At 33.6% G+C, this 57,671-nt stretch carries 45 protein-coding genes and 2 tRNA genes (2 of these 47 cut by a window edge); 28 read left to right on the forward strand and 19 right to left on the reverse strand.

What is annotated here, in order from left to right:
* On the forward strand, positions 1-102 hold the 3' end of the coding sequence (locus ACFE0M_RS08725; RefSeq protein ID WP_434545370.1) for a lysophospholipase. The gene continues 723 nt to the left of window position 1, outside the view; the window shows 102 of its 825 coding nt (coding positions 724-825); its start codon lies off the left edge, out of view; its stop codon occupies positions 100-102.
* A gap of 316 nt (positions 103-418) precedes the next feature.
* Here ACFE0M_RS08725 and ACFE0M_RS08730 read toward each other — a convergent pair whose 3' ends face one another.
* Positions 419-1,723 (reverse strand): cryptochrome/photolyase family protein, encoded by a 1,305-nt coding sequence (locus tag ACFE0M_RS08730; RefSeq protein ID WP_434545371.1) that lies wholly within the window; start codon positions 1,721-1,723, stop codon positions 419-421.
* A 52-nt stretch (positions 1,724-1,775) separates the two neighbouring features.
* Positions 1,776-6,392, reverse strand: a complete 4,617-nt coding sequence (locus ACFE0M_RS08735) for a translocation/assembly module TamB domain-containing protein (protein ID WP_434545372.1) — start codon at positions 6,390-6,392, stop codon at positions 1,776-1,778.
* Positions 6,393-6,397: 5 nt separating this feature from the next.
* On the opposite strand from ACFE0M_RS08735, the gene tsaD reads away from it, so the two are divergent.
* From tsaD to ACFE0M_RS08760, 5 genes are read left to right on the forward strand one after another with little or no spacing between them, the layout of a single operon-like run.
* Complete coding sequence (gene tsaD, locus ACFE0M_RS08740; protein WP_434545373.1) at positions 6,398-7,423, forward strand: tRNA (adenosine(37)-N6)-threonylcarbamoyltransferase complex transferase subunit TsaD; 1,026 nt, start codon at positions 6,398-6,400, stop codon at positions 7,421-7,423.
* Complete coding sequence (locus ACFE0M_RS08745; protein WP_434545374.1) at positions 7,420-7,815, forward strand: thioesterase family protein; 396 nt, start codon at positions 7,420-7,422, stop codon at positions 7,813-7,815. Before tsaD ends, ACFE0M_RS08745 begins: the two co-directional genes overlap by 4 nt.
* Positions 7,816-7,844: 29 nt before the next feature.
* Complete coding sequence (gene smpB, locus ACFE0M_RS08750) at positions 7,845-8,309, forward strand: SsrA-binding protein SmpB (RefSeq protein ID WP_434545375.1); 465 nt, start codon at positions 7,845-7,847, stop codon at positions 8,307-8,309.
* A 3-nt stretch (positions 8,310-8,312) separates the two neighbouring features.
* A complete protein-coding gene (locus ACFE0M_RS08755) occupies positions 8,313-9,104 on the forward strand; it encodes an NlpC/P60 family protein (RefSeq protein ID WP_434545376.1) in 792 nt (263 codons plus the stop codon).
* Between the two features lie 43 nt (positions 9,105-9,147).
* Complete coding sequence (locus ACFE0M_RS08760; protein WP_434545377.1) at positions 9,148-9,669, forward strand: HNH endonuclease; 522 nt, start codon at positions 9,148-9,150, stop codon at positions 9,667-9,669.
* Between the two features lie 59 nt (positions 9,670-9,728).
* On the opposite strand, the gene ACFE0M_RS08765 is transcribed toward ACFE0M_RS08760, so the two are convergent.
* Complete coding sequence (locus ACFE0M_RS08765) at positions 9,729-11,891, reverse strand: glutamine synthetase III (RefSeq protein ID WP_434545378.1); 2,163 nt, start codon at positions 11,889-11,891, stop codon at positions 9,729-9,731.
* A gap of 337 nt (positions 11,892-12,228) precedes the next feature.
* Here ACFE0M_RS08765 and mtaB point away from each other — a divergent pair, with 337 nt between their 5' ends.
* A complete protein-coding gene (mtaB, locus tag ACFE0M_RS08770) occupies positions 12,229-13,551 on the forward strand; it encodes a tRNA (N(6)-L-threonylcarbamoyladenosine(37)-C(2))-methylthiotransferase MtaB (RefSeq protein ID WP_434545379.1) in 1,323 nt (440 codons plus the stop codon).
* A 200-nt stretch (positions 13,552-13,751) separates the two neighbouring features.
* Here mtaB and ACFE0M_RS08775 read toward each other — a convergent pair.
* A tRNA-Glu gene (locus tag ACFE0M_RS08775) sits at positions 13,752-13,823 on the reverse strand.
* A gap of 94 nt (positions 13,824-13,917) precedes the next feature.
* A tRNA-Glu gene (locus ACFE0M_RS08780) sits at positions 13,918-13,989 on the reverse strand.
* A gap of 174 nt (positions 13,990-14,163) precedes the next feature.
* Here ACFE0M_RS08780 and gap point away from each other — a divergent pair.
* Complete coding sequence (gap, locus tag ACFE0M_RS08785; protein WP_434545380.1) at positions 14,164-15,159, forward strand: type I glyceraldehyde-3-phosphate dehydrogenase; 996 nt, start codon at positions 14,164-14,166, stop codon at positions 15,157-15,159.
* A 298-nt stretch (positions 15,160-15,457) separates the two neighbouring features.
* Here the strand turns inward: gap and smc are convergent, their stop codons facing one another.
* Positions 15,458-19,003 carry a chromosome segregation protein SMC gene (gene smc / locus ACFE0M_RS08790; RefSeq protein ID WP_434545381.1) on the reverse strand — a complete coding sequence of 1,182 codons (3,546 nt, stop codon included), beginning with the start codon at positions 19,001-19,003 and terminating at the stop codon, positions 15,458-15,460.
* Positions 19,004-19,253: 250 nt separating this feature from the next.
* Here smc and ACFE0M_RS08795 point away from each other — a divergent pair, with 250 nt between their 5' ends.
* The 3 genes from ACFE0M_RS08795 to ACFE0M_RS08805 all read left to right on the forward strand — a co-directional run bounded on the left by ACFE0M_RS08795 (position 19,254) and on the right by ACFE0M_RS08805 (position 23,630).
* Positions 19,254-21,425, forward strand: a complete 2,172-nt coding sequence (locus ACFE0M_RS08795) for a carotenoid oxygenase family protein (RefSeq protein ID WP_434545382.1) — start codon at positions 19,254-19,256, stop codon at positions 21,423-21,425.
* A 60-nt stretch (positions 21,426-21,485) separates the two neighbouring features.
* The gene (locus tag ACFE0M_RS08800; RefSeq protein ID WP_434545383.1) at positions 21,486-23,012 is read left to right on the forward strand and encodes a PP2C family protein-serine/threonine phosphatase; all 1,527 of its coding nucleotides are present in this window, start codon (positions 21,486-21,488) and stop codon (positions 23,010-23,012) included.
* A gap of 69 nt (positions 23,013-23,081) precedes the next feature.
* On the forward strand, positions 23,082-23,630 hold the full coding sequence (locus ACFE0M_RS08805; protein ID WP_434545384.1) for a hypothetical protein: 549 nt from the start codon (positions 23,082-23,084) through the stop codon (positions 23,628-23,630).
* On the opposite strand, the gene ACFE0M_RS08810 is transcribed toward ACFE0M_RS08805, so the two are convergent.
* The 5 genes from ACFE0M_RS08810 to ACFE0M_RS08830 all read right to left on the reverse strand — a co-directional run bounded on the left by ACFE0M_RS08810 (position 23,614) and on the right by ACFE0M_RS08830 (position 30,585).
* Positions 23,614-24,087, reverse strand: a complete 474-nt coding sequence (locus tag ACFE0M_RS08810) for a hypothetical protein (protein ID WP_434545385.1) — start codon at positions 24,085-24,087, stop codon at positions 23,614-23,616. The genes ACFE0M_RS08805 and ACFE0M_RS08810 overlap by 17 nt on opposite strands.
* Positions 24,088-24,185: 98 nt before the next feature.
* The gene (locus ACFE0M_RS08815) at positions 24,186-25,448 is read right to left on the reverse strand and encodes a TonB family protein (protein ID WP_434545386.1); all 1,263 of its coding nucleotides are present in this window, start codon (positions 25,446-25,448) and stop codon (positions 24,186-24,188) included.
* A 6-nt stretch (positions 25,449-25,454) separates the two neighbouring features.
* Entirely contained in the window at positions 25,455-25,811 is a 357-nt protein-coding gene (locus ACFE0M_RS08820; RefSeq protein WP_434545387.1) for a BlaI/MecI/CopY family transcriptional regulator, read from the reverse strand.
* 134 nt (positions 25,812-25,945) lie between these two features.
* Positions 25,946-27,781, reverse strand: coding sequence for a cation:proton antiporter (locus tag ACFE0M_RS08825; protein WP_434545388.1), 1,836 nt, complete (start codon positions 27,779-27,781; stop codon positions 25,946-25,948).
* Between the two features lie 164 nt (positions 27,782-27,945).
* A complete protein-coding gene (locus ACFE0M_RS08830; protein WP_434545389.1) occupies positions 27,946-30,585 on the reverse strand; it encodes an ATP-binding protein in 2,640 nt (879 codons plus the stop codon).
* 146 nt (positions 30,586-30,731) lie between these two features.
* On the opposite strand from ACFE0M_RS08830, the gene ACFE0M_RS08835 reads away from it, so the two are divergent.
* Positions 30,732-31,271: an NUDIX domain-containing protein gene (locus ACFE0M_RS08835; protein ID WP_434545390.1), complete on the forward strand. Its 540-nt coding sequence runs from the start codon at positions 30,732-30,734 to the stop codon at positions 31,269-31,271.
* Between the two features lie 215 nt (positions 31,272-31,486).
* On the opposite strand, the gene ACFE0M_RS08840 is transcribed toward ACFE0M_RS08835, so the two are convergent.
* From ACFE0M_RS08840 to hisG, 4 genes are all read right to left on the reverse strand, one after another.
* A complete protein-coding gene (locus tag ACFE0M_RS08840; RefSeq protein WP_434545391.1) occupies positions 31,487-31,981 on the reverse strand; it encodes a hypothetical protein in 495 nt (164 codons plus the stop codon).
* A 42-nt stretch (positions 31,982-32,023) separates the two neighbouring features.
* Positions 32,024-33,079, reverse strand: coding sequence for a histidinol-phosphate transaminase (gene hisC / locus ACFE0M_RS08845; RefSeq protein WP_434545392.1), 1,056 nt, complete (start codon positions 33,077-33,079; stop codon positions 32,024-32,026).
* Positions 33,080-33,244: 165 nt separating this feature from the next.
* On the reverse strand, positions 33,245-34,534 hold the full coding sequence (gene hisD / locus ACFE0M_RS08850) for a histidinol dehydrogenase (RefSeq protein ID WP_434545393.1): 1,290 nt from the start codon (positions 34,532-34,534) through the stop codon (positions 33,245-33,247).
* A gap of 140 nt (positions 34,535-34,674) precedes the next feature.
* Positions 34,675-35,532 carry an ATP phosphoribosyltransferase gene (hisG, locus tag ACFE0M_RS08855; protein ID WP_434545394.1) on the reverse strand — a complete coding sequence of 286 codons (858 nt, stop codon included), beginning with the start codon at positions 35,530-35,532 and terminating at the stop codon, positions 34,675-34,677.
* Between the two features lie 439 nt (positions 35,533-35,971).
* On the opposite strand from hisG, the gene ACFE0M_RS08860 reads away from it, so the two are divergent.
* Positions 35,972-36,448, forward strand: coding sequence for a DUF962 domain-containing protein (locus ACFE0M_RS08860; RefSeq protein ID WP_434545395.1), 477 nt, complete (start codon positions 35,972-35,974; stop codon positions 36,446-36,448).
* Here the strand turns inward: ACFE0M_RS08860 and ACFE0M_RS08865 are convergent.
* On the reverse strand, positions 36,445-37,062 hold the full coding sequence (locus tag ACFE0M_RS08865; protein ID WP_434545396.1) for an IMPACT family protein: 618 nt from the start codon (positions 37,060-37,062) through the stop codon (positions 36,445-36,447). The genes ACFE0M_RS08860 and ACFE0M_RS08865 overlap by 4 nt on opposite strands.
* 103 nt (positions 37,063-37,165) lie before the next feature.
* Between ACFE0M_RS08865 and ACFE0M_RS08870 the strand changes: the two genes are divergently transcribed.
* From ACFE0M_RS08870 to ACFE0M_RS08885, 4 genes are read left to right on the forward strand one after another with little or no spacing between them, the layout of a single operon-like run.
* Complete coding sequence (locus ACFE0M_RS08870; protein ID WP_434545397.1) at positions 37,166-38,083, forward strand: hypothetical protein; 918 nt, start codon at positions 37,166-37,168, stop codon at positions 38,081-38,083.
* Complete coding sequence (locus ACFE0M_RS08875; RefSeq protein WP_434545398.1) at positions 38,077-39,303, forward strand: hypothetical protein; 1,227 nt, start codon at positions 38,077-38,079, stop codon at positions 39,301-39,303. Before ACFE0M_RS08870 ends, ACFE0M_RS08875 begins: the two co-directional genes overlap by 7 nt.
* The gene (locus tag ACFE0M_RS08880; RefSeq protein WP_434545399.1) at positions 39,293-40,159 is read left to right on the forward strand and encodes a glycosyltransferase; all 867 of its coding nucleotides are present in this window, start codon (positions 39,293-39,295) and stop codon (positions 40,157-40,159) included. The genes ACFE0M_RS08875 and ACFE0M_RS08880 overlap by 11 nt, the downstream gene beginning before the upstream one ends.
* Positions 40,156-40,638, forward strand: a complete 483-nt coding sequence (locus ACFE0M_RS08885; RefSeq protein WP_434545400.1) for a low molecular weight protein-tyrosine-phosphatase — start codon at positions 40,156-40,158, stop codon at positions 40,636-40,638. Before ACFE0M_RS08880 ends, ACFE0M_RS08885 begins: the two co-directional genes overlap by 4 nt.
* A gap of 53 nt (positions 40,639-40,691) precedes the next feature.
* Here ACFE0M_RS08885 and ACFE0M_RS08890 read toward each other — a convergent pair whose 3' ends face one another.
* Positions 40,692-43,391, reverse strand: a complete 2,700-nt coding sequence (locus ACFE0M_RS08890; RefSeq protein ID WP_434545401.1) for a putative LPS assembly protein LptD — start codon at positions 43,389-43,391, stop codon at positions 40,692-40,694.
* A 124-nt stretch (positions 43,392-43,515) separates the two neighbouring features.
* Here ACFE0M_RS08890 and ACFE0M_RS08895 point away from each other — a divergent pair, with 124 nt between their 5' ends.
* From ACFE0M_RS08895 to ACFE0M_RS08920, 6 genes are all read left to right on the forward strand, one after another.
* Complete coding sequence (locus ACFE0M_RS08895; protein WP_434545462.1) at positions 43,516-44,262, forward strand: N-acetylmuramoyl-L-alanine amidase family protein; 747 nt, start codon at positions 43,516-43,518, stop codon at positions 44,260-44,262.
* A 15-nt stretch (positions 44,263-44,277) separates the two neighbouring features.
* A complete protein-coding gene (locus tag ACFE0M_RS08900; RefSeq protein ID WP_434545402.1) occupies positions 44,278-45,213 on the forward strand; it encodes an MlaD family protein in 936 nt (311 codons plus the stop codon).
* A gap of 44 nt (positions 45,214-45,257) precedes the next feature.
* Positions 45,258-46,886 (forward strand): acyl-CoA carboxylase subunit beta, encoded by a 1,629-nt coding sequence (locus ACFE0M_RS08905; RefSeq protein ID WP_434545403.1) that lies wholly within the window; start codon positions 45,258-45,260, stop codon positions 46,884-46,886.
* 35 nt (positions 46,887-46,921) lie between these two features.
* A complete protein-coding gene (locus tag ACFE0M_RS08910) occupies positions 46,922-47,764 on the forward strand; it encodes a transglutaminase-like domain-containing protein (RefSeq protein ID WP_434545404.1) in 843 nt (280 codons plus the stop codon).
* Positions 47,765-47,825: 61 nt separating this feature from the next.
* Entirely contained in the window at positions 47,826-49,721 is a 1,896-nt protein-coding gene (gndA, locus tag ACFE0M_RS08915) for an NADP-dependent phosphogluconate dehydrogenase (protein ID WP_434545405.1), read from the forward strand.
* Positions 49,722-49,728: 7 nt separating this feature from the next.
* On the forward strand, positions 49,729-51,084 hold the full coding sequence (locus ACFE0M_RS08920) for a GntP family permease (protein WP_434545406.1): 1,356 nt from the start codon (positions 49,729-49,731) through the stop codon (positions 51,082-51,084).
* 68 nt (positions 51,085-51,152) lie between these two features.
* On the opposite strand, the gene ACFE0M_RS08925 is transcribed toward ACFE0M_RS08920, so the two are convergent.
* A complete protein-coding gene (locus tag ACFE0M_RS08925) occupies positions 51,153-51,788 on the reverse strand; it encodes a 4'-phosphopantetheinyl transferase family protein (RefSeq protein WP_434545407.1) in 636 nt (211 codons plus the stop codon).
* Between the two features lie 16 nt (positions 51,789-51,804).
* On the opposite strand from ACFE0M_RS08925, the gene ACFE0M_RS08930 reads away from it, so the two are divergent.
* The 5 genes from ACFE0M_RS08930 (at position 51,805) to hutU (ending at position 57,386) form a co-directional block, all read left to right on the forward strand.
* Positions 51,805-52,722, forward strand: a complete 918-nt coding sequence (locus tag ACFE0M_RS08930; protein WP_434545408.1) for a WD40 repeat domain-containing protein — start codon at positions 51,805-51,807, stop codon at positions 52,720-52,722.
* A 105-nt stretch (positions 52,723-52,827) separates the two neighbouring features.
* Positions 52,828-53,583: a DivIVA domain-containing protein gene (locus tag ACFE0M_RS08935; RefSeq protein WP_434545409.1), complete on the forward strand. Its 756-nt coding sequence runs from the start codon at positions 52,828-52,830 to the stop codon at positions 53,581-53,583.
* Positions 53,584-53,639: 56 nt separating this feature from the next.
* Positions 53,640-54,821: a hypothetical protein gene (locus tag ACFE0M_RS08940; protein WP_434545410.1), complete on the forward strand. Its 1,182-nt coding sequence runs from the start codon at positions 53,640-53,642 to the stop codon at positions 54,819-54,821.
* An 86-nt stretch (positions 54,822-54,907) separates the two neighbouring features.
* Positions 54,908-55,273, forward strand: coding sequence for a dihydroneopterin aldolase (gene folB, locus ACFE0M_RS08945; RefSeq protein WP_434545411.1), 366 nt, complete (start codon positions 54,908-54,910; stop codon positions 55,271-55,273).
* 439 nt (positions 55,274-55,712) lie between these two features.
* Positions 55,713-57,386, forward strand: a complete 1,674-nt coding sequence (gene hutU / locus ACFE0M_RS08950; protein ID WP_434545412.1) for a urocanate hydratase — start codon at positions 55,713-55,715, stop codon at positions 57,384-57,386.
* 51 nt (positions 57,387-57,437) lie between these two features.
* Here the strand turns inward: hutU and ACFE0M_RS08955 are convergent, their stop codons facing one another.
* Positions 57,438-57,671, reverse strand: the 3' portion of a protein-coding gene (locus ACFE0M_RS08955; protein WP_434545413.1) for a DUF4174 domain-containing protein. 204 nt of this gene lie beyond the right edge of the window; only the last 234 of its 438 coding nucleotides appear in the window; its start codon lies off the right edge, out of view; it ends in the stop codon at positions 57,438-57,440.

Genomic DNA, 57,671 nt, shown 5'->3' on the forward strand with positions numbered 1-57,671 from the left:
TTATTTACCTTCAAAAGTTACCCGGATTCCAAACACGAAATACACCATGATGTGGATTTTGAGAATTTAATGACAGCTATTATGGATTGGATGAATAAATAAAGAAGATATGGAAAACTCAAATTCTCCCAAAAATATTATTCCAATGAGAAAAATTACTTAACCTCAAAAGCTTTCGAATAAGGACTTACAGACCTGAGTTCGACTTTAACTTCCTATAAAATATCTTAAAAGTGTCATTTCGGTCCTTATAGCTCAGGATTGTATTATCAAAAAAGGAAAATTATCCAAAATCTTACTATAACATATCCTGCAATACGGGAACGGTGCTTCTCTTAAAAATCAGTTAACAGATAAGCTAATGTAACTTATAAATATAATTGGGCATAAATTCTTTTTAACTCAGGGTCATAATGGCTTATGAGTCATTGTCTAATGCAGATTTATAAGTGTCCAAAGCTCTTTGCCTTGCTACTTTATGATCTACCATGGGTTTTGGATAATCTGATGAATTTACTTCTGGTATCCATTTTTTAATATAAGCCTGATTTTTATCAAATTTATCTGTTTGGCTGTAGGGGTTAAAAATTCGGAAATAAGGTTGAGCATCAGTTCCAGTTCCAGCAGCCCATTGCCAACCACCATTATTCGAGGCCAATTCATAGTCTAATAGTTTTTCGGCAAAATATGCTTCTCCCCATCGCCAATCAATCAATAAATGTTTGGTTAAAAAACTGGCGGTTATCATTCTCACCCTATTGTGCATATAGCCTGTTTTATTGAGCTCTCTCATTCCAGCATCTACAATCGGATAACCCGTTTTTCCATCACACCATTTTTTAAAATCTTCTTTGCTATTTCTCCAAGGAACGGCATCATATTTTGCTTTAAATGCTTTATTGACAACATGAGGAAAATTGGATAAAATCATACTGTAGAAATCCCGCCAGATTAATTCATTGAGCCAAGTATCATTGAGTTTTTGGGCATGGGCAACTGCTTCACGAATGCTAATAGTGCCAAACCTCAAATGAATCCCTAATCTGCTGGTTCCGTTTTTTGCTGGGAAATCACGATCTTGGTCATATTTTTTAATTGTATTTTGGTCAAATTCCTTTTTAGGGATAGGTACCTCGGATTTTCGAAAACCAATATCCTCAAGACTGGGTAATGAGGGATTAAATTGATGGAATTTCTCTTTCTTTAAAATAATTTTGTAAGGATGAATATGTCCTGATTCCAGTTTTTCGAGCCATTTATTTTTGAATGGAGTAAATACTTTATATGGTTGATTATCACCCGTTAAAATCTCATCTTTTTCAAAAATGACTTGATCTTTGAAATCGTAAAAGCCAATGCCTTTGTTTTGTAAAATATTATCAATTTTTTGATCTCTTTCTAAAGCATAAGGTTCATAATCTCGATTGGTAAATACAGATACAATATCATATTCTTCCATTAAAGATTTATAGACTTCTTCAGGTTTGCCATGTTTAATCAAAATACCTGAACCAATCTTATTGAGTTGCTGATTAATATCGGTCAGTTGGTCATGAATAAAATTCACCCTTGCATCTGATTTATCTTTAAGGTCATCTAAAATTTCTGTATCAAAAATAAATAATGGAAGAACCGCTTGGTCTTCCTGAAGGGCATAGTATAATGCGGTGTTATCATAAAGTCTTAAATCTCTTCTGAACCAGAATATTGATATTTTATCCACAGCAGTTTTGTTTTTTTTATGGGTAACCAATCAATTTGTGATTAGTTTTTAATTACTTTGAATTTTCATCTTCCTCCCTTCTAACAGCATCAGAATTGATATCCTTTTGGGGTTCATTTTCTTGTTTTTCTTCTTCTTTATTCTCTTTTTTCTTGCTTTGGAATATTTCTTTTAGTTGATCGAAACTGGTAACATGCACCAAACTGACTCCAGTACTTGTTGAGGCAGTATTATTGATTCTATCGAATGTATTGAAGTTGGTTCTGTTATAAATTTTAGCTCTCAATTTTCCATCTGGTGTCAATAAATATTCTACAGACCAATCCCCTAAAATCCCTAAGATTTCTTGATTTACATCATCGGTTTCTCCTTGGGTAAAGCCACCATCACGGGTTATTCTTAATCTACCTCCCAAAAAGCTGTAGGATAATCTTAATTGAAAAGTATTGAATTGGTCTTCATCGAATGATCCTAGATCCACATCAATTTCAAGGTTTTCGTCAATTTGCGTTACCCAATAGCTTAATTGATTGGATAGAAACTCACTTACTGAATTGCCCACGGAACCACTTACAGCGAAAGAAGCACGAGGAGATAGTCTTCTTAGAATAATCAAGCTAAATACCTGACGTTTTAATTCTTGTTCATCTGCATCCAATTCTGCTTCAAAAGCAGTCACGCTTGTTCTTAGTGGGAAACTAACTCCTGATTCGGTATAAATCTGATCGGGATAATTCATGAAATTAATATCAAAATCAACTTCTGGTTGCATCAAATCTCCCTTTAAATCCAGTAATACTTTAGCAGGATATCTTCTTTTTAATTCTGGGGCATTGGCAAGTGTTGAATCTTGTCCTACATCTATGATGGGTAATAATGATACATTTTGTTCATAGACTGCCTGTATATCTAGGTTTGCACCATAAGGGTCACCGTCCCAAGTGATTTGGCTTCCAGCTTGAATACTAAATTCTTTATTGATGATATTATAAAGCGTGAAATTATATCCTCCTTCTGTAAGTGTATAATCTCCAATCATGGAAAAAGCACCGTTGGTGTCTATGTTCATACTTAGCTTTCCATTCCCTCTTCCCCTAATGATATCTCCCGATTTGATATCAAATATTATTTCGGCATAAGCATCAGGAGTAAGTTCTAAGTCAAAATTCATGGTTACTCCTTTTATATCAACACCTTTCACTTTATTTACACTAATTGCTTTATTATTGGCAGTATCCTTAATATTAATAAAATGAATATATTCTTCTCGTTCAATTGAAGAAGTGCTTTCAACTGGTATAAAAATACGAGTACCTTTTTCTGATTTAGCCTGAGCATCTATAGTTAAATTCCCAACACTTCCTGTAAATGATACATTTCCGCTAACAAATGCGGTTCCATAATACAATTCATTATCTTTTGAAGAAGTATTGAGTACTTTAAATTCATTCATGCTACCATATAAATCTAATCTTAAATCTGTAAATCCATCATGTAATAAGTCGCCATTGAGATATCCTTCATTTCCTTGATCATCAATCAATTGCATATTGTTAAAAGTAACTTTTTCTTGATTGAATTTTATGTTTCCAGTATAGTCATAATAGGTATTTAGGTAGTTTACTTTTATTCCACCTCTTGAAATTTTCCCAGTTCCGTTTACCACAGGTCTTTTTAGATTTCCCGTGATTAGAAATTCTCCATCCACTTCACCTTTCATTTCTGAAAAAATATCGTTAATAAAAGGCTCTACTATAACCAAACTCGTTTTCCGTAAGCTGGCATTTAAATTCAATGAATTTTCTTCTGATGCTGGTGTATAACTTCCATCTAACTTTATGATATCTTGATTTTTTCGGTTCACGATGTAATCCATCATTAACTTCCTTTCATTTGGTTCCCAATTAGAATATCCGTTTATATTTCCAATAAGAAACTCATCAAGATAAAATTCATAGATGCTCAATTCAGTACTCAATATGAATTTATTATCAAAATTTTGAATCCTAACAAAACCATTAATAGTACCTTTAAAATTATGTTGTTCTACCAACTCATTAATATTTTGGATATTGAAACTATCGATTTCAATTAACAAAGTCTTGGTAGAGTCCTGTGAAATTTCCCCGTTGGCAATTATTTGCTCGTCTTCAGCAAAAATCCCAAAATTTTTAAATTCATAAGTTTGATGACTGATTCTTAAATTATTGTTATTAACAAAATTCCAATTTTTTGATAAAAACTTAATGTCTGATTTTTCAATGCTAAGACTTAAGCTATCATCCAAAAATTTTAAATTACCACTTATATTTACATGGTTGTCACTGTCAAGCTGATTTATTAATGTAGTGAAATTCACCTCCCGACCTGTCCAATAGAGTTCTAATTGCAGGTTTTCACTTTGAAGATTATTGTTTAGTATTTGTTTATCAGAATTAATAAAGCCTATTCCCAAAACATCTTGGCTCAAATGATATTTGCTAAAATTTAGGTCTATTTTATTTTTTGAGAACTCATAATTATCATAGCTAATGGAGTCAAAAACAGATTCAATATAAATATTGCTGTTTTTACCATTTTGGTACTGACCACTTATGGTTGCACCTTCTTTCACGTATAATTTAGGAATGAATAAACTGATTAGCGGATTAATTTCCTTTATTTTAAAATTAAAATCAACGGTATAGTCATTTAAATTAGCGGATGAATCAATATTTCCATAATAATTTTCTATTTTGTTTTTATCATTTTCAATATTGAGTTGGTATTCCTTTACAGTTCTAAATAAATCTTTTTGAAGTTGAGTGAACACATAATCCCCATCAATAGATGCTCTAAATAAATCGGAATTAACACTAAGTTTTCTAAAGTTATTTTTCTTGGAAGTGTTAACGATTAATGAATCCAATTGTAAGGAATTGCCTTGATAAGCGGCATAAATTTTTTGCAAAGAAGTATTACCCTCAATACTATCCAGCACAATGCCTTTTCCGTTCAAACTTCCTTTAGCAGTTAAAATAAAGTCCTCTTTTGTAATATTCAAATCTTTAAAATTGATGGTATCTAAATCAGCCTCAACATTAATCAAGTTTTTATTATTTCTAAGGTCAATGGAACCATCCATCTGAAATTTCAATAAAGGGTCATTAATTTTCAGTTTACCATTAAAAAATTCCGAAGCCAATTCTGCATTGGTTGTAATATTTTGATATTCATATCCATTGATACCAAGAAGACTAATATTGGCGTTAAGATTTAATTTTGCATTTTCCAGCGTAAATCCACTCCCTTGAATATTTCCGGTCATTTGCACTTTTTGGAAAATAGAATCTGCATCTAAGAATTTTCCCAGATCAAAATTATAAGTTGAGAGACTTCCTTTATAAGTAGAGGATCTAGAATTTTCAGTAATTTTCAGGTTTAAATCAGACTCAACCCTGCCAAGTGGTGAGGTAAATACTCCATCGGCCACAAAATCAGTTGGAAACCCAATAAAACTACCTGTAAAGGTGGTGATGCCAAATTTTTGAATTCTTTCAAAAGCAATACTGTCATTAACGTATTGCTTTAGGTCGGATGGTAATAATGATGAATTGGTTAAATTTAAATCTATAAATGACTCTTGGAAATTAGGTAGCCCGTCAATTTTGATATCCCCAGTAATGAAACTTGAGAGGCCAAATTTTAAATTTAAATCATTAGCTTTGAAACGTTTCACTTTTCCGTTGAATTTACCGGTTACATTTATTTTATCTTCATATTTCTTAACATAGGGAGCAAAGAGAGCCAGGTCTTCAGTATATATAATTGAATTTTTGAAATTAGCATTGATATACACTGAATCAATGATATAAGAGAGGTCGCTAATGCTATTATAGTTAAAGACAATTGAATCTGATATAATGCTTTTATTGACTTCTAAATTTAAGTCCGTTAAGGAAAGTCTGCTTTGTGAAATTTCAAAAATTGATTTCAGTTTATGAATCTGCATATTGGAAACAGAATCAACAGCCGAAAGCTGTTGAACTTGCATTTGTGTTGTATCTGCCCGACTCGAAAAATTCTCTAAATCTGCACTCAAATCATGTAAAACAAACTGATTGTAATTGAATCCTTCTTTTATGCTGTCAGTATCTAAATTAGCAACCCCTAAAATGATATCGGAAAGGGAAGCTTTTCTTATTAATAAATTCTTGGCTGTTCGAATCGTACTGTCAGCACTTGGAGCCGATAAATTCCTGATAGCTTCTACAAAATAGTCAATATTAAAATAATCATCACCTTTATTCCTAATCAGCATCACCCTTCCCTCCTGCAGTTTTAGGTTGTCTAATAGTACACTTTCATCATTAATGAGTTGTTTTACATCATAATCTATCCATAAAGATTTAATATCAATAAAAGTACTGCTATCCTTATTTTGTACATAAAGTCCTGATAAAGTGATTTGGTCAAACCATTCTATATTGATTTTCTCAATGGTGATATTGAATCCTAATTTTTTGCTTAAATATTCACTGCCATATTGTGCAACTTTGGTTTGTACCGTTGAGGATTGCATGGCCAAAACGATAACACTTAATGAAAAAAATAGAATAAGGAACACCCATAATATTGCTTTTGCAATACCTTTTTTAATACCTTGCGTTATATTTTGCTCTTCTTTCAAATTTTATGGATATCAATATTTTAGCCATCGAGTCTTCTTGTGATGAAACTTCAGCAGCAATTGTTCAAAACGGGAAAGTACTCAATAATATTATCGCTACTCAGTCGGTTCACGAAAAATACGGAGGTGTAGTTCCCGAATTGGCTTCCCGTGCGCACCAACAACATATTGTACCTGTAGTAGAACAAGCACTTTCCGATGCAAATATAAGCAAGAAGGATTTAAAAGCAGTAGCTTTTACCCAAGGACCGGGACTTTTGGGAGCACTTTTAGTAGGAAGCAGTTTTGCAAAATCTTTAGCCTCAGCTTTAAAAATTCCTTTAATAGGCGTTAATCATATGCAAGCTCATATTTTGGCTCATTTTATTGAGGAGCCAAAGCCTAATTTTCCCTTTCTTTGCTTAACTGTAAGTGGCGGACATACTCAAATAGTAAAAGTAAATGACTATTTGGATATGGAAATTTTGGGTGAAACTAAAGATGATGCTGTAGGGGAAGCATTTGATAAAATAGCAAAAATAATAGGCTTGCCTTATCCAGGCGGCCCCATGATTGATCAATATGCTAAAAATGGGAATCATGACGCTTTTCAATTCCCTGAAACTGAAATGCCAGGCTTTAATTATTCTTTTAGTGGAATAAAAACTGCCGTATTATATTTCCTGCAGAATAATACTCAAAAGGATGCTAATTTTGTCAAGGATCATTTAGATGATATTTGCGCCAGCGTGCAACATCGACTGATTATGACTTTAATGCAAAAATTAAAAAAAGCCTCAAAACATACTGGGATTAAGGAAATAGCCATAGCTGGAGGTGTTTCAGCAAATTCATATTTAAGGAAAATATTAGCGGAGACGGGAGGGGAGCTTGAATGGAATACATATATTCCTAAATTTGAATATTGTACGGACAATGCCGGCATGATCGCAATAACTGCGCATTTTAAATATAAAAAGCAAGATTTTTTAGGTATGGATGCAGCGCCAATTCCAAGAATGAAATTTTCAGCTAAGAAAAATAGTGAATGAAGGATGTTTTTAAAAATGGTGATAGAAAAAGTCATTTCTTTAAAGTAAAACCCAAAGATGTGGCACATTTTGAGCAACAAGCCGTTCACGATGTATGTGCCACTTTTACTTTGGCCAGAGAACTTGAATGGGCAACACGTTTATTTGTTCTGGAAATGTTGGAAGATGGAGAAGAAGGAATTGGAACCCATTTAAATATCCAGCATTTATCCCCTGCAATTTTGGGGGAAACAGTTGAAATTGAAGCTGTTTATGTCGGGATTAAAGAGCGGGAAATCATTTGTGAATATGTAGCTAAAGTTGAAAAAAGATTAATAGCCAAGGGCACAACGGGTCAAAAAATCCTACAAAAGGAAAAATTGACCAAGATTTTTGAACAATTATCAAAATAAAGTATTAAATTTTGTTAGAATTGTGAAATATGAGTGATAAAAAGGAGTTTAGTACTTCAGTAACAGTAAAAAATAAAAAAGCTCGTTTTGAATATGAATGGTTGGATACCTATCAAACAGGTATTGTTTTGCAAGGAACAGAGATTAAAGCTATTCGGTTACATAAAGTTAACTTGCAGGAAGCCTATTGTTATGTCCACCGTGGAGAAGTTTTTGTGAAAGGACTGCATATTGGGCAATACGAATTGGGCACACATTACAATCATGAAGAAAAGCGTGAAAGAAAGTTACTTTTGAAGAAACAAGAGATTGCAAAAATTAAAAAGCGTATGGAAGAAAAAGGCTTAACCCTTATTCCTACTAAGCTTTTTATCAATAATAGAGGTTTGGCAAAATTAGAAGTTGCATTGGCTAAAGGTAAAAAGTTACATGATAAGCGAGACAGTATTAAAGAAAAGGATATGAAGCGTGAACTGTCAAAAATGAAATTTTAATCCATGATATCAATAGGGGAAAAAGGTATTAGTAGATTGAGTGTAATTCCGGTTCGTGCCGAAGCATCCGATGCATCGGAAATGATTACCCAATTATTGTTTGGAGATCACTATACAGTTTTGGAAGTATCAAAAGATTCGAAATGGGTTAAAATTAAAATCTATTTTGACGGATATGAAGGTTGGATTGATGCTAAACAATATCATTTTATCACAAATGAATATTTTGATCAGATCAATAATTCAGATTATAAAATCTGTACTGATTTAACAGCTTCAATTTTATATCATAAGAATTTATTACCAGTGACTATGGGTGCTATTATCCCTATTTCCACTAATGAACTTTTTGCTATTGAGGAGCATCTAGGCTTTAATGGTGAAGCAAAGTCATTGAGTGCTAGAAGGGATTTTGAATTTTTGAAGACTATAGCGAGAAAGTATCTGAACGCTCCTTATCTATGGGGAGGAAAATCCCCTTTTGGAATAGATTGTTCAGGTTTCACCCAAATAGTATTTAAAATATGCGGATACAATTTAAAGAGAGATTCTTCCCAGCAAGTGGAACAGGGGAAAACTATAGATAAATTAGAAAATGCACTTCCTGGTGACCTGGCTTTTTTCAGAAACGAGCATAAAAAGGTAACCCATGTTGGAATTTTGCTTGAAAATCAGGAGATTATTCATGCTTCTGGTAAAGTAAAAATTGATTTTTTAGATGAAAATGGTATCTTCAATGCTGAACAAAAAGGTTACACACATTATTTGACAGATATAAAAAGGGTTTTAGCATGAAAAACTAAGCTGATTTTTCATGCTTGATTAAAATTTGAAAAGCATGAAAATTGGTTCTACACGCGCATTAGTTTTAAATCAGGATTACAGTCCTATCACTGTTTGCAATATCCCAAAAGCCTTTTTGCTTTTGTATTTACAAAAGGCAGAATTGATAGAAAGTGATGAATCACGCAGACTCCGATCTATTGATCGTTCATTTCCTTTTCCATCTGTCATTAGACTTACAAATTATGTCAACATGCCCTACAAAGGCGTGATGCTTACCCGTCAAAATATTTTCAAAAGAGATGGTCATGAATGTCAATATTGTGGTACCTCAAAGGATTTGACATTAGATCATCTAATTCCTCGTTCAAAAGGAGGTAAGTCTAAATGGACTAACTTGGTTACTGCCTGTAAGCGATGTAATGCAAGAAAAGGAAATAACACACCAGAGGAAAGTGATTTAAAGCTTAAGCGTCCTCCATTCAAGCCTAGTTATGTAATGTTTATTAGAGATTTTTCCGGACAAATAGACGAGAAATGGATGCCTTTTTTGAAAACCAAGCAGATGAGTGCATAAAAAAACCGCTCTGTTTTACAGAACGGTTTTTCCGTGAATAGTTGGTTTAGGTTACTATATTATCTCAAAAATAATAATTCTCTGTATTTTGGCAATGGCCATAATTCATCATCAACATATAATTCTAATTTATCAGCAGCATATCTGATTTTGTCAAAGTAAGTCTCTTTTACTTCATCACAATATTTTGCTGCTCTTAAAGTAGTATCCTCAATTTTATTGAGCTCTTTACGCTTTTCAATCATTTCATGCACCATACTTCTCAAATCTTTGGTATATCCGGAGATCAATTCAATATTTTTCAAGATTTCAGAATTATCCAATTTCAATGCACTTAAATTCTTGGCATTCTGCGCTAAAGTGTTTTGATATTTTACGGCAGTAGGAATGATTTGATTTAATGCAATATCTCCCATCAAACGTGACTCAATTTGAATTTTCATTATATAATTCTCCAAATAGATTTCATTACGAGCCTCCAATTCCTCTGGAGTCATCACATTGTGCTTAGCAAAAAGCTTTTTGGATTTTTCTGATACAAATGATTCCAAAGCTCTAGGGGTATTTTTCACATTCGGCAAGCCTCTTTTCTCAGCTTCTTTTTCCCAATCTGCTGAATATCCATCTCCCTCGAATCTTACTTTTTTAGAGTCTTTTATATATTTTCTTAATATGTTGACAATAGCAATTTTCTTGTCGGTTCCTTTTTGCATTTCAGCTTTCACTTCCTTGTGGAACTCATTTAATTGTTCGGCCATAATCAAATTCAAAATTGACATTGGCTGTGCCACATTTTGATCTGAACCTACTGCCCGGAACTCAAATTTATTACCCGTAAATGCAAAAGGAGAGGTCCTGTTCCTATCGGTATTGTCCAAAATGATTTGAGGAATTTTATCTATGCCCAGTTTCATGTACATATTATCCCCTTTATCTATCTTGATATTACCTTTTTCCTCTAATTCATCTAGTACGGCTGTTAACTGCGAACCAATAAAAACTGACATCACAGCAGGAGGTGCTTCATTTGCCCCCAATCTATGGTCATTACTAGCGGAAGCAATGGAGGCTCTTAATAAATCACCATTTTCTGCAACAGCTTTAATGGTATTTACCAAGAAAACCAAAAATAAAAGATTTTCTCTTGCACTATTGCTTGGCTGGAATAAGTTAACTCCAGTATTGGTAATCAATGACCAGTTATTGTGTTTTCCACTTCCGTTTAATCCCGCAAATGGTTTTTCATGGAAAAGTACTTCCAGATCATGTCTGGCGGCCACTCTTCTCATTACATCCATCATCAAACTGTTGTGGTCAGTGGCCACGTTGATGTCCTCAAATAATGGTGCTGCCTCAAATTGGCTTGGTGCCACTTCATTATGTCGAGTTGAAATCGGAATGCCTAGTTTTAAACATTCAATTTCAAAATCTTTCATATAATTATAAATCCTGCTTGGGATAGACCCAAAATAATGATCATCCAATTGTTGACCCCTAGCTGGATTATGACCAAATAAAGTTCTTCCAGACATTAATAAATCAGGTCTTGCATTAAAGAGTGCTTTATCCACCACAAAGTATTCTTGTTCACAACCCAAGGAAGCATTTACTCTGTTTACATTTCTGTCAAATAATTGCACTACTTTGGTTGCTGCTTGATCAACAGCTTCAACTGCTTTAAGCAATGGGGCTTTATGATCTAAAGCCTCTCCTGTATAAGCTACAAAAATGGTAGGGATACAAAGCGTTCTTCCAAAAATGAACATAGGGGAAGAAGGATCCCAAGCCGTATAACCTCTAGCTTCAAAAGTAGTTCTCAATCCTCCATTAGGGAATGAAGATGCATCTGGTTCTTGTTGAACCAGCATGGAGCCAGCGAAAACTTCAATACCTTTTTGAGCATTGAAAAATGAATCGTGCTTTTCTGCAGTTGAACCTGTTAATGGTTGGAACCAGTGTGTGTAATGGGTCACACCTTTAGTGATTGCCCAAGCTTTTACTGCAGAAGCAATTTGATCTGCAGTTTCCATATCTATTTTTTTGCCTTTGTCTATGGCATTACTTACTTTTTTGAAAACATCAGGAGCCAATGAAGCTTTCATTTGGTCCAATGTGAATACATCCTTTGCAAAATAATCAGAAATTTTGTTGGATGGTGCCTCGATTCTGTCCGTTGTTCTTTTTGAAACGATATCGAGTGCATTAAATCTTAAATGAGCCATTTTTATGATTATTGGTTTAAATTCGAACCAAATTTAGGTAAATATTTGTGAAATAAATGGAATTGGGTTTAAAAATTATTTTAAAAACAGTAAAAATTTTAATAATACTTGATTTTGACCCTAAAATTTAAACCATAAACAGTTATTTTGATCTTTTTAGGTGTTTTTTACAGGTATAATCATGAAAATATCTGAAAATATGAGAGTTAGATCTAAAATAAGCATGATCTATTAATTGAAATATTTAAATACTTTATTCCTTCTGCTTATCTTCAAAAAAATTTACATTCAGGAATTTTAACCTTAACTTTGCGGTTCATTTTGCAAAATATCCGGCATGAACAAAAAAGTTGCATTTTATACACTAGGCTGTAAACTGAATTTCTCTGAGACATCCTCTATTTCGAGGATGTTCGAAAACAGAGGTTATGAAAAAGTAGATTTTCAGGATAATCCCGATATATTCATTATCAATACCTGTTCAGTGACGGAAAATGCGGATAAGAAATGCAAAAAGGTAGTAAAAGAGGCCAAAAAAATCAATCCTGATGCTTTTGTAACTATTATTGGTTGTTATGCACAGCTAAAGCCAAAAGAGATTTCTGAAATTAAAGGAGTTGATGCTGTATTAGGTGCAGCAGAGAAATTTCAGTTAATCGACAAATTGGATGGATTCACAAAAAAAGATAAGCCACGAGTTTTGGCTTCTGATATTAAAGAAGCAAAAAGCTTTAACAATGCATTTTCTATTAATGATAGAACCAGGACTTTCCTTAAAGTGCAAGATGGGTGCAATTATCACTGCGCATTCTGTACCATTCCATTGGCAAGAGGAAAAAGCAGAAGTGATACCATTGAGAATATAGTGAAAAGCGCCAAGCAAATTGCAAGTGAAGATGTAAAGGAAATTGTTTTGACAGGCGTTAACACTGGTGATTTTGGTATCCAAGATGGTAAGAGGAAAGAACGTTTTGTTGATTTGGTGAAACAATTGGATGATGTAGAAGGAATTGAAAGATTTAGAATCTCCAGTATTGAACCCAATTTATTAACTAATGAGATTATAGAATTTGTAAGTCAATCCAAAAGATTCGTTCCTCATTTTCATGTACCCCTTCAAAGTGGTAGCAATAAGATTTTGCGAAAAATGAGAAGGCGATATCTGCGTGAGCTTTATGAAGATCGAGTAGCGAAAATTAAGCAATTGATGCCACAATGTTGTATTGGTGTAGATGTTATAGTTGGATTTCCAGGAGAAACAGATGAAGACTTTTTAGAGACTTATCACTTCCTAAAAGAATTGCCAGTATCCTATTTGCATGTGTTCACCTATTCTGAAAGACCCAATACTGATGCAGATGAAATGGACGAAGTAGTTCCGATGAGAGTACGTAATGAGCGTTCTAAAATGCTAAGAAGCTTATCTGAAAAGAAAAAGAGAGCTTTTTATGAAGAAAATGTAGGTAGGGAAGAAGTAGTTTTATTTGAGAAGGATATTCACGATGGCTTGATGGAAGGCTTTACGGATAATTACGTTCGAGTGGTAGCCAAGTACGACCCTATTTTAATTAATGAATTGAAGAAAGTGAAGCTCACTAATTTAACTGCGGAAGGTCTGATGGAAGTGACTGAGGTAGAGACAGAGGTTTTGCAGCATTAGCATTTGAAATTTAAAGATAAACTTTCGGAATTTTAAGAATCTTAATAAGAGTCAAGATTTATATTATAACAACCTAATCCGATTTATTATATTTTTTTTATCCTACCTAAATTATTAACTCACATTTATAAATAATTTTTAGATAAAAAAAAGGCTACCATTATGGTAGCCTTTTAACTTTTCGCTGACTTACGAAAATGTAGCCCGTAGGGGAATCGAACCCCTGTTTCCAGGATGAAAACCTGATATCCTAACCCCTAGATGAACGGGCCATTCCAAAAAATTAACCAGAATAAAAATCCTGATTAAAATTAATTTTCCATTAAATTTAATGACTTAATAACGACTTTATTAAGTACTCTAAAGTAGCCCGTAGGGGAATCGAACCCCTGTTTCCAGGATGAAAACCTGATATCCTAACCCCTAGATGAACGGGCCATTTGTAAATGGAGATGCAAATATAGAAGGCTGTTTTTTAATAACAAACTCCAAGCTTAAAAAAATAGAAAAATAATTTCAGGGCTAAACCTTTAGGCTTCTAATTTGATAATGCTGTCAAGTAAGTTTATATTTACCGCCTCATTTAACTTAACTAAAATAAATTATATCAACATGTCAAACGTAAAAGTTGGAATTAACGGATTCGGGCGAATTGGGAGATTAACTTTCAGAGCCCTGCTGCAAAAAAATAATGTTGAAGTGGTAGGTATCAATGATCTTACAGATACTAAAACTTTGGCTCACTTATTAAAGTACGATTCAGTTCATGGTAAATTTCCAGGGGATGTTTCGCATACAGACAATTCTATCATTGTTAATGGAAAAAGCATTGCTGTTTCAGCTGAAAGAGACCCCGCTAATCTTCGATGGGGAAAAATGGGAGTTGAAATCGTTTTAGAATCTACAGGTTTATTTGTAGATGAAGAAAATGCTGGGAAACACATAAAAGCAGGAGCTAAAAAAGTTGTAATCTCTGCTCCAGCTAAAGGAAACGTTCCTACTGTTGTTTTAGGGGTTAATGATGATGCTATGACAGGTGATGAAACTATCCTCTCAAATGCTTCTTGTACTACTAATTGCTTAGCTCCTATGGCTAAAGTATTAGATGATACATTTGGTATTGAAAAGGGTTATATCACTACTGTTCATGCTTATACAGCCGATCAGAATTTACAAGATGGCCCACATAAGGATTTAAGAAGAGCTAGAGCTGCGGCTTATTCAATCGTACCTACTTCAACTGGTGCTGCAAAGGCTGTTGGATTAGTTCTACCTCACTTACAAGGCAAATTAGATGGAATTGCCATGAGGGTTCCAATTCCTGATGGTTCATTAACTGATTTCACTTTAGAGCTGAAAAAAGAAGCTACCAAAGAAGAAGTGAATGCTGCTATGAAAAAAGCTTCAGAAGGAAGTATGAAAGGTATTTTAGAATATACTGAAGATCCTATCGTTTCAATAGATATAGTAGGGAATACTCACTCCTGTATTTTTGATTCTGCTTTAACTTCAGTTTCAGGTAAATTAGCAAAAGTTGTTGGATGGTATGATAATGAAGCAGGCTATTCTAACAGAGCAGCTGATTTAATTGAAAGAATATCTAAATAAGAATTTTATAACTTATTTATAATTTTTTAGCGATGGCTATCTTTTGATGTATTTCAAGAGATAGCCTTTTTATTTATTCTTCATCCACTTTTTCCTCATTATCAAACCGAAAACAATGGAAAAAAGGATGGCTTTAAATAAGGATTCCAGAATTTGAGAGCTCAAGCTTGTTTCCTCCTTTATTATATACATAAAAAATGAGTCTAATATCCAAAACACTAAAGCGGTGATACCGATTCTTATAAGGAAATCTTTATTCATAACTCCCGAAATATTAATTTCTTAAATACTATTATAATTACTCCAAGGTATCTTCTAATTCCCTCAAGTCCACTGGCACTACTCTAGAAATCCCCAATTCTACCATAGTTACCCCATAAATGACATCCGTGCTGGACATGGTTCTTTTATTATGGGTTACAATAATAAACTGGGATTCTTTAGAAAATTCCCTGATAATGTTATTGAATTTATCAATATTGGCATCATCCAGAGGAGCATCTACTTCATCAAATATACAGAATGGCGCTGGTTTCAATAGATAAATCGCAAAGAGAAGGGAAGTAGCGGTTAGTGTTTTCTCTCCCCCGGATAATTGATTGATGGTCAAAGGACGCTTACCCTTTGGCTTGGCCATGATTTCAATTTTGGATTCTAAGGGGTTGTCAGGGTCTGATAATTGTAAATCACACTCATCTTCATGGGTGAAAAGTGTTCGGAATACTTTTTGGAAATTCTCTTTTATCTTTTCGTATGCTTCTATAAAGTTTGTACGGGCAACTTCATCAATCTCAGTAATGGTGTTGAGCAATGATTCTTTCGCATTGCGTAAATCTTCTCGCTGGGTTAAGATGAAATCATTCCTTTCTTTAATCTCTTCATAAGCTTCCATCGCCATAGGGTTGATAGGCCCAATACGATCCATTCTTTCCTTCAATTTGTTTACTGCATTTCTTAAATCATCAGCTGTTTCATCAGTCTCTACTTCCTCTTCATTAGAATTCATGATTTTATCTAAATCTATATCAAATTCCACTGAAAGCCTTTCTTTCACACTGTTGAGCTCAAGTTTGGTTTCGTTCAAATTATTTTGAATCTGCATCAAAAGCTCATCTACTTGGTCCTTGTTACGCTGAATATTTCTGCTTTCTTTTTCAATCTCATCAATCTGACCTCGGGCAGCGTAATAGTCTTTTTCTACTTCATTAACCCCTACTTCTATTTGCTCTTTTTCCTCATACATAGCCAGTAACTCATCGTCACTTGACTCAGCCGTATCAATCAGGCCTTTTATTGCTTCTTCATTCTCTTTTAACTCATGCTGGTTTTTTTCTAAGCGTTCTTTACTGCTTTCAAATGCAGTTTGTTTATAGCTAATTTCTTGTTCAAGACTATTGACCCTGTTTTGTTGTTGATGGAATTCTATATTTTCCTGATTGAAAGAAGAAGATTTCTGACTCAAAATATCATCCTGAGCACTTAAGTCCTCACTGATGATGGCAAGTCTTTGTTCTATTTCTTGTAGTTTCTCGGATTTCTCCTTGGCATCAGGTTTTATGGCTTCAATTTCCTCTGTCAAAGTTTCTCTTTGTTGCTCTAATCCCTCCCGCTTATTGGCAGCAGAATTAAGCATTTGAGCAAATTGTTCTTGCTTGGTTCTTACAGAAACATATTCAGAATTTACTTCATTGATTTCTGATTGCAATAGTTCAATATTCTCTTTATAGCTATGGTCTTTTAGGTTATCCAAATCATGTTGCCTGCTTTCCAAGCTTTCCTTGATCTGGCTTATTTTTTTATTTAGATCTTTTATCTCAACCTGAAGTTTTTCTAAGTTTTTGGCCCTGCCTATCCTTTTACCCTCAAATAGGCCAACAGAACCACCAGACATACTAAATTTTCTTTTAGTTACTTTTCCGCTTTGTGTGATGAAAATACTGTCTTTATCATCAGGAATTGAGCTATAATCACCTTTTACTACATAAACATTGTCTAGTATGAAACCAATTAATTTTTTGTATTTGGCATCATATTCTACTATTTCAGTTGCGGCAACAGCTTGGTCAAATAGCTTTGAATCAGTAGGTTTGAATTTTTCGAAATTATCTAAAATAAAAAAGTGGGCTTTGCCCTTACTCGCATCACTTAATAAGTTTACTGCTTCAAAAGCTTGAGCCTCTGTTTCCACTATATAATAATTCATGTAAGGCTCTAGGAAATTCTCAATTGTGATGCGGTAATCCTCGGAACATGTCAATACATCAGATAGGAGTGGAGCATTTTTACCCCATTTTGAACTCTTTTTTAAGAATTTAATAGCTTCAGGAAAACCTTCTAAATTATCTACCAAAGACTTTGTCAAGTTGTATTCGTTTTCCTTTGCATCAAGCTTACGAGATGACTGGGTTAATTCTTCCCTGATTAATTCAATGGTATTTTTATGATCTTCTATTTGTTGGTTAAGATGGTCTTCTTTGTTCTTAAGATTTGTTAAGTATTCGTTTTTCTCTTTTAAGATTTTAGACAATTCTTCCAGTTTTGCATCAAACTCCTCCAAACTAGCGGATTGTTCAGTAGTGTCCGTACTGCTTTTCTCTAATTCCTGTTTTACGGAAGAAAGTTGTATTTCCTTTATTTCCAGTGATTTATTTAACTGGTAAACCTCATTTTGTAAATTTTTCTGTTGTTGGTTTAATGTGTTGACTTCCTCTCGAATAGCAGTAGTTTTATTTTTTTGCTCTTCATATTCAGCTTTTAAAACTTCAACTCTTTGCTCGGTTTCAAAGAATATTTTTTCAGCCGAAGTCTTTTCTTGCTCTAGACTTTTGATGCTGAAAGAGGCACGTTCATTACTTTGTTTGTCCTGTTCAATTTGATTTTTGAGGCTATCGCTTTTGTCCTGCAAAAAGCGTAATCTCTCATTCTTGATTTTTTTCTCACTCTCGTATTGCCTTATTTTATTGACATGTTCGTTAAGTGCTTTTTGCCGAGTAGCCAGTAATTTTTCTTTTTGAAGCAATTCGGATTTTCCTTTTTCCAATGAAGCTTCTTGTTCGGCTAATTGTCTGTTGAGGCTTAGTTTTTTATCATTTTCAGCCTCAACTTGTTTGGTTAAATTAAGAAAGACCTCCCTTTTATCAGCTACGGTTTTCTTGGCCAAAAGAATGCTTTTTTCTTTATATTCTCCTTTATATTGGTAATATTTTTCGGCTTGTTTTGCTTGTTTCTCAAGCGATTTTAGGTTTTTTTCAATCTCAAATAATAAATCTTCTACTCTTTCTAAATCAGCATCGGTATCACTCAGTTTTTTTAATGTTTCCTTTTTTCTGATTTTGAATTTACTGATGCCTGCTGCTTCTTCAAACAATCCTCTTCGGGAATTATCCTTATCAGTTAAAATATCATCCACCATTTTCAATTCAATAATGGCATAACTGTTAGAACTAATTCCAGTATCCATGAATAGATTGGTGATGTCTTTTAATCGGCAACTTACGCCATTCAATAAATATTCACTTTCACCGGTTCGGTAATACCTTCTAGTGATGGTAACATTAGAGTATTCGGTTGGGAGTAGATTTTTAGTGTTATTAAAAGTGAGGGATACTTCAGCCAAGTTGCTTTGTTTACGCTTTTTGGTTCCGTTAAAAATAACGTTCTCCATTTTATCAGAGCGTAGCATTCTGGATTTTTGTTCTCCCAAGACCCAACGGATAGCATCGACCACATTAGATTTACCACAACCATTGGGACCTACAATTCCTGTGATTCCTTTATCAAAATTAATGACCATTCGGTCACCAAAGCTTTTAAATCCTTTTATCTCAAGTTTGGTTAGCTGCATATTTATTCCTCAAAAAATCTACGCTCAAAAAAAGCGGATAACAAATTTATAATTTATTTGGAGAAGTGGGTAATCTAATTGAATGTTCTCTTTAAAAAATAAAGAACAACCAAAAAAATCATGTACCTCACTAGGGTAATTTTTTTCGACAAAAGATTTATTTGTAATTATTATTGTAATTCCTCAATTATTTATTGAATTTTTATTATTTATGTATCTGTAATATTATCAAATAAATTATACCAAAACTATGAGTCACCCCAATCTACTCACCTCAACTCGTGAACCACTTGATGTAGAACTTAAATTAAAAGAAGGAAAAATCCCTGAAGATTTATCTGGTTTCGTTTTTATAAATTCCGGTGCGGGAACCGTTAATAGCGGTGGGCTTCCCTATGAAAGGAAACTTCCCAGTGGAGAATTCAATCAGGAATATGGATCACCTGTGATAAATGGTGACGGTTATATGTACCGTTTCGATTTCACTGAATCAGGAAAAGTAAAACTTAAAACACGCTTATTAAAAACTCCCTGCTTTTACGCTGATATTGCTTCGAGTCCTATTTTAAATCCCAATAATCTTTTTACTGATATAGCATTTAAAAATAGGGGTCTTGCAAGAATGTCAATGAAATTAGGTACAAGGAATCAGTTAAATACTGCTATAACCCCCTTTCGAAAACCTGGAGATGAGCAATCTCGCTTATTGGCCACGTTTGATGCCGGCAGGCCTTTTGAATTTGACCCGGAAAGTTTGGATTTGATTACGCCCATAGGAGAAAATAAATTTTGGAGGGCAGGGACTCCTCCATTTTTGAATAATCCATTTCCTATGGTGTTGACCACAGCGCATCCTGTTTACGATCCTGAAACCAAGGAGGTATTCAGTGTGAATTTCACTAAAACGACCAAGAACCTCTTAAGTGCAATTGACCTTTTTCATTTATTTTTCAGCAGTGAGGAAGAGATTGAAAAAAGATTAGAAGAAAGAATCAGTAGATGGGAACAAATTGAAGATAAAGAGCAAGTTGTAAAGGAGGTAAATGATTTCTTTTATGAGGAAGCAACTGAAAAAGAACCAAAATCAATATGGGATAAACTCAGAGGCTGGTACTGGAAATTGATTGGAAGGCATTTTTCCAATGAAGATGCTGTTTATTTGGTGCAATGGACAGGTTCTAAAAATCCTAAATCCTATAAGGTTATCAATGAAAATGGATCTAATATTCAGATTCAACATAATATGCATCAAATTGGCTTTACAAAAGATTATGTACTTCTAGCTGATACTAATTTCAAGTTTACATTAAATGTGATGCTGAATAATCCTTTTCCTAATAATGAAAAAATTGACTCTTTTTTAAGGGAATTACTGGATGGTGCCCAAAATGACTATTCCACTCTTTATATAGTAAACAGAAAAGATTTAGTTCCTGAGGCTAAAGAGGTGAAAGCTCATAAAGTAGTTCTGCCGTTGGAAACAGTTCACTTTTCTGCTAATTATGATAATCCAGAAGGTGTTGTGACTTTACATGCAGCCCACAATTGCAGTGCATGTCCGGCTGAATGGGTTAGGTATTACGATGAATGCAAAGTTTCGGGAGCTCCTATTGATCCTCAAAAAATAGGTATGTTGGCTGTTGGAGAAATGGATATTGGTAAAATCGGCAAGATTGTAATTGACGTAAAAAACAGAGATAATTTAGAGGATCAAACAGTTTTTCTGCATTTGGAAGGAAATCCAGGTCAAAAAGATCCTGGGCCACATACTTGGGGAGTAGGTTTATACACTTATCGCGATATGCTTTCACCTGATCAAAATGTAGGCGAAATAAAGCATATTTTTTGGCAGGCGTATGGTCTAAATGATCAACTACTGACTGATTTTATGTACAAATTATATCAAGATCCCAACAGAAACAGGGTTTATGGTGCAGAGCAGATGCTTGAATTCACAAAAAAAGGAGCCCCTTTTGTTTTAGAAACAGTGAAAACTGATTCGATGAAAGTTACGGATCACTACAGTTTTCCAAAGGGGACTTATATGTGGTCGTTGCAATTTGTACCTTCAAAATCTCAAAATAGTGATATTCCTGTATCTTTGAATGGTTATATTTTGTGTACCGTAATAGGAGAGGAGAATAATAGTAATCAAATAAGTTCTTACTTTTCAGAAATTTGGATATTTGATGCTACTGATTTACATAAAGGCCCTGTAGCAAAGCTAGATCACGATGAATTACAGTTTGCTTTTACCATTCATTCTGTTTGGGTAAAAGATGCTTCCGAGGTTAGTATGCCAGATTATAAAATTGACATAAAACAAGATTATAATGAACAAATTAAACATATAAGACGTAGGTGGTTGCGTAAAAAAGTACAATCATTGATGAAGCATCATGTTTATCCTCATTTTCGATAAATGATTTTTATTTTTACCTTAAGTATGTTAATCTCGCATTAAATTTTTTATTCAAAGTAGATGAAGTTCAATATTACTGAAAGTTTTGGTATCAATTTAAATGAAGCCTGGAAAGAGGAATATAAGAGAGTAGGTCAGATCTATGCAAGATGGGGTGCTCTGTTGGTTATATTTTTATTTCCGCTTAGTACAATACCAGAACTTTCAATCGATAAACCTAATATCAATTTATGGTATTTATTCAGATATGGCCCTTCGGTTATAGTTGGGATTGTTTTTTTACTTCATCAAAAATATAAATTTAGTCATGAGCTTTTATTTGAAATCATAGCATTTTGTTTGTTTACCTCTGCCGCATATATGGTGGATTGCTCGGATTGGATGACTTACTTGATATCAATGGTAACTGTGTTTATTACCAGTGCCGTTCTGGTTATTTTAAGGCCATTTTATTTTGTCATCAATTTCATTGTTGTATTTCTTATTCAAATCTTGGCTCATACCTTTTTCTGTGAAGCAGGAGTACTTGATTACTTCATGATGAAAGGTGTTAATATTTTGATTGTTGTGGGAATAGCGGCTTTCTCAATGGCGGCATTTCGGTATTACATCATGAAAAATAATTTCATGCATAGAGTTGCCTTGCAAGAAGCACATTTTGAATTACAGGAAAGAAATCAGAGTTTGATTAAGGCTCAAAAAGATTTGAGGTTTAAGAGTGATCAAATATCTGAGCAAAATGAGGAATTAAAAATGCAGAAGGAAGAAATTCTTTCTCAGCGGGATGCTATGCAATCTCAGAAGGAGTTTATTGAAAAGCAAAACAGAGATATCATTGGAAGCATTCGATATGCTCAAAGAATTCAATCTGCAATGCTTCCTACCGATGATTATATCAAGCATTTATTGCCGAATTCATTTGTAATGTTCATCCCGAGGGATATTGTATCAGGTGATTTCTATTGGATGGCTGAAATTGACGGGAAAAAAGTGATTGCCGCTATTGATTGTACAGGACATGGAGTTCCAGGGGCTTTTATGTCTTTGGTGGGAGATACCAATATGAATCAAATTGTTTTGCAAGAGAAAATAACCGACCCAGCAGCAATTTTAAATAAACTTCATGAAGGTGTGAATAGTTATTTAAAGCAGTCCCAAACCGATAATCAAGATGGAATGGATGCATCTATTGTGGTAATCGATGAAAAAAATAAGTTGATGAATTTTGCAGGTGCAAAAAATCCATTGGTAATTGTAAATGATAATAAAGAAGTTGAAGTCATAAAAGGCGATAAAATGTCTATTGGGGGAAAAAGAAAAATTGGAATTGAAGGAAACTTCACATCCCATTCAATTGACTATAATCCACTTAATACTTTCTATATATTTTCTGATGGTTTTCAAGATCAATTTGGTGGTCCTAATGATAAGAAATTTATGGTAAGGAGTTTACGTAAACTACTACAAGAGATTGCTGATAAAGAAATGAAGGATCAATTTCATATTCTGAAAAAACGATTCGATGATTGGAAACACGGATACAGCCAAACGGATGATGTGCTATTAATAGGTTTTAAGCTTCATTAGTTTTTATTTATTTTCTATTTCATGAATATAGTGTGGCTATTATTTATAAAGTTTTTGTAATTTTAATTTATGGAAGACTACAAAATCCTCATATATATTGTCCTATCAATTCTATATTTCTTATTTAAAGGAAGAGGAAAGAAAAAGAAACCTGTTACTCGAAAAAAAGCAGATTCCCAACAAACGGAACAAAGCTCCAATGAAAAGAGAAGACCTAAATCATTCGAGGAATTATTGGCTGAGTTAAGTGGGGAAAGTCAAGAAAAGGAAGAAGCGTCACAGAGATCTTATGGAGATGAAATTCTTACAGAAAGTGAAAAAATCAAACCACTTTCTGATCAAGTTGAGGAAAGACCCATGCATCAATATGTAAGTCAAGAAGATTATGAAAATGCGGATGAAACTTTAAAAGAACTATACAAAAAAGGAGAGAAACTTAAAAGTATAGATGAATTGGTAGATATAGAAGAAGTTTCAACACAAAGCGATAGATTTAAGGAGTTTGAAGCTGAAGAAAGTGAAAATCAATTTGCTAGAGAAATTCGAGAAGGTTTGTCTGATCCGGAAAGTGCTAAGAAAGCAATCGTTTATGCCGAAATACTCAATAGGAAGTATTAATATCTACTTGATATAATTTATACTTTAAAACCTCCCATTCTTCATTTTTGTTTTTTTCTAATTGAGAGTCTAATAAAATTTTTTGACCCTTTTCATAAAATAATCTGGCATTTTGATAAGAAAGCACAACCTTGGCTTTTGATTTTTCAACCACAAATTCATCAATTTTGATGAAAAAATTGTGTTTTAATTCACTCACTTCTTTTTCAGTAATTAATCTTACTGATTTATCACGAATATTGAGTTCCAATGTCTGATTTCCTAATTCAGGAAATTTCATCATCAATACTTCCTGCTTTGAATTGGTGCTGATAAAACGGGGGGAGTATGCAAGGTATTCTTGAAATTCTTCAATGTTAAAAACAGTTTGCAAGACCTCTTCTTGCTTGGATTGTCCATTATTATCCGTGGCATTGATCACAGATAACATAAAAAGTAGGCTTATTAGGTAATTCATATCCTTTATCTAATTATTTAATAAATATAATTAAAAGTTATGAAAAATGAATCTTGAAAATAAGCCTTTTTATAAGGGAAGTACCTTATTGCAAGACTTTAGTTTAATACAAACCTAATTGGGATTACTCTTCTGGAGCGAACTTGCTTTCCGTTTTGTTTACCCGGTATCCAATTGCCTTGATTTTTAAGTAATTCAACAGCTAATTCATCACAGCCAGCCCCGATTCCTTTAACTGGTTGAATATTACTTAAGCTACCATCCTTTTCAATAACAAATTGAATATATACAACTCCTTCAACCCCCATACTGATGGCCTGCTCCGGATATTTGCCCTCCATACCTTTAGATAGATTATCATAGAAATCTTGAATTCCATTTCTAGGCTCAGCTTGCACTTCCACTATGTTAAATATAGTATTTTCGTCAACATTGTTATTTGAAGAAACATCGGATGTTTTAATGTTTTCATTTTTTGGTTTTAGAATAACTTCCTCTTCCGGACTTAAATCACATGAAAATACAAAGCTTATCAATAACAAAAGTAAACCGACAATAAAGGGTTTAACGGTAGTTCTTTTATTGTTTTCTAACATATTGAGTCTATTTAGGATAGTTGGTTTAGCAAAATAACTAACAAAATGAATTTGGCTTTGATTGAGCGTTTGTTGAATTAGCAGCTTGGCATAATTAGTTTTCTCGGAGTCCTGGCAAGCAAATTCATCAGCTAAAAATTCGTGATTTTCAACTATATATTTTTTGATTTTCTTATTTAAAGGGTTTAAAATCAAAATTGAAGACATTATTTCAACCCATATAATATCAAAGAAATGTAAAGTTTTTCTATGTGCTTCTTCATGCTTGATGATGATATTTTTATGCTCATCAGCTTTTAATTTTTCCGGAAGAAGCGTTTTGTTCAAGAAAGTAAATGGTGGGATTTCTTCTTCTACCCAATAGACCTGTTGTTTGTAATCATAGCGTGCAAATCGGTGTAATAACTTAAATTGATGATAACTTTTGATAAACTTGATTAGAAAGATAGAAAGTGATATAAAAACCAGGGCACCATAGACTAATGGCAATACTGTTTCAAGTGTGATAAAATTACTTTCCAATATATGAGAATTACTCATTGCTTTTGACTTAGGTTCATTGGTCAAAAAAGCTTGATTGATAAAAGTGATATTTTTGAAAATTTTAATTTCTAGCAAAGGGGTGATAATACTCACCCCATAAATTGCCAGAAGGTAAAATCGGTTAAAGGTGAAGCTTTTCTCATTTCGTAATGCAAAATGATAGATTCCACCTAAAACCATAAATAACAAATGGGCTTTTAGGATGTAAATTAAGGTATCCATTCTGGATTATTTATTTTTCAGATGATTCAAAACTTCATCTAGTTCTTCCGTACTTAGGTCTTCTTCTTTAGCAAAGAAAGAAGCCATTTTTGCGAATGATCCGTCAAAATAACCGTGAATAAGCTTTTTAATACTGAACTTTCTGTATTCATCCTTTTTTATAAGTGGATAATACAAGTAGCTTTTGCCAGTTTTTTCATGTCCAACTACTCCTTTTCTTTCTAAGATTCGAATAATTGTACTTACAGTATTGTAAGCTGGTTTTGGTGCAGGTAAAGTTTCTAAAACTTCTTTAACATAAGCTTTTTTTAAATCCCATAGCTTATGCATAATTTGTTCCTCTGCTCTTGTTAGTGTTTGCATAATTTTTCCCTATTATTTAATTAATAATGCAATATAAAACTAACCGGTTAGTTTCCAAAGGAAATCTTAAACTTTTAAGGGAATTGTTTTTATTATTATATAAATGGTTAATAATGAATGATTTTGTTCATGAATCAGTCATTTTCATTGCTCACCATATTATAGTTTTTATTTTTTAAAAAGATTAATCTGTCATCTTTCCCAACTTCTTCAGGATATCCGGAAATTATTTGAAGTTTCTTTTCAGATGTAATAATGAAAAGTGGAATAATTGTTTTCCCTTTTTCTTCTAAGAACTCCTCATATTCTGATTCCCCGTAAAATTTTACTTCGGAGATCTCACTATTCTGTCTCAATAAGTGGTTTAAACTTAGATAATCCAATCTTGATTTGAATAGTACATTCTTTGGCAATGGTAGGTTTTCATTTTCAGCCTCTTCTTTACTTACGATTCTATAGGTGTTTTCCATTCCCAATTCATTATCAAACCAGCTTAGGGCAAGTGAGTTAATGCCTGAATTACTAGTGACCGCCATCATTTTACCAATTTGTGAAAGATCAACCTCTTCAAAAATCTCTTCTGAAAGTATATTCCCTTCATAAACAGGAAGATTCAGCTTTCTGGCTTCATTGACATTATGCTTCGCTGTGTCTGCCAACAACACATAAAAACCTTCCTTTTTAAGGAAAAGCGCAAGTTTTTTAGCTATTTCATTTGCCCCAACAAATAATACACCTTGTGGTTCTTTTCTTAAAACGCCCAGCCATTTACCAACATATTTTGCACTGGTTCCTTGTAGAATTACAGTTCCAACAATTACTAAAAATACTAAAGGTAAGAGCAATTCTGCTTCTGTTTTTAGTGCTGCGCTAGTAGTATCTGAACTCAATAAATCTAATGAAAACAATGAAGCAACTGCGGCCGCAACAATACCACGAGGGCCTATCCACGAAATAAAAATTTTCTCCTGCCATCTTAAGTTGGAGCCTATCGAGCTCAGCCACACGCCTACCGGTCGGAGAATAAATATTACTACAGCTAAAACTGCTAGACTTCGTGTACCAAGTTGTTCTATTTGATCAATATTTATTCTACTTGACAACAATATAAATAGAAGGGTAACTAATATTAGACTTATGTCTTCTTTAAAAGAGAGTATTTTCTTGAAATCATCTAATTTCATATTGGCCAAAACAATTCCCATAATGGTGGTGGCCAATAAACCAGCTTCTTTTTGTAATAAGTCAGATATGGAAAAAACTAAAATCACAGTTCCTAAAGTGATAACATTTCTTAAATAATCGGGGATTTTGTTTTTGCTGATGATGTACCAAATTAAAACAGCACCAAACCCACCTATAAAAAAGCCTACTGAGATGGTGGTGAAGAAATCCTTTAACGCCTCAACTGTATAATATTCCCCATTAGATGAACTTTTAATAAATTCATACATTAATACAGCTATTAATGCCCCAAGGGGATCTATCAAAATACCTTCCCATTTAAGGATGGTATTGGTTTTAGCATTTGGCCTTACATTTCTTAAAATAGGGAGAACAACTGTAGGACCTGAAACTATAATCAAGGCACCGAACAAAAGCGCCATTGATAAGCTTAAATCAAGAATGGCAACGGCAGCTATTGTTCCGCCAATAAAGGTAACAATCACTCCCACAATTAATAGATTTCGAACGGTACTCGCAACAGCTCTTACTTCTTTTAAATTTAAGGTTAGCCCTCCCTCAAATAGAATGACTCCAACAGACAGGGATACAAATGAGAATAACAAATCACCTGAAAAAATACTATCTCCATCTATGAGTTTAGTGCCTTCAGGAGTAAAGAAAGTAGAAATAGGACCTACCAATAACCCTATAATAATCAGTGGGAGAATAGCTGGTTGCTTGATTTTCCATGCTAGCCATTGTGCAAATACCCCTAAAACTAATATACTCGCTAATTCTATCATTTGTAAGAATTCTGATTAAATCAATTCTAAAAATAGAGATTAATTGTGGGATTTATAATCTAATTGAAATTTTATTTGATGTTCATTAAATGATTGAAAATGAAAATGAAAATAATATAATTTAAAAGTGCTTTATTATAATAAATAGATTATTTTACTATTTATTATGATGAGATAAATACTTTGTCATAATTATTCGAGAAGTTATGTTTTATACCCTCCAAGGGGAAAATCAATGTGAAAGTACTGCCTATTCTGGTATCACTTTCAAGCTTTATCTTACCATCAAGTATTTCTATTGCTTTTTTGACAATATATAAACCTAACCCATTTCCTGTAGAAGTAGGAGAGGTTCTTTTAAACATATCAAATATTTCAGCTTGTTGCTCATTAGATATCCCGGTTCCGTTGTCTTTTACACTAAGAATAAGTTGATCCTCAAAAGATTCTACATTAATGTTGATTACTTTAGTTTTTGAATGATTAAAGATCAAACTGTTTTCAATTAAATTACTTAAACAAATATTGAGAATTACTGGATAGAATATCATCTCTTTTACGGAAGTGTTAATATTGATGTCATAATTGTTATCAATTCCATCAAAAAATTTATTTTTAACAACTTCATCTACAATTCGGATAATTTCACCTTCTATTTCAATTTTTTGTGGGGATTTCAAATTTTCAAAGTCACCTAAAAAACTGACAGCTTGAAGTTTTTTCACCATTCCATCTAGTTTTTTAACCGTTATATTTACTTTACTGAATAGTTCATTTGCTTCATTAGGTAAATCATAACCTTTAGATATCCCAACTAAACCCATTAAAGTAGTAAGCGGTCCTCTAAAGTCATGAGAGGCTCTGTAGAAAAAGTGATCTAATTCAGAAAGTGCATTTTCCAAAGCAATGGTTCTCTCTTTAACTTTCTTTTCAAGAAACTCATTAAGTTCATTTACATGATCATTGGCTTCTTTCAATTCTTCCGATTGAGCCATGATTTCTTCTTGCTTCTCTTGAATTTCAAAATTTAGATCTCTTAGTTGGTGGTTTGTTTTAGTTCTAATTTTAAGATATCGGAATATGATATAACTGAGAATTAACAATATTACAATGCCTACTATTAATACTATTAAGGTATTTCGCTGAGATGCTATGGTCTTTTGGTTTAGTGCGATAGTTTGTTCGTTATTCTCTTTTTGAAGATTCAGTAATGCCAGCTCTTTTTCTTTATTTTTTAGGTCGTATGTAGTTTCTAGTGTTGCCAATTCTAGTGTTTTATTTTCTTCTGCCAGTTCTTTTTGGATTATCAGTGCTTTTTGTAAATATTCTGACGAAAGTTTATGGTTTTCTTTTTTGGAATATAAATTGGCTTGAGCCTGATATATTTTTAGCAGAAAATATTTTTCACCTAAGTCTATTGCATGTTTTTCACCTAAATCAAAGTAATATTTAGCGGAATCCAGTTTTTGGTATTTCATATAATATTCACCTAAAACCCATTCTCCCTCAATAAGACCTGCATAATTATTTAATTCTAAATCTACTTTGTAGCTTTCTTTATATATTTTAAGCGCTTCCTCATCTTTGCCTATTTTTTCTAAAACAACTGCTTTATTAAATTTTGCCGCAGATAGTCCTTTAGTGTTTTTAGTAATTTTCTGAAAATGAATTGCTGAGTCAAAATACAAAATGGCCGAATCATATTTTTTTAAATCAGTATAAAGTGAACCCAAAGCATTATATTCTCTTCCCAGGTATTTAATATTTTGAATATTTCTGGCGGTTTGTATAGCCTTAAATAGGTAATTCTTTGCCCTATTTTCCAGTTCTAATGAATAAAAGATCCATCCCAACTCGTAATAGGCTATTTGCATTTCGTTCACATTTTTGTTCTCTTCAAAAGTCTCCAAGGCTTTAAAAATATATGTACTTGCTTCATTATACCTTTGCATCCATGACAATAAAGTCCCTTTAGATAGATCAATATTTGCCTTTCCATATTGATAATTTAGACTATCATATATTGATTGAGCTTTAATTAAATATTGTGAACTTTCTTTATAACGACTCACTTCCATTGCATTTTGGGCTAAAAACAGGAAGGTCTCGGCCTTGTCCATCTTGTTATTTATAGTGTCATAATGATGGATCAAGCTTGAGAAAATGGAATCTGATTTTCGATATGAGGCAATATTTTGATAGTATTTTCCTTTTAAGCTTATATACTTACTATAATTTTTAAGGGTGTCTAAGTTAGGTATTAAATCCTCTACCTGCTTTAGTGTTATTAATGATTCTTCTGTTAAACCAATTTTTAATGCCGCTGATAGTTTAACTAGTAATAGGTTAAAATACTCTGGATTGTTTTTAGGATTTGAGATTAGTTCATCTGCAATTATGTCGAATACATCTTTATAATGACCTTTTTTCTCATAAGCGGAGCATAAGTATGAAATGAACCTATATTTATTTGGGTCTTCTTTCTCAACTGATTGTATGGCTTTACGGTAATATTTTATAGCACTATCATATTTTTGATTGGTATAAAATGAAATGCCATATTGGGCATAAACATCAGCTTTTAGACTTTGATTATTTACTGATGCGATTAGTTGATAGGCATTTTTTGCAGCTTGATGAGATTTTTGAATATCATTGTGCCAATTTTCTTTGGCTACAGACACATAATATTGAGCCGAATCTTCCAGCTTTTCTTGACTGTAAACAGTGGGTAAAAAAAAGATGTATATAACTATCCATACCAATAATTTTATGAAGGCAATATTTGAAATGAATTTTTTCAATAGTTTTTATTAGGTAATCAATTTCTAGAATAAAAGTTAAATTTTAACAATATATTAAAATAGTTAACTTTATTTTCGATTTCTTTAATGTTTTATAGGATAATTTAAGAAAATTTAACCTTACATACTTTCAAACTATTTATAATATGGCCAAAAATCCTTGGAAGCTATTAAACTCAAAAATTAAATATGATAACCCCTGGATTAGAGTAGAGGAACATGATGTGATTAATCCTACTGGAGGAAAAGGAATTTACGGTAAAATACATTTTAGGAATATAGCGGTAGGGGTTGTCCCCATAGATGATGATGGAAATACTTGGTTAGTTGGGCAATATAGGTATCCTTTGGATCAATATAGTTGGGAAATCCCAGAAGGCGGTTGTCCGATAGGCGAGCAGGAACTTGAAGCAGCCAAAAGGGAACTGAAGGAAGAAACAGGTTTGAAAGCTGAAAATTGGGAAGAATTATTGCGAATCCATACAAGTAATTCCGTTTCGGATGAAAGGGGAGTGGTTTTTTTAGCTAAAAATTTGACTCAAGGAGAAACAGATTTTGAGGAAACGGAAGATTTGAAAATTAAAAAACTCCCTTTATCTAAAGCTATTCAAATGGTTATGGATGGTGAGATAACGGATAGTATTAGTATGGCCGCATTATTGAAATTGAAGGTATTAATGTTGTGAATTTACAAATATTAAAATATTAGTTTAAAAGCTTTTAAAGTATAAAACCACTACACCATGTTTAGGTAAGAATACCTAAATAATTCATATACTGACTTATTTTAAAATGGTTGAAATTTTCAGGTGAAAATACCTGAGAAATGTGCAAGCATTAATTATTTGGCTTTTGATTATTTACTTGATTAGTTCAATTTAAGCACGGAGAAAATGTATATTTATGTTATGTTATAGCGTTTTTCTATTTCAAATTTTAATAGGTTTAAATCAGACTGCCTTGTCTTTAAATTAGTCTCAATAAAGTCCTTTTTGTTTTGTAATTTTAAATAACCTTTAGATTCCGAGGAATTTGAATCTACAATTATGTTGACTGACAAATTTTTAGTATCCAATTCTTGATAGCCATCTCTAAATAATTTATAATCTGCTATGTAAGATACTTTTTCGGAATTGAGTGTCAGAATTTCTTTCCCATAACCATTCCATAAAACTACTCGAAGAATATAAAATCCAATCCCCCAAAAAATTAAAAAGGTAATTATGATTCCAAATTGAAGTCCTTCCGTATAGTTTATAGATATAAAGATTGCTATAAATGGAATTAGAAATGAAACCACTAAAATCAATGAAAGGATAATTCTTATAATTAAAGGTGATTTATCAACTTTTATTATTAATCTAGAATTATCAATATTAATTTGATTTTGATTCATTTACTAAAATCATTATGTAACAAGCTTTTTCTGAAATTTGACTTAGTCAGAAACTTCCTCAAGTGTTTTAATAAGAACTTTATTCTCTTCCTTCGTGCCCACTGTTATTCTCAAACAATCATCACAAAGTTTAACATTTGACCTATCCCGAACTACTATACCTTTTTCAATCAGTTTTTGATATATGGATTTTGCATCATTGATTTTAACCAAAATGAAATTAGCATCAGTAGGGTAAACTTTTTTCACGCCAGCTATATCTTTTAATTTAAGTTTGAGCGCATCTCTTTCTTCCAAAATTTCTTTCACCTGATGGTCAAATACTTGCTTTTTGGTCAGTGATTCTGCTACCAATTGTTGACTGGGACCACTAATATTATAAGGTGGTTTTACTTTATTTAAAATCTTGATTAAATCTTGATTTGCAAAAGCCATTCCCAATCGGGCGGATGCCAAGCCCCAAGCTTTGCTTAAAGTTTGAAGCACCACCAAATTAGGATATTTTGTAAGCTCGTGTATCCATGATTTTTGAGCAGAAAAATCAATATAAGCCTCATCAATCACTATAATCCCTGTAAAATTCTGTAATAAATGCTGAATATCATCTTTTCTTAAGCTATTGCCTGTCGGATTATTGGGAGAACAGATGAATAGCATTTTGCTTTGTTCATTGGCAATTTTCAAAACTTCTTTTACATCCAACTGAAAATCTTCTCTTAATGGAACTTCTATATTTTCAACATTATGGATAGAGGAAGAAACTTTATACATTCCATAAGTAGGAGGGCAGGTAATTACATTTGATTCACTACCGTTACAGAAAATTCTAAAAAGTAAATCAATAGCCTCATCGCTTCCATTTCCTAAGAATATATTATCAGCAGAAATCCCTTTTATATCAGATAGTTGATTTTTAATTCTTGTTTGGAGAGGATCAGGATAGCGATTCCATTTTTGCTGTTCCTCATCAAATGGATTTTCATTCGCATCCAAAAATACCTTTGCTTCACCTGAAAATTCATCTCTAGCTGAAGAATAGGCTTGCAATTTTAGAATATGGGGAAGCACTAATTCCTTCCAATTTGTTTGATTGCTCATAATATGATTAAGTTTTATTTTGCGCATGAGTATTTTCAATACGGTCAGACGCAACAGTAAAAAAACTTTACTAAAAATCGGTTTCAGGTTTGGAGTTTAACTTCATTATTTATTTTTAAAAAATGCGTCAGACCGTAGAATTTTGATTTACAAAACTCAAACAAATTATTTTTTCTTTAAACTATTCAATCGGACAGTTACTGCATTTTTATGCGCAAATAGAGATTCAGCTTCTGCCATTTCCTCAACATACGGGCCTAAGTTTTGCAAACCTTCTGGTGTGATTTCTTGATAAGTGATATTCTTCACAAAACTATCCAAAGAAACACCGCTATAAGCTCTTGCAGCGCCATTTGTAGGTAAAGTATGATTTGTGCCTGATGCATAATCCCCAGCTGACTCAGGCGTATAATATCCTAAGAATATTGAGCCTGCATTTTCTATTTGATCAGCGATTTCTCTGGCATTTTTAGCTAATAAGATCAAGTGCTCTGGAGCATATAAATTGATTAAATCAATACATTCGGCCTCAGTTTTCAAAATAATTACAGCACTATTTTGCAGGCATCTATCTGCAATTTCCCAGCGAGGCAACTCACTTAATTGATGATAAATTTCTTTTTGTAAAGCATCCAGCATTTCTACAGAGGTAGTTACAAAAATCACTTGACTATCAACTCCATGTTCTGCTTGAGATAGTAAGTCAGCCGCAATAAAAGCAGGTTCTGCATCTTTATCAGCATAAACTAAGACCTCCGATGGCCCTGCAGGCATATCTATTGCCACAGCTTCAAGGCTAGCCAATTGCTTTGCAGCCGTTACATATTGATTTCCAGGACCAAATATTTTATCTACCTTAGGAATACTCTCGGTTCCATAAGCTAAGCCAGCTATTCCTTGAGCCCCTCCCACTTTGAATATTTTAGTGATTCCAGCAACATCAGCTGCATATAAAATAGCTGGGTGAATATTACCTTCTTTATCTGGCGGAGTACATAAGACGATTTCCTTACAGCCTGCAATTTTAGCTGGTATTGCCAACATCAAAACGGTGCTGAAGAGTGGCGCTGTTCCTCCCGGAATGTATAAACCTACTTTAGGAATGGCAACTGATTTTCTTTCGCACAGAACACCTGGTGTGGTTTCAATTCTCAAAGGAGCTGTTTTTTGTGCTTCATGAAATTTGAAAATATTATCATGCGCTATTTTGATGGCATCCTTTAATTTCTCGGATACTTTTGAAGCAGCTGATTTAATTTCATCAGCTGACACCAATAAATTTTCCAATTCAATCCCATCAAATTTTTTGGTGTAGGCTTTCAAAGCACTATCTCCTTTGCTTTGAACCTCATCCATTATGGGTTGCACAGTTTTCCTTATGTCAGAAAGTGATTCTGTCGGTCTTTTTAATATATGTTCCCAGCTTTCTCTTTTGGGATATGTATAATCTTTCATATTTTCTTTTATCAAGTAATTCTCTCAATATATCTGAGCTAAACCTGTCAGGTTTAAAATAATTAAATTCTCTTGAACTAGTCTGTATTTAGAATAATTGCAAGAAAAAACCTGACAGGTTTAATTCGACAGTCGGGTCATTATACAATCATTTTCTCTATTGGTGCTACCAGTATTCCCTGAGCTCCCGCTTCTTTAAGCTTTTCAATTACTTCCCAGAAATCATCTTCTTTTACGACTGAATGTAATGAACTCCAACCTTCCATGGCCAATGGTAAAACGGTAGGACTTTTCATACCGGGTAATAAACCAATGATTTCATCTATAGCATTGTTAGGTGCATTCAATAAAATATATTTGTTGTTTTTACCAGCCTGAACAGACTCCATTCTGAATAATAATTGATTCAAAATATCTTCTTGCTCTTTTGATAAATTATTGTTTGATACCAATACAGCTTCTGATCTCATGATTACATCCGCCTCCTTTAATCCATTGCTCAACAAGGTGCTTCCAGAGCTAACGATATCACAAACAGCATCAGCCAGTCCAATGCTTGGTGCTATTTCAACAGACCCACTGATCTCATGAATTTCTGCATTGATATTATTTTCTTTTAAGAAGTTTCCCAAAATCTTAGGGTAGGAGGTGGCAATGCTTTTACCGTCTAAATCTTTGATGTTTTTGTAATCCCAGTTTCTGTCAACGCCTATTGATAATCTGCATTTAGAAAAGCCTAATTTCTTCACTAATTTAACATCATTATCATATTCAACCAGTACGTTTTCTCCCACTATCCCTAAATCAGCTACTCCATCTTCCACATAACCGGGAATGTCATCATCTCTTAAGAATAAAAATTCAATGGGAAAATTATCGGCAACCGCTTTCAGTTTACCTTTTCCATTGCTGAATTTAATTCCGCATTCTTTAATTAGTTTAAGTGAGTCTTCGCTTAATCGACCCGATTTTTGTATAGCAATTTTTAATGTATTCATCTTTAATTTTTGAGATATAAAAATAGTATTTATATAGAATCTAATAATTAATTTCTCTAAGTTCACTATTTGGCACTAAATAACAAATGGGTCCGATTTTTTCTCGTGTAATTGTCTAATAGGCTCTATTTAACTAAGAGATTTTATAAGGAAATGTTTAACGATTTTCCTTAAATAAATGTAACGTGCAGGCACCTGCTTAGGACGATATGATGAATTTATTCCTCTTAAAAAGAGGAATGATGGAATACATGAACAGCATGAAATGCCGGAGAAGCATTTTGCAAATTTAAGATATGTAATTTTTTTCTGTCCATGAGAAGGCAAATGTAACAAGCTTTTTTTAAAATGCTATTATTTTATATCGATTTATGTAAAAATATTAAACCTTCGAACATGGCTTATTGATTCATAAATTTAAATTTTCTATTTTAGATTTATGAGAAGAATAGATGCATTATTAGAAGAATATGGGGCGAGTCACAAAAATGCCACTAACAAAAAAGTTCATTGGATTTGTGTACCCTTAATATTTTGGAGCGTGGTTGCTTTGCTCTACAGCATCCCCAACGATATGTTGACTTATGCATTTGGGGTTGGTTATTTTAATAATTGGGCAGTAGTGGTTTTAGGTATAGTCCTTATCTATTATATCAGCCTTTCAATCCCACTTTCATTTGGTATGGTAGCTTTTGCTATTTTATGCATTGCAGTTGCTCGTTGGGCAGATCAATTAAACTTCTTGCCATTGTGGGCAATTGCCTTAATTGTATTTTTCTTGGCTTGGGTAGGTCAGTTCTGGGGACATAAAATTGAAGGTAAAAAACCCTCCTTCCTTAAAGATTTACAGTTCTTATTAATCGGGCCTGCATGGTTAATGCATTTTATTTATAAAAAAATTGGAGTGAAATATTAATTTTGATCCTCTTTTGGTTTGTGCTTATTTTTATAAATTAGACCAGGTATTTTCTCGGCTTCCTCCTCAAATTTTTCTTGTAAAGATTGCTTTATACCTAAAGAGGCTGTACAATTTTCTGTGAATTCTTGATTTTTAATATCAGCTTCAAAGTCTGCTATTAACTTCATTACCTCGTTGGTGATTTCATAACCATATTCTATTTGATAAATTTGTTCAATGGTTACTTTCATTAATTTTGAAGCTTCTAAAGCCTCAAAAGCAGCGGTCTTATATGCGTTAATCAGTCCTGAAACACCTAATTTAGTTCCACCGAAATAACGTACTACCACTATCAACACTTGTGTCAAGTTTTTAGATTTTATTTGACCTAAAATAGGATCTCCGGCCGAATGATTAGGTTCTCCGTCATCATTTGCCCTAAGCTTATCTTTTGATAAAATATAGGCATAGCAATGATGACGTGCATCATGATATTGTTTTTTTACTTCCTCCAGTTTTTCTTTTACTTCATCCTCATTTTGAACTCGAAAAGACAGCCCAATGAATTTACTGCCTTTTTCTTTGTAGAATCCTTCGCCACCTTTGGCAATTGTATAAAAATAGTCTTTCATCAATACATTAAAATTATATCAAAAGATTATTAAAATTAGAGGTTTATGAGTGATTTTAACTCATTTCTATCATTTATTACACTATAAAAAGTATTTTTACCCCATGAGGCAAAACTATCAAATTTTAGAGCAATTCCCGTCCAGAAGGGAGGAAGAAGCCTTGGGATTTTCTCTTTTTGCCAAGAAAAATTATTGGTTATTGCATTTGTCTGAAAACCAGTTATTGCCACTATCTGTATATGATGAAAATAATAGCTTAATTTCTTTTTGGTGTTTTTATCTCGATAGGGAAAAATTAATTACGCCATTTAAAGCTCCTTTTTTTACACCTTACTTTTCTGAAAAGAGAAATATGAATTCTCTGTGTAAAGAAGTAATTAACTATTGTAAAACCCAATATAATTCATCAATAGAAGTCACATTATATTCTGATTCAATTTCAGAATTAAATCTTTATTTAATCCCTTCATTAAAAGTTAAAAATGTGGCACTTGCAAGTAGTATTATAGTTTCTGATAAGGGTTTCCTCAATCAAATTCAACAAGGACGAAAGAAAAGAAAATTAAAATCCTTGATGTCAGCTGATGATTTTGAAGTATTGAAAGTGGATATTAAAAATTGGGCTGAGATTTATCAGGAGAATCTAAAGTGGAGAAAGGAAAAAACTCATCAGAACTTCATGAGTGTGAATGAAATATTAAAATCTAAAATGCAATTTCCCGATGAATACCAGGCTTTTCAGCTCAATAATAAAGGAATTTTAGTTGGAACTGTTTTTTTTCTCAAAGTAAATGAAAAAATAATTTATGTTTATTCATTAATTATTAATCCATTATTTGATGTGGCGGAACCTTCCCTTTTATTATGGAATGCTGTTTATGAATGGGCGCAAAAGCATGATATTTCAATCATAGATATGGGAACTTCCATGAATCCAATTGGAGGCATTAACAAAAACCTAGCTCGATATAAGACCTTTATTGGCGGTGAATATTATAGAAAATATACTTTTGAATGGTAAGAGTATGGGAAAAATATCGCCATAGTTTTTGGAGTGGAACTCTTTTATTGATTCGTACTATTGCAGGATTTGGGGCTCAAAAGGCGGTTGCCATTTTTTATGGCCCTGCGGGAACCACTTTATTCAGTCATTTTCAGAATTTTTTGGCCTTATTTACACAACCTATTCAGGATGCGATAGGAAATGGACTTATTAATGCCTTTCCAAAAAAATCATTTCAAAAAACACAAATAGTAGGAACAGCGATTATTATTTTGCTGATTTTAATTTCTGCTAGTGGATTTCTTTTACTTATTAGCAATCAGTTCAGACATAGTTTATTCTCATTCAGTCTTAAAAATTGGTTATTAATTATTCCGTCCATTCTGCTGTTTTGTTTTGGTTTGATTGTTTCAGCCATCTACGTTATCCAACAAAAATTGAAGCTGTATTCTTTGATAATTTTTATTCAATGGTCATTTTTTTTTGTGGCTGTTGGTTTATATGAATTTGACCTTCATCAATTCCTGATTTTTTGGTTGTTAATTCAATCTCTTTTTTCCTTGATTTTAATTTACCCTGTTTACCCTTATTTAAATTTCAATTTTAAGATTGAAAAGGAAGTAAAGCTTCATTTTAGGAAATTTCTAATCATGGCTATTTCTGTTTGGTTAAGTAGTAAATGGGTTGATTATTTTATTCGGGAATTTGCAATTCAAGAATTTGGAGCCATTCAAACTGGTTTATGGCAATCAGTTGTGCGAATATCGGAGGCTTATCGAGGGCTTTTAGTAAGTTTTTTGTTTTTAAGCTTGTATCCAATGATTTCAAGGAAAATAGCCAGTAAAAATCTGGATATTAGTATTCTAAAAGGTTATTATTTACCTTATTTTCTGTTTTCTTTGATCTTTCTTTTTCTGGTTTTTCAATTTGATGAACTTATTCTAAAAGTCCTATATGATGACCAATATATTAAGGCTGTAAATTTATTCCGATTCCAATTATTGGGCGATTTATTTGCTTTTCTTGCTTTTCCATTTTCTATTTATTTAATAGCAACTGTTCAAACCAAGATTTATATTTTAACTGAAATATTAAGTGCGCTTATATTCGTATCTTTAATCATTTTAAAGGCCTCAATAGGTGTTGAAATTTTAGTTTATGCTCATATTATTCGATTCATTTGTTATTTATTGGCGGTGGCATTTGTAGGAATTAAAAGTTTGAGAAATGCAGGTTAAGGTAGCAGTAATTTGTTTATGCTATAATCATGAGAAGTATGTGCAGGAAGCGATGCAATCCGTTTTAGACCAGACTTATCCTACAGAACTGATTGTGGTGGATGACGCTTCAACCGATAAGAGTGTGCGTAAAATATCGGATTTTATAGACTTGCATCCGTATATCAATATCAAAACACTTTTTTTGAAAGACAATGTAGGTAACTGTAAGGCTTTTAATAAAGCTTTAAAATTAACCGATGCTGATTATATCATTGACCTGGCTTCTGATGATAGATTATTGCCCAAAAGGGTAGAGGAAGGGGTGAAAAATATGGAAAAGCATCCGCATGTTGCCGTTAATTTCACAAATGCCAATTATATATACGAGCAGAAAGTCTTATTAAAACCTCATTATAAAATTGATCAATATGGACATTCAACTGTAGTGGTGCCCGAGGGTGAATTATTTCATCATATTTTAGCAAGATATTTTATTTGCTCGCCCAGTATGATGTACAGAAGTTCTTTTTTAAAAGAGGTCGGAGGCTATGATGAAGATCTCGCGTATGAAGATTTTGATATAATGCTTAGGCTTTCAAGAAAACATCCCTTTAGTTTTACTGATGAAATATTGGTTGAGAAAAGGGTTTTGTCAAATTCCATGTCTCATAATCAATACAAAAAGAATAATCAACAATTATCATCAACCCTTAAGATCTGTTATAAAGCGTTTGACATGATTCAAACCAAAAGAGAAAAAAAGGCTTTGCTTAAAAGGATTATTTATGAGGCAAAGCAGGCTTTTCTTCATAAAAGGTTCATTTTGTTCTTTGCTTTTATTAATTTGGCTTTTAAAACTATTTTGCAAAAATGAGAAAAATACTCTTCGTGTGCTTGGGAAATATTTGCAGATCACCATTGGCAGAAGGCTTGATGTCAGAAAAAATAGCAAATCTTGGTGTTGAAGATCAATTTAAGATTGATTCTTGCGGGACAGCAGACTACCATATTGGGGAATTGCCAGATGAGAGAACAAGAGAAAATGCTTTGCAAAATGGTTTGGAATTAAAACACAGAGCCAGGCAATTTGACCCTTCTGATTTTAAACGATTTGACCATATTTTGGTAATGGATAGTGTCAATAAAATGAAAATCATAGGGCAGGCCACTTCCGAAGAACATCTCCAAAAAGTCCAGTTAATGCGTGATTTTGAACAGGAAATCAGCCTACAAGGAGTTGATGTGCCAGACCCATATTATGGAGGGAATGAAGGTTTTCAAAATGTATATGATATTTTGGATAGATGCACAGAAAACCTACTTAGCTATCATCTTCAAGCCATCGAAAATTAAAAAGTTACGGATACCTTTTCTTTAATTATGAATCAGTAATTATCAATTATTAATTAATTATCCCACCAACTTCTTCTTCTATTCAATTTTAAATCTTGAAGAATGGAAGCTTTCACTCCTATATCTACACTAAAGGATTGGAATCTACCAAAAGGTACCCAGTTGGCATTGATTTGCCAGCAATGAAGATTTCTGAAAATATTGATAGATGTTTGCGTAAAATCCTTTTGTTCAAAGTCATAGCCGGAATTAAATCCAACTTTCCAGTTTTCTGTAAAATTTATATCCCCACTGAAATTCATGGTTTGTTGTACTCTTGCTTCCTCAAATCCTTGTCTGCTCCACCTTATATTATATCGAACTCTTAAATTCCAAGGGACATTAAAATCCACATACATATCAGGATTATTGGCTAAAGCCTGTACTTGGTCTTCTGTCGCCCCAGCCTGCCTTGCTTGGGTTTCCAAGTTGTTTCTGTTTTCATCATCACTCTTTTTACCCGCAGGATTTAAGTTGGTAGAAAGTGCAATATTTGCAGTTGTTAATCGCCCAACTCCTTGACCAGCTTCCCAGGCATATTGGTCAATTTTTCTTTGAAACACTTCTTCGGTTCCGTTATCTCTAATGGTAATACTGTCCAATACCATTACGTAAGGATCAATTCCCGTTTGTAAATTGACGTCCAGTTTGCCATTAAATAAATTAGTCCTAGCGTTTATGGATATAGGAGCCAATTTAAATGAATCAGCAATAACATTATAACTAGTAGAGAATGAAAGGTTATCAAAAATTTTCACTTTCGTGGGCATGTCTGATGTGTCACTTTCTTTTTTAACCTTCATTTCAATAGTGTTAGCCAAGGAAATACCAATTGTTCCTGATTTTCCTCTACCAGGGCTTCCATAAACGAAACCTTCATATTTTGAAAATACCCTCGTATTTCCCAATGAATCAGTTTGTACTTCCTTATAAATACCATATTCTTCTTCACCAAAATCCGGACGCCAGTTCAAATTAACAGAAGGAGTCATAATATGTCTTACAGCCTTGACTGGCCCATTTTTAGGATATATTGTTCCGTAAAGTCGAGTTGTAAAACCAATTCCCGCATTGTATGAAGATGCCCTGCTGAAAGTATTCATGGTATCTATTACTACCGTATTCAGTGAGTCACTATATCTATGATTCAATTCCCTTAAATACCAAACTTCATCATAATTGAAATTAGGACTAGCAGTAATAAACTTGAACAAGTTAAATGATGTTGAAACTGGAATTCTATGTCGCCCTCCATTATTTGCTCTTTCTAGTAAATAAGGAAGATTTTCTCTACTAAAATCAGCGATGCTATCTTCAGTTGCTTCCATTCCAACTCTTCCTATGTTGTTGGTGATTCTATTAGTGGAAGTAAAATTGTAAGAGTAATTCATTTTCTGTAGCCAATTCAAACCATCCACATTAACAGCTTTAAAAGGATATTGTCTGTTCATGTTTAAGGCTACTTCTGGTAATAAAAGATTTATTTCATTAGTCCTAACGTCTTGATCATGTCTAGCACTAATAGCATAATTGAATGGTGTGCCTTGAATAACATTTGAATAAGAAATATTAGAGTTAAAGTTGGCAGTTACTTGTTGTTGAAAATCTTGGGAAGGGTTGTTTTGATTAAAAGTCGATGTACCGCCATTTACCGATGCAGAAAAGCGACCTGTTCCCTTAGATTCAGGTCTATGCGTCCATTGCACCCAAAAATCTCTAGAAACAGCAGAATCTGCTTCTGTTTCCCCAATACTTTGCTGATTAAATCTGATATTTATATTTCCATTATAACTATATCTTTTTTTATAGTTTGATGCCACGGAAACTCCATAACTCCCTTTAGAATATATTTCTCCACGCAAGGCCATGTCAGCATATTCATTGATAGCCCAGTAATAACCTCCATCCCTCAAGAAAAATCCTCTTCTGTTTTCTTCTCCATAAGTTGGAAATAATATTCCAGAAGTTTTATTGTTGGGCATAGGAAACATTCCGAATGGAAACAATAGAGGTGTAGGTATCTCTGTGATTTCTAAGTTAAATGGTCCAGCTAATATTTTATCTCCAGGGATAAGCTTTAATTTATTGGCAGATATCCCAAAATGTGGATGGTCTAAATTACAAGTGGTATATAGGGCATGGTCACTGAACATTTCGTCTTTTTCATTCTTTTTCGTCCAGTTTGAGTGCATAAATGCTTCTCCTTGTTGGGTGACCACTCCTTTTATAATGGCTTTCTTGGTATCAAAATTATAAGTAATCTGATCAGTCTGATAAACTTGTCCCTTATCTGTAAAAACTGGTTTCCCAGTAACTTTATCAGCCGTATCCTTTAAACCACTGGCATCAAGTATTTTGGTATTGTAATTAACTTTTATTTTATCAGCATCAAGTTTTATTTCTCCATAATCAACATGGGCCTCTTTATACATAATAATATCTTGAGTTTTCAAGTTAAAGTTTAAAGAGTCCTTAGCATTATAATTGACAGTGGTTTTAATATCACCTTTTTTCTGGTTCTTGACAGTATCAGTACTGTTAGCAATAGAATCCGTTATAATATTGTTAGTGGAATCTGTGATAGATTTAGTGGAATCAAATTTGATAGAATCATCAATTAAGGAGTCAGATTTCTGTTTTACAGAATCAACTTCTTGACCGTAACCAATAAAGGGTACAACAAATATGAATAAACTTAAAATATACCGCCTCAAATTGTTCCGTGGATTTTTCCGATTTGATGAATTTTTGCAATCTTTGTGTAAAATTATACTATTCAAATTTAACAACCGAAAGATTGTGAAAAATATTACCATCCTTTCTACACTTACTTTATTGATGGTCCTTGGCTCCTTCACAAATCTTAACAAACCTTCATACAAAGTTGATAAGGTTGTGATTGATGCTGGACATGGCGGCAAAGATAGTGGAACTCGGGGCGTAATGTCAAAGGAAAAAGACATAGCTTTAGATATTGCTTTGGAATTAGGTGAAATCATTAAAGAATATTTGCCCGATGTTGAAGTCATTTACACTAGAACTGATGATAATTTTGTTGAACTTGATGAACGCTCGAACATCGCAAACAAAAATGGTGCCGACCTCTTCGTTTCCATTCATTGCAATGCCGTGGAATACAGCACAAAAGTTCATGGCACGGAAACTTGGATAATGGGACTGCATAAATCGGAGACTAACTTGAATGTTGCAAAGAGAGAAAATTCCGTGATCTTGATGGAAGAAAATTATGAGGAAAAATATGAAGGCTTTGACCCTAATGATCCTGCCTCTCATATACTGTTTTCTTTATATCAAAATGCCTACTTGGCCAATAGTTTGAATTTGGCTGAAAAGGTTGAGTATCAATTCGATAAAAGAGTTGGTCGCCATAGCAGAGGGGTAAAACAAGCAGGTTTTGTGGTTTTGTTTAAGAGCTCTATGCCAAGTGTTTTGATTGAGACAGGTTTCTTAAGTAACTCAGAAGAGGAAAGATATTTGAACGATGAACTCGGTCAGACGTATATAGCATCTGGTATCTTTCGTGCAATTCGAGATTACAAAGTCGAAATTGAATCAATGAACTAAAAAAAACTATACAAATTGAAAATAGCTAAAGAAATTAAAGTTGCCTTCTTGGCAATCGTATCAATCGTCATATTTTATTTTGGATTTAATTTTCTGAAAGGGATAGATTTTTTCAATCCTACTAATGAATATTATGCAATATATGACCATGTCAGTGGGCTTACTGAATCAAATCCTGTACTCCTTAGTGGATTATCGGTTGGTAGAGTAAGCAATATTGAAATCTTACAAGAAGATGACAATAAATTGAAAGTGTATTTTGAAGTTAGGGAAGATATTACTTTAGGCGAGAATTCTGAAGCAATTTTAGCAACGGATATTTTGGGTTCTCAAACCATTATTTTGAAAAGAAATAATGTTCAGAATCCACTGCCCAAAGGAAGCGAAGTTCAAGGCGGTATTGAACCATCACTTACAGAGCAAATCCAAGAACAAGCATATCCTGTTTTAAAAACATTGGATTCTGTTGGACAACATTTAAATGGTATTCTTGCCAATATTGATCAAAATGAAGAATCTATTCAAAATATTATGCTTAATGTGGAGCAAACCACACAAAATCTAGCTAAAATATCAGAAAAACAGGCAACTATCACTGCCATGCTTGATGATTTCAAGAAAATTTCCGCGACCTTGGCTGATGAGAAAAACGGACTTAAAGCCTTACTTCAAAAGACCAACGGCATCGCAGATTCTGTAAATGCTTTAGAATTAGCAAGGGTTGTCAATCGATTAGATTCCACTTTAATTACAATCAATAATACTGTGGCTTCCATGCAAGATGGGGAAGGTACTGTTGATAAATTATTGAATGATGATTCTTTATATTTGAATCTTAACCAAACACTTGTTGATCTTGATGCGCTGTTAATCGATATGAAAGATCAACCCAAAAAATATGTTCATTTCTCTCTTTTTGGTAGAAAAGACAAAAAGGACAAGAAAAAATAATGGAAACACTCAATTAATTATTAAATAGATCAGGAAACGACTCAATGGATATCGCATTTAATAAAAACGAAGACCTCAACAAACAGGAGGTAGATAAATTAAAACACAAACTTGAAAAAGTATATTTAGGAGGAGGAGAAAAAAAGATTGCTTCCCAGCATGAAAAAGGTAAACTGACTGCCAGAGAAAGAATCGATTATTTATTGGATGATGATTCTGAATTCCTAGAAATTGGTGTATTTGCTGCCGATGGAATGTATGAAGATGTAGGAGGTTGCCCATCTGCGGGAGTTGTGACTGGAATTGGCTATGTGGAAGGAAGACAAGTAGTAATTGTGGCAAATGATGCCACAGTAAAAGCAGGAGCATGGTTTCCAATGACTGCCAAAAAGAACTTACGTGCTCAGGAAGTAGCGATGGAAAACAGATTACCTATTATCTATTTAGTGGATAGTGCAGGCGTTTTCTTACCAATGCAGAATGAAATTTTTCCCGACAAAGAGCATTTTGGAAGGCAATTTAGAAATAATGCAAAGATGTCCTCTATGGGGATTATCCAAGTAGCGGCCATCATGGGAAGTTGTGTTGCTGGTGGTGCATATCTACCTATTATGGCTGATGAAGCTATGATTGTGAATAAAACCGGATCTATATTTTTAGCAGGCTCATATTTAGTAAAAGCGGCCATAGGTGAGGATATCGATAACGAAACTTTGGGCGGGGCTAGCACTCATTGTGAAATTTCTGGTGTTACGGACAATAAGCATGAAACAGACCAAGATTGTTTAGATGATATTCGCAGAATCTTCAATAAAATTGGAAGTTTCGATAAAGCAGGTTTTAATAGAGAAGAGCCTGCTGCACCAGCTAAAGATGAAAAGGAAATTTATGGAATTTTACCTAATGATAGGGTAAAACCATACGATACTAAAGACATCATTGAAAGATTGGTTGATAATTCTGAATTTGATGAATATAAAGCACTCTATGGAAAGTCTATTATTTGTGCAACTGCCAGAATTGATGGCTGGGCGGTAGGGATTATAGCCAATCAAAGGAAAGTAGTGAAAACCAAAAAGGGAGAAATGCAGATGGGCGGAGTAATTTATTCTGACTCTGCAGATAAAGCAGCTCGGTTTATCATGAACTGCAACCAACGTAAAATCCCTTTAGTGTTCCTTCAAGATGTTAGCGGCTTTATGATTGGGAGCAAATCTGAGCATGGAGGCATCATAAAGGATGGTGCTAAAATGGTAAATGCCATGGCTAATTCCGTAGTACCCAAATTTACTATTGTTATAGGTAATTCTTATGGTGCAGGTAATTATGCAATGTGTGGTAAGGCTTATGACCCTCGTTTGATCTATGCTTGGCCAACAGCACAAATTGCTGTCATGAGTGGGGCAGCAGCGGCCAAAACATTATTACAAATTAAAGTCGCTACCTTAAAAGCAAAAGGAGAAAAAATATCTGAGGAAGATCAAGAGAAAATGCTTAAAGATATTACCGATAAATATAATGAGGAACTTTCCCCTTATTATGCGGCTTCAAGACTTTGGGTAGATGGCATTATTGACCCATTGGAAACCAGAAAGGTAATTTCTATGGGTATAGAAGCAGCGGATCATGCTCCTATCGAAAAGCCGTTTAATGTTGGCGTAATTCAAACCTAAATCATTGAATATTGGAATTGGATAAAAAAGAATTTATGGCATTAGTTTCCCTTTTAGAAGATGATGATGAGGAAGTAAATCGTCATGTGGAAGGGAAAATAATGTCTTTAGGTAGTGATATAATTCCATATCTGGAAGAGCAGTGGGAAAATAGTTTTGACCCCAATATCCAAAGCAAAATTGAGGATATGATCCATACACTTCAATTTTCTAGATTGAAGGAAAGAATCCGTAATTGGAAAGAAAAAGGAGGGGAAAGCTTGTTGGAAGGAATGTGGTTGATTTCACTTTACCAATATCCTGACACAGAACTCAATGATTTAAATAAAGAAATTGAACAAATATATTATGATATTTGGGTTGAACTAAAGGAAGATTTACATCCTTATGACCAAATAAAAATCATCAATGGGGCTTTGTTTAACAAATTAAAATTCAGGGCTAACACCAAGAATTTTCATTCGCCTAATAATTCTTTTTTGAAATCAGTTTTAGAAAGTAAGAAGGGAAATCCTATATCACTGTCAGTAGTTTATATGTTAGTGGCAGAAAAGTTAGGCTTGCCGATTTACGGAGTGAATTTGCCAAATTTGTTTATCATCACTTATAAAAGTGAGGAAGTACAATTTTATGTCAATGCTTTCAATAGAGGTTTAATCTTTTCTAAGAAAGACATCGATAATTACTTAGCCAATCTAAATTTAACCCCCAAACCAATTTATTATGAGCCATGTTCTAATGAAGATATCATAAAAAGAGTATTGCGAAACCTCATAATGGCATTTGAAAAATTAGGAGAACACCATAAATCAGAAGAGGTGAAAGAACTTTTAATTGAGCTTTCTGGTGGAATTGATTTTGATGCTTTAGGCCTTTAGAGCAGGGTTCACTTATACTTCGTAAAATATTTTATTTATATTTAAAACTTATCTTTTAAATATGAATAACTCAACTCCACAGATTTTTTTCGTCATGGGTGTATCAGGTGTTGGTAAAACAACAGTTGGAAAACTTTTGGCCCAACAACTCAGGATTCCTTTTTTTGATGGAGATGATTTTCATTCAGAATCAAATATTCAAAAAATGGCTTCTGGTCAGCCTCTTAATGATGATGATAGGGCAGAGTGGCTTAAGAGTTTAAATGATTTAGCTAACCAACATGTGCAAAAATCCGGGTGCGTTATTGCTTGCTCTTCCTTAAAAGAAAAGTACAGAACGTTACTTGAGGATGGCTTAAATAATGCAGTAAATCGGATTTTTCTTAAAGGTAGTTTTGAGCTTATTTCGGAGCGTTTAAAAAATAGGAAAGGGCATTATATGCCTACAAATTTACTGCAATCGCAGTTTGATATACTTGAGGAGCCAGATCAAGCACTTACTTATAAAATAGAAAATAGCCCTAAAACCATAGTGGAAATGATAGCTCAAAATCTAGAAACGCAGGCTGAATTTGGATTAATAGGTTTGGGGGTTATGGGGAAAAGTCTATGTAGAAATATTGCTTCCAAAGGAGTGAAAATATCTATGTTTAATCGCCATGTCCCAGAAAAAGAAGAAAATATTGCCTATAATTTTAAAAAGCAACATGTGGAACTTCAAAATTCGCTGGTTTTTGATCAGTTGCACAAGTTTGTAGCATCCTTAAAGCGCCCTAGGAAAATTTTTTTAATGGTTAATGCAGGTCCAGCAATAGATACGGTTATTGAAAAATTAATCCCCCTTCTTTCAAAAGAAGATATTATTATTGATGGGGGTAACTCACACTTTAAAGATACGGCTAAAAGAGAAGGTCTTTTATCCAACCATGGAATCTTTTTCATTGGATGCGGAGTTTCAGGTGGTGAAGAAGGGGCTTTAAAAGGGCCTTCTATTATGCCTGGCGGTGATAAAAAAGCTTATGAAATAATAAAACCTTATTTGGAAAAAATAGCTGCCAAAGATAAAAACGCTAAAGCTTGTTGTACCTATATCGGCAAATCAGGTAGTGGTCATTTTACAAAAATGGTACATAACGGGATTGAATATGCTGAAATGCAATTATTGGCAGAGTTATACCAAATTTTTAAAGCTAATGGTAAAAACCCTGATGAAATTGCACTAATTTTTTCTAGTATTGAGGCGGATGCTCAAAGCTATTTATTAGAAATCACCATTGATATTTTAAGGAAAAAAGAAAATAATGATTGGTTGATTCATAAAATACTAGATAAAGCTGGAAATAAAGGAACAGGTAATTGGACTACCATTACATCAGCTCAATTAGGGGTGCCGTCCACACTCATTTCAGGAGCATTGTTTGCCAGATTTTTATCAGCCTATAAGGATGAGAGGGTCCAAGTGCAGGAGATCTTACCATCCAAGTTAAATGCTTTTGATATCAACGAAAATATAATTTTAGAAGCTTACCAATTAGCTAGAATCGTGAATCATATTCAAGGTTTTAAGCTCTTGAAACAGGCTTCAGAAACATATAAATGGTCGCTTAATTTAAGTGAAATTACCAGAATCTGGACGAATGGGTGTATTATTCGATCAGAGTTTATGGAGAAATTAGTAGATATGCTCAAGAATGAGAATGATCTAATTTTGCATGTTGATACTGTCTCCTCTATCAAAAAACTAAAACCTGCACTTACTCAAGTTGTTGCCAAATGTATAGACAGTAATATATCTGTTCCTTGTTTGAGTGAAGCTATCAATTATTTGAATGGTATTTCCCAGGCTGATTCCCCAGCTAATTTAATTCAAGCGCAAAGAGATTATTTTGGTGCACATACCTACCAAAGAGTGGATGATAAATCAGGTAATTTTCATCATACTGATTGGTTAAACTAGATTGATTATGGACTATAGCTTACTTTTAGCTGTTTTTGCTGGAATTGCAGTTTTATTGATTTTAATTCTTAAAATTAAACTTCATGCATTTGCTTCTTTATTAATTGCTAGTATAACGGTTGGTATTTTAGCAGGACTTGATCCATTAGCTATAATGGATACCATAAAGGAAGGTATGGCCAATACACTCGGCTTCGTAGCCACAGTTGTAGGTTTAGGCGCTATGTTTGGAGCAATTTTAGAGCATTCAGGGGGAGCCAGAATTGTAGCAGATTTCTTATTAAAGAAATTTGGAATCAAAAATGCTTCTAGTGCTATGGCAGTGGCAGGTTTTATTATTGCTATTCCTGTATTTTTCGAAGTAGGCTTTATTCTTTTAGTTCCTATGATTTATGCCTTACATAAAAGAACGGGTAAATCTCTTTTAATTTTCGCACTTCCACTCTTGGCAGGTTTGGCTGTAACTCATGCTTTTATGCCTCCTACTCCAGGCCCGATTGCGGTGGCTGATATTATTGGCGCTAATTTAGGTTGGGTGATTTTAATAGGGGGTATGGTAGGACTCCCTTCGGCTATTATTGGGGGTATTTTGTATGGGAAATATATAGGTAATAAACTCTTTGTAGGCTTACCTGCCTTATCTACTAAAAGTGAAAGTGAAACAGTAGTGAGCGATAAAAAACGACCTCATATTTATACCATATTAGCTATAATAGCGATTCCAATTCTTCTTATTCTGCTCAGTACTTTCAATGATAGTGGATTGCTTCGATTCTCTAATCAGACTTTTGACAAAGTAATTACTTTAATAGGCCACCCATTTGCAGCTTTAATTATTGCCAATATTGTGGCCTGGTATGTACTTGGAATTAGATTGGGCTTTACAAAAAAAGAATTACAAGCTATTAGTACTAAATCCTTGGGGCCTGCAGGAATGATTATCCTAATTACAGGTGCAGGAGGAGTATTTAAGCAAATATTAGTAAATACAGGAGCCGGTGAAATGCTGGCTTATTCTTTATCCGATTTAGGTTTTCCAGTGATAATTTTTGCTTTTTTTGTGGCCATATTGATTAGAGTTATGCAAGGCTCTGCAACAGTTGCCATGATTACTGCTGCAGGATTAGTTTCTCCATTAATTATGCCGGGTACTAGTAATTTTACATTAGCTTGTTTGGTGATAGCCATTGCAGCAGGTGGCACGTTTATGTCGCATGTTAACGATAGCGGTTTCTGGTTGGTGAAGGAGCTTTTAGGAATAACTGAAAAACAAACATTTAAAACATGGACAATTATGACTGGCATAATTGCTGTTTCTGGTTTTTTAATGGTACTATTAATCCATATACTTTTCTCAGGCTAGCGACAAATACTGTTGTCTTTAGTAGAGTTTAGAATAATAATGTCCATTATATGATTAGTGTTTTTACTTCATGTCACATTCAAGCAAATAAAATACTCTCCCAGCTCATAAAAAGCCAATTGATAGCTTTTATTAAAATCATTCTTATGGATTTCTCCTGTCATTAAAGTCCACTCTTTATTTTCCGGCTTTACGCTTAAGTGCTCCCTGAAATCCAATTCTCTTTTCATAAAAAGCTTATATAGCACTTCCTTAGCAGACCACATTTTAGAGAAATAGACCAAATTGTTTTGGCAGTAATCCATTTCTTGAGGAGTGTAAAGTCTAGGTGCAATTTTAGCCATTTTAGCTTTTGGTTTTTCTATATCAATCCCTACATCTAATTGATGACCAATGGTCAAGGCAATGTAATTTTCGGTATGTGATAAAGAAATATCATATTCGGAATCAGGTATTTGTGGTTTACCGAATTCATTTCTGAAAATAGGTTGGTCAGATATTTTAAGCTCATGTAAAACCATTTTGCACAACATTCTGCCTGCCATAAATTCCAGCTTCTTCTCAGGATGGGTGGTTTCCGCTAGTATATTTTTGTCTATGGTACTAAGTTGTACATTTTGAAGGTAGAATTCTAAATCCTCTTCAATTTTCCAAACTGCCAAATGAATATTCTCGTTGATTTGCTTTATGTATTCTAATGCCATCGCTTAACTTTACAATATGCCTAAAATTAATGTAGAAAAAATTCAAAGCCTAACCGGACACAAAGATTGCTTATATGTAGTGGAACCTGCAAGTGAAAGTCACCTCTTTTTTTCAGCTGGCGGTGATGGAATTGTAGCCCTCTGGGACCTAAAAGATCCTGAATTGGGTACTATGGTCGCTAAAGTTAAAAATTCTGTTTATGCACTTCATTTTTTAAAGGAAAACAATCAATTGATAGTTGGGCATAACTATGAAGGCATACATCTGGTGGATGTAAATGAAAAACAGGAATTAAAATCTGCTAAAATTACCGAAAGTGCCATTTTTGATATTAAAGTGGTCAAAAATATCATTTTAACCGCCTGCGCAGATGGACAATTAATCTTGTCTGATATAAAAGATTTAAGCACTATTGCCAAGTTGCCATTGAGTGATAAAAGTGCTAGATCCATAGCAGTTCACCCAGATGGAAAAGAAGTAGCTGTAGGATTTAGTGACAATACCATAAAAATAATTTCAACCTCCGATTGGCGTTTAAAAAAGGAAATCAACGCGCATGATAATTCTGTTTTCACTTTGCAATATTCATTTGATGGAAACGTATTGTTGAGTTCTGGTAGAGACGCCCATTTAAAAATTTGGGATGTAAAGAGTGATTATATCCTTATGGAATCCATAGTGGCTCATATGTACGCCATCAATAATATCAGCTTTAGACCTGATGGGAAATATTTTGCTACTTGCAGTATGGATAAAAGCATTAAAATATGGGATGCACAAACATTTAGATTATTAAAAGTAATAGATAAAGCAAGACATGCTGGTCATGCCACCTCAGTTAATAAATTGCTTTGGACGGACTATCAGGACCAATTGGTGAGCGCCAGTGATGATCACACACTATCAATTTGGGACATACAAATGCATAAATAAAAAATAAGGCTGTATATTTATATCTTGAAAAAGTGAAATACTTTTCTTAGCATTAAGACAAATCCTCTTCGGATGCGTTATTTAATAAATCAATAGTATAACAACATGAAGATTACTCCTTTAGAAATACGACAAAAAGAATTTGAAAAAGGCTTTAGGGGCTATGATAAAGATGATGTCAAGGCATTTTTGGCTTCCCTTTCTCAGGAATGGGAGCGGGAAATGGATATGCAAAAGGAGTTAAAGCTTAAATTAGAAGCTGCTGAAAAGGAAGTAGAGAAACTTCGTCAGGTTGAAAGCTCACTTTATAAAACCTTAAAAACAGCTGAAGATACAGGGGCGAATGTGGTAAGTCAAGCCAATAGAACGGCTGAATTGCATTTGAAGGAAACCCAAATGAAAGCCGATAAATTATTGTCTGACGCACAGCAACGAGCTAAAGACATAGTGGAAGATGCTAATCATAAAGCGCAAACCATTTTAGAGGAAATGGAGGATGAGCTAAAAGAAGTGGCCGAAGGCTTTAAACAATTGGAAAACCACAGAGATAACGTGGCAGAGGAGCTCAAAAATTTAAGCAATGGCTTGAATGATAAAGTAAAGAAGATCGAGGACCGCATGCAGCATGTGGACATAGAAACCCATCTAAAAAGAGCCAGAAAGGCTGTCAAGAAAATCCAGAACGCGGATGAATACGAATTAGAGGAAATCAAAAGTAAACCTATAATTCAAGAGGAAGTTAAGGCTCCAAATGTTGAGAAAAAAGCTAAAAAAGAAGAGTCTGTTAAGAAAGAAACCGAAAATAAAAAAGAAGATGGTGGAGATGATACTTCCTTCTTTGATGAAATAACTGCTGATTAAAGGGTTTGATCAAAATTTCGATTTTTAAATATATTAAATTCAATTCTTTTGATTTATTGCTTGGAAGAAAATCATTTTTATTGATAGCGTTGTTGATATTCAGTATTCAAGAATGCTTTTCCCAATCCATTGTTAAGGATTTTCTTTTTTATAGTTATGGTAGCAATAAAATCACATCTTATCATCGAAATGTCTTCGGATCATTTCAAATCTCTCCAAACTATATAGGAAAAAAAGATACCCTTCTTTTTGAATTGGATTTTACTGATAACGATCAAGATACCATTTACCATTTGGAAAGCTCAAAAATTATGAGTCCTGATTTTATGGGTGATTTCTCGATTGGACGAAATAGCATTCATATAGGTACTGAATTTAATACCTGGTCAAGTCGCCATCCAAACTTATATAATTTAAAAGTAAGCGTTACCGATTTGAATCATAACATTGATACCATTTTTTCTGAAATTATAGGGATTAGGGATTTGTATTGGGTTGATAATGAATTCATTATCAATCAGGAAGATTCAATTCTGAAAGCTTTTGAATTAGATACTTTAATATCAGATTTAACAACTCTTCACACAGCAAGGAGTGTATTTGCTAACTCAATATTCCTTAACGATTTACCTTCAGAATCTGTAATGGGTAAATGTGATAGTTTGGGGATTTATGTTTTTGTCAATACAAATAAAATAAAATCAAGAGTCAAATTAGAACATTTCTTAAAAGCAAACCAGAATTCCCCATCCCTAGTCGCTTTTTATAAACTGGAGGATAATGAACATTCACCTTTAATTAAGGGAGTTTTGAAAGGATACAGGAATTTCAAGTTGTTGGACAAAAAACCAGAAAACCTCATTCAATCACCATTTAAAATTTATGAGCTGAACGGACAAAGAATTAAAGCTTTGAAGGAAAGATTCAACCCATTTAAATTTAAAGTAGATACTAATGGGAAGGATTCAATCATTGTGAAGATAGATTTAAAGCAATTTGGTAGTTATATTCAAGATTTCAAGTTTGAAGTGAATTTTTATGATTTGGAAGGATTTAATTTCAAATCTAGCAATTTAAATCATGTGAATTATCACAATAATAGCTTAGAATTAAATATTAAAATACCTGATAATATTTCAATTGAGGAATTCTCAAAAGTTAAGCTTTTGATTTATCCATCTTATAGTAACTATTGGTTTAATGAAGATTTGTCGATTATTCAACTGGATATTTATTAAATTCAAAATGTAAAAACAATCAGAAAAATACTTTGTATTAAATGGATATTTGTACCTTTTTTGTAATCTATTAGGATTATATTTTTATGAAGGGAAAAGTAGCACTCTCCGGAATGGCATTTTACGGCTATCATGGCTATTATGTGGAGGAAAATAAATTAGGGAATCATTATACGGTTGATTTGGTGGTGGAAACTGAATTTGACCAAATGGATGATAATCTGGAAAGCACTTTAAATTACGAAACGCTTTACAAGACCACCGAGGAGGTGATGAAAAAGCCCCTCAAATTACTGGAAACACTGGCTTTTCATATCGGAAAGAAAATCCTATCAGAAAATGAATCTGCTTTAAAAGTAATGGTAAGAGTCAATAAACAACAACCACCCATTGGGGCTTTGTGTGATAAGGCTTATGTAGAATTAGAGGTGGATAGGGAAGATATTTCTTAGGAGAGTTACACTTTCGTTATTCTACTGAATCGGATTAGAACGTCATCCCTTTGAAGAAAGGGATTTTGTTATATTGAAACGAAGTTTCAATAATAGGAAAGAGCGCTATAACCTCTCAAATCTCATAACTAGTGGCACAAAAACCATCTTCGAAAAATCAATAAATATTTTAATCATAGATTAAAATCATAAGATTCCTGTCTTTACAGGAATGACGCACGGATGAGTGTTTTTAAGTAAACTATAGAGTGTGTCACTTTTCTTAGAAAGGTATGTTTAGATTTAATCCAGCATATAGATAGGGTTGCAAAACCGCTTTATCAAAGATAAAACCAAACCCTTTCCAACGAATAAAATTAAATACATTCATTTCTAATTTGCCTTTTTGTTGAATTTACTGCTATTTCACATTCGGAAAGATTGAACAGAACTACTAGTTATGGAAACGACAAAGAAATATAATCCCGAAACTTATAAAACCCCAACAGGAAGCCAATTGAACTGCAAAGGCTGGGTGCAGGAAGCTGCACTTCGAATGTTACTAAATAATTTAGATCCGGAAGTGGCTGAAAGACCGGAAGACTTAATTGTTTATGGAGGAAGAGGTAAAGCCGCCAGAAATTTTGAATCACTGGATTTAATTATTAAAGCGCTTAAGGATTTAGAAGAAGACGAAACTTTGGTAGTCCAATCTGGTAAGCCAGTGGGGATTTTACCGACTCACAAAGATGCGCCTAAAGTATTGATTTCTAATTCTCAATTAGTACCAAATTGGGCCAACTGGAAGCATTTTGATGAATTAGAGAAGAAAGGCTTGATGATGTATGGGCAGATGACAGCCGGAAGCTGGATTTATATTGGTTCTCAAGGTATTGTCCAAGGGACTTATGAGACCTTTTCAGCTATAGCCAATAAAGATTTCAATGGAAGTTTGAAAGGTACTTTAACTGTCACTGCCGGATTAGGTGGTATGGGCGGAGCTCAACCGTTGGCAGTGACCATGAATGACGGAGTTTGTCTGGTTGCCGAAGTAGAACAATGGCGAATTGATAAAAGATTAAAGACCAGATATCTGGATGAATCCATAGAAGATATGGATGCTGCTATTGATAGAGCTTTGGAGGCCAAAAAGAATCAGGAAAGAGTTTCTATTGGGGTTCCTTGCAATGCAGTTCATCTACTAGAAAGACTGAAAGAAAGAAATGTTATTCCAGATGTTTTAACTGATCAAACTTCAGCGCACGATCCTTTAATCGGATATGTGCCACATCAAATTAGTTTGGAGGAATCTAATGTTTTAAGGGAAGAAAATCCTGATAAATATGAAGAGCTATCTTATGAATCCATGTATAGACATGTGGAGCTGATGTTGGAATTGCAAAAAGCTGGAGCTATCACTTTCGATTATGGAAATAACCTAAGAGCAAGGGCACAGGAGAAAGGCTTGAAAAATGCTTTTGACTTCCCGGGTTTTGTACCTGCCTATATTCGCCCATTATTTTGCGAAGGAAAAGGTCCTTTCCGTTGGGCAGCACTTTCAGGTGATCCTGCTGATATAGCCGAAACCGATAGAGTGATAAAAGAATTATTTCCAGAGAATGAATCTTTAATGCGCTGGATGGATATGGCGCAAGAAAGAATTGCTTTTCAAGGCTTGCCTTCAAGAATTTGTTGGCTTGGACAAGGAGAAAGAGAAAAAGCTGGATTAGCTTTCAATAAATTAGTGAAAGAAGGAAAAGTGAAAGCTCCAATTGTGATTGGTAGAGATCATTTGGATACAGGTTCTGTAGCTTCCCCAAATAGAGAGACTGAAGCTATGTTGGACGGTTCTGATGCCGTGGCAGATTGGCCATTATTAAACGCTTTAGTGAACACTGCAGGCGGTGCCAGTTGGGTGTCCTTGCATCATGGTGGTGGAGTTGGCATGGGCTATTCCATTCATGCCGGAATGGTGATAGTGGCTGATGGTACGGAAGATGCAGAAAAGAGATTGAAACGAGTCTTACATAATGACCCAGGAATGGGCGTAATTCGCCACGCAGATGCTGGCTATGATATCGCTCAAGACACTGCCAGAAAACATAAATTAGACATTAAAGAAAGATTGAAATAGAATCGAATCCGGTCTGACGCATTACGCGTCTGACCGGTATTTCTAAGAATATTAGTTTCCATCCCTCATTTCCCGTTGCCTCATGGGCATAGCATCAATAGTATTAAATAATTTTTCATTTGATATAGGAGAGTCCTCTCTAAGTTTAACTCCTCCATCTTTGCCTATCAATAAATTTTGGTAGGCTTGGTTATCATCAATATTCATCTCTTTTATGATTTGTTGGAAATCTAATAGGTGATATTCATTTGAATTCCATATTTCAACTTTTTGGTTTTTAAGGAT

Origin of the sequence: Marivirga sp. (assembly GCF_051117495.1) — a bacterium.
GTDB lineage: Bacteria > Bacteroidota > Bacteroidia > Cytophagales > Cyclobacteriaceae > Marivirga.

Excerpts from the sequence above, each read along its gene's own strand:
- tsaD (WP_434545373.1), top strand. The coding sequence starts at position 6,398 with ATGGATATCAATATTTTAGCCATCGAGTCTTCTTGTGATGAAACTTCA.
- ACFE0M_RS08745 (WP_434545374.1), top strand. The coding sequence starts at position 7,420 with ATGAAGGATGTTTTTAAAAATGGTGATAGAAAAAGTCATTTCTTTAAA.
- smpB (WP_434545375.1), top strand. The coding sequence starts at position 7,845 with ATGAGTGATAAAAAGGAGTTTAGTACTTCAGTAACAGTAAAAAATAAA.
- ACFE0M_RS08755 (WP_434545376.1), top strand. The coding sequence starts at position 8,313 with ATGATATCAATAGGGGAAAAAGGTATTAGTAGATTGAGTGTAATTCCG.
- ACFE0M_RS08760 (WP_434545377.1), top strand. The coding sequence starts at position 9,148 with ATGAAAATTGGTTCTACACGCGCATTAGTTTTAAATCAGGATTACAGT.
- ACFE0M_RS08765 (WP_434545378.1), bottom strand. The coding sequence starts at position 11,891 with ATGGCTCATTTAAGATTTAATGCACTCGATATCGTTTCAAAAAGAACA.
- mtaB (WP_434545379.1), top strand. The coding sequence starts at position 12,229 with ATGAACAAAAAAGTTGCATTTTATACACTAGGCTGTAAACTGAATTTC.
- gap (WP_434545380.1), top strand. The coding sequence starts at position 14,164 with ATGTCAAACGTAAAAGTTGGAATTAACGGATTCGGGCGAATTGGGAGA.
- smc (WP_434545381.1), bottom strand. The coding sequence starts at position 19,003 with ATGCAGCTAACCAAACTTGAGATAAAAGGATTTAAAAGCTTTGGTGAC.
- ACFE0M_RS08795 (WP_434545382.1), top strand. The coding sequence starts at position 19,254 with ATGAGTCACCCCAATCTACTCACCTCAACTCGTGAACCACTTGATGTA.
- ACFE0M_RS08800 (WP_434545383.1), top strand. The coding sequence starts at position 21,486 with ATGAAGTTCAATATTACTGAAAGTTTTGGTATCAATTTAAATGAAGCC.
- ACFE0M_RS08805 (WP_434545384.1), top strand. The coding sequence starts at position 23,082 with ATGGAAGACTACAAAATCCTCATATATATTGTCCTATCAATTCTATAT.
- ACFE0M_RS08810 (WP_434545385.1), bottom strand. The coding sequence starts at position 24,087 with ATGAATTACCTAATAAGCCTACTTTTTATGTTATCTGTGATCAATGCC.
- ACFE0M_RS08815 (WP_434545386.1), bottom strand. The coding sequence starts at position 25,448 with ATGGATACCTTAATTTACATCCTAAAAGCCCATTTGTTATTTATGGTT.
- ACFE0M_RS08820 (WP_434545387.1), bottom strand. The coding sequence starts at position 25,811 with ATGCAAACACTAACAAGAGCAGAGGAACAAATTATGCATAAGCTATGG.
- ACFE0M_RS08825 (WP_434545388.1), bottom strand. The coding sequence starts at position 27,781 with ATGATAGAATTAGCGAGTATATTAGTTTTAGGGGTATTTGCACAATGG.
- ACFE0M_RS08835 (WP_434545390.1), top strand. The coding sequence starts at position 30,732 with ATGGCCAAAAATCCTTGGAAGCTATTAAACTCAAAAATTAAATATGAT.
- ACFE0M_RS08840 (WP_434545391.1), bottom strand. The coding sequence starts at position 31,981 with ATGAATCAAAATCAAATTAATATTGATAATTCTAGATTAATAATAAAA.
- hisC (WP_434545392.1), bottom strand. The coding sequence starts at position 33,079 with ATGAGCAATCAAACAAATTGGAAGGAATTAGTGCTTCCCCATATTCTA.
- hisD (WP_434545393.1), bottom strand. The coding sequence starts at position 34,534 with ATGAAAGATTATACATATCCCAAAAGAGAAAGCTGGGAACATATATTA.
- hisG (WP_434545394.1), bottom strand. The coding sequence starts at position 35,532 with ATGAATACATTAAAAATTGCTATACAAAAATCGGGTCGATTAAGCGAA.
- ACFE0M_RS08860 (WP_434545395.1), top strand. The coding sequence starts at position 35,972 with ATGAGAAGAATAGATGCATTATTAGAAGAATATGGGGCGAGTCACAAA.
- ACFE0M_RS08865 (WP_434545396.1), bottom strand. The coding sequence starts at position 37,062 with ATGAAAGACTATTTTTATACAATTGCCAAAGGTGGCGAAGGATTCTAC.
- ACFE0M_RS08870 (WP_434545397.1), top strand. The coding sequence starts at position 37,166 with ATGAGGCAAAACTATCAAATTTTAGAGCAATTCCCGTCCAGAAGGGAG.
- ACFE0M_RS08875 (WP_434545398.1), top strand. The coding sequence starts at position 38,077 with ATGGTAAGAGTATGGGAAAAATATCGCCATAGTTTTTGGAGTGGAACT.
- ACFE0M_RS08880 (WP_434545399.1), top strand. The coding sequence starts at position 39,293 with ATGCAGGTTAAGGTAGCAGTAATTTGTTTATGCTATAATCATGAGAAG.
- ACFE0M_RS08885 (WP_434545400.1), top strand. The coding sequence starts at position 40,156 with ATGAGAAAAATACTCTTCGTGTGCTTGGGAAATATTTGCAGATCACCA.
- ACFE0M_RS08895 (WP_434545462.1), top strand. The coding sequence starts at position 43,516 with ATGGTCCTTGGCTCCTTCACAAATCTTAACAAACCTTCATACAAAGTT.
- ACFE0M_RS08905 (WP_434545403.1), top strand. The coding sequence starts at position 45,258 with ATGGATATCGCATTTAATAAAAACGAAGACCTCAACAAACAGGAGGTA.
- ACFE0M_RS08910 (WP_434545404.1), top strand. The coding sequence starts at position 46,922 with ATGGCATTAGTTTCCCTTTTAGAAGATGATGATGAGGAAGTAAATCGT.
- gndA (WP_434545405.1), top strand. The coding sequence starts at position 47,826 with ATGAATAACTCAACTCCACAGATTTTTTTCGTCATGGGTGTATCAGGT.
- ACFE0M_RS08920 (WP_434545406.1), top strand. The coding sequence starts at position 49,729 with ATGGACTATAGCTTACTTTTAGCTGTTTTTGCTGGAATTGCAGTTTTA.
- ACFE0M_RS08925 (WP_434545407.1), bottom strand. The coding sequence starts at position 51,788 with ATGGCATTAGAATACATAAAGCAAATCAACGAGAATATTCATTTGGCA.
- ACFE0M_RS08930 (WP_434545408.1), top strand. The coding sequence starts at position 51,805 with ATGCCTAAAATTAATGTAGAAAAAATTCAAAGCCTAACCGGACACAAA.
- ACFE0M_RS08935 (WP_434545409.1), top strand. The coding sequence starts at position 52,828 with ATGAAGATTACTCCTTTAGAAATACGACAAAAAGAATTTGAAAAAGGC.
- folB (WP_434545411.1), top strand. The coding sequence starts at position 54,908 with ATGAAGGGAAAAGTAGCACTCTCCGGAATGGCATTTTACGGCTATCAT.
- hutU (WP_434545412.1), top strand. The coding sequence starts at position 55,713 with ATGGAAACGACAAAGAAATATAATCCCGAAACTTATAAAACCCCAACA.